The sequence below is a fragment of the Roseovarius tolerans genome (genome assembly GCF_028885395.1).
Classification (GTDB): domain Bacteria; phylum Pseudomonadota; class Alphaproteobacteria; order Rhodobacterales; family Rhodobacteraceae; genus Roseovarius; species Roseovarius tolerans.
In genome coordinates this window covers 3373552-3428044 of the sequence record NZ_CP118494.1, presented here as the reverse complement: position 1 = coordinate 3428044, position 54493 = coordinate 3373552, and the positions used below count along the sequence as shown (strand labels likewise).

At 64.3% G+C, this 54493-nt stretch carries 56 protein-coding genes and 3 pseudogenes (2 of these 59 running past the window's edge); 32 read left to right on the top strand and 27 right to left on the bottom strand.

Annotation, left to right across the window (positions count from 1 at the left end):
* Both PVU19_RS16975 and PVU19_RS16970 read left to right on the top strand, forming a co-directional pair.
* Positions 1 to 237 carry the 3' portion of an arsenate reductase/protein-tyrosine-phosphatase family protein gene (locus tag PVU19_RS16975; RefSeq protein WP_050663225.1) on the top strand. The gene continues 615 nt to the left of window position 1, outside the view, so only the last 237 of its 852 coding nucleotides appear in the window; the start codon falls outside the window, past its left edge; the stop codon is at positions 235 to 237.
* Positions 234 to 656 (top strand): annotated as a pseudogene (locus PVU19_RS16970) (glyceraldehyde 3-phosphate dehydrogenase NAD-binding domain-containing protein); the annotation flags it as partial. The gene PVU19_RS16975 and the pseudogene PVU19_RS16970, both read left to right, overlap by 4 nt.
* Before the next feature lie 158 nt (positions 657 to 814).
* Here PVU19_RS16970 and istB read toward each other — a convergent pair.
* Positions 815 to 1579, bottom strand: a complete 765-nt coding sequence (istB, locus tag PVU19_RS16965) for an IS21-like element helper ATPase IstB (RefSeq protein ID WP_274789796.1) — start codon at positions 1577 to 1579, stop codon at positions 815 to 817.
* Positions 1576 to 3072, bottom strand: coding sequence for an IS21 family transposase (gene istA / locus PVU19_RS16960; protein WP_420833234.1), 1497 nt, complete (start codon positions 3070 to 3072; stop codon positions 1576 to 1578). Before istA ends, istB begins: the two co-directional genes overlap by 4 nt.
* 56 nt (positions 3073 to 3128) lie before the next feature.
* On the opposite strand from istA, the pseudogene PVU19_RS16955 reads away from it, so the two are divergent.
* The 3 genes and pseudogenes from PVU19_RS16955 to arsB all read left to right on the top strand — a co-directional run.
* A pseudogene (locus PVU19_RS16955) lies at positions 3129 to 3773 on the top strand (ArsJ-associated glyceraldehyde-3-phosphate dehydrogenase); the annotation flags it as partial.
* A complete protein-coding gene (arsJ, locus tag PVU19_RS16950) occupies positions 3770 to 5038 on the top strand; it encodes an organoarsenical effux MFS transporter ArsJ (RefSeq protein WP_050662106.1) in 1269 nt (422 codons plus the stop codon). The pseudogene PVU19_RS16955 and the gene arsJ, both read left to right, overlap by 4 nt.
* Positions 5035 to 6042, top strand: a complete 1008-nt coding sequence (gene arsB, locus PVU19_RS16945) for an ACR3 family arsenite efflux transporter (protein ID WP_050662105.1) — start codon at positions 5035 to 5037, stop codon at positions 6040 to 6042. The genes arsJ and arsB overlap by 4 nt, the downstream gene beginning before the upstream one ends.
* A 6-nt stretch (positions 6043 to 6048) precedes the next feature.
* On the opposite strand, the gene PVU19_RS16940 is transcribed toward arsB, so the two are convergent.
* From PVU19_RS16940 to PVU19_RS16900, 9 genes and pseudogenes are all read right to left on the bottom strand, one after another.
* Complete coding sequence (locus tag PVU19_RS16940) at positions 6049 to 6783, bottom strand: proteasome-type protease (protein ID WP_050662104.1); 735 nt, start codon at positions 6781 to 6783, stop codon at positions 6049 to 6051.
* A 9-nt stretch (positions 6784 to 6792) separates the two neighbouring features.
* A complete protein-coding gene (locus PVU19_RS16935) occupies positions 6793 to 7590 on the bottom strand; it encodes a transglutaminase family protein (protein WP_050662103.1) in 798 nt (265 codons plus the stop codon).
* A gap of 3 nt (positions 7591 to 7593) precedes the next feature.
* Positions 7594 to 8535 (bottom strand): alpha-E domain-containing protein, encoded by a 942-nt coding sequence (locus tag PVU19_RS16930; protein ID WP_050662102.1) that lies wholly within the window; start codon positions 8533 to 8535, stop codon positions 7594 to 7596.
* Positions 8536 to 8539: 4 nt separating this feature from the next.
* Positions 8540 to 9958, bottom strand: a pseudogene (locus tag PVU19_RS16925) (circularly permuted type 2 ATP-grasp protein).
* 359 nt (positions 9959 to 10317) lie between these two features.
* Positions 10318 to 11367 (bottom strand): permease, encoded by a 1050-nt coding sequence (locus PVU19_RS16920; protein WP_235575722.1) that lies wholly within the window; start codon positions 11365 to 11367, stop codon positions 10318 to 10320.
* A gap of 43 nt (positions 11368 to 11410) precedes the next feature.
* Positions 11411 to 11728, bottom strand: a complete 318-nt coding sequence (locus PVU19_RS16915) for an ArsR/SmtB family transcription factor (protein WP_050662100.1) — start codon at positions 11726 to 11728, stop codon at positions 11411 to 11413.
* Positions 11729 to 11779: 51 nt separating this feature from the next.
* On the bottom strand, positions 11780 to 12103 hold the full coding sequence (locus PVU19_RS16910; protein WP_050662099.1) for a DUF6525 family protein: 324 nt from the start codon (positions 12101 to 12103) through the stop codon (positions 11780 to 11782).
* Positions 12100 to 12735 (bottom strand): DUF1826 domain-containing protein, encoded by a 636-nt coding sequence (locus PVU19_RS16905; protein WP_050662098.1) that lies wholly within the window; start codon positions 12733 to 12735, stop codon positions 12100 to 12102. The genes PVU19_RS16910 and PVU19_RS16905 overlap by 4 nt, the downstream gene beginning before the upstream one ends.
* A complete protein-coding gene (locus PVU19_RS16900) occupies positions 12732 to 13943 on the bottom strand; it encodes a GTP-binding protein (RefSeq protein ID WP_050662097.1) in 1212 nt (403 codons plus the stop codon). Before PVU19_RS16900 ends, PVU19_RS16905 begins: the two co-directional genes overlap by 4 nt.
* Positions 13944 to 14070: 127 nt before the next feature.
* Between PVU19_RS16900 and PVU19_RS16895 the strand changes: the two genes are divergently transcribed.
* The 3 genes from PVU19_RS16895 to cobD are packed head-to-tail and all read left to right on the top strand — an operon-like array spanning position 14071 to position 16805.
* Positions 14071 to 14886 (top strand): hypothetical protein, encoded by an 816-nt coding sequence (locus PVU19_RS16895; protein WP_050662096.1) that lies wholly within the window; start codon positions 14071 to 14073, stop codon positions 14884 to 14886.
* A complete protein-coding gene (gene cbiB, locus PVU19_RS16890) occupies positions 14883 to 15821 on the top strand; it encodes an adenosylcobinamide-phosphate synthase CbiB (RefSeq protein WP_050662095.1) in 939 nt (312 codons plus the stop codon). The genes PVU19_RS16895 and cbiB overlap by 4 nt, the downstream gene beginning before the upstream one ends.
* 6 nt (positions 15822 to 15827) lie before the next feature.
* Positions 15828 to 16805 carry a threonine-phosphate decarboxylase CobD gene (gene cobD, locus PVU19_RS16885; protein ID WP_050662094.1) on the top strand — a complete coding sequence of 326 codons (978 nt, stop codon included), beginning with the start codon at positions 15828 to 15830 and terminating at the stop codon, positions 16803 to 16805.
* Between the two features lie 260 nt (positions 16806 to 17065).
* Here cobD and PVU19_RS16880 read toward each other — a convergent pair whose 3' ends face one another.
* The gene (locus PVU19_RS16880) at positions 17066 to 17830 is read right to left on the bottom strand and encodes a beta-keto acid cleavage family enzyme (RefSeq protein WP_050662093.1); all 765 of its coding nucleotides are present in this window, start codon (positions 17828 to 17830) and stop codon (positions 17066 to 17068) included.
* The gene (locus PVU19_RS16875) at positions 17827 to 19149 is read right to left on the bottom strand and encodes an aspartate aminotransferase family protein (RefSeq protein ID WP_050662115.1); all 1323 of its coding nucleotides are present in this window, start codon (positions 19147 to 19149) and stop codon (positions 17827 to 17829) included. The genes PVU19_RS16880 and PVU19_RS16875 overlap by 4 nt, the downstream gene beginning before the upstream one ends.
* Positions 19150 to 19259: 110 nt before the next feature.
* Between PVU19_RS16875 and PVU19_RS16870 the strand changes: the two genes are divergently transcribed.
* From PVU19_RS16870 to PVU19_RS16855, 4 genes are all read left to right on the top strand, one after another.
* Positions 19260 to 20123 (top strand): MurR/RpiR family transcriptional regulator, encoded by an 864-nt coding sequence (locus PVU19_RS16870; RefSeq protein ID WP_235575721.1) that lies wholly within the window; start codon positions 19260 to 19262, stop codon positions 20121 to 20123.
* 36 nt (positions 20124 to 20159) lie between these two features.
* Positions 20160 to 21128, top strand: a complete 969-nt coding sequence (locus PVU19_RS16865) for a TAXI family TRAP transporter solute-binding subunit (RefSeq protein WP_050662113.1) — start codon at positions 20160 to 20162, stop codon at positions 21126 to 21128.
* Positions 21129 to 21245: 117 nt separating this feature from the next.
* A complete protein-coding gene (locus PVU19_RS16860; protein ID WP_050662092.1) occupies positions 21246 to 23870 on the top strand; it encodes a TRAP transporter permease in 2625 nt (874 codons plus the stop codon).
* Positions 23867 to 24298, top strand: coding sequence for a universal stress protein (locus tag PVU19_RS16855; protein WP_050662091.1), 432 nt, complete (start codon positions 23867 to 23869; stop codon positions 24296 to 24298). Before PVU19_RS16860 ends, PVU19_RS16855 begins: the two co-directional genes overlap by 4 nt.
* 80 nt (positions 24299 to 24378) lie before the next feature.
* Here the strand turns inward: PVU19_RS16855 and PVU19_RS16850 are convergent, their stop codons facing one another.
* Complete coding sequence (locus PVU19_RS16850; protein WP_050662090.1) at positions 24379 to 25032, bottom strand: peroxiredoxin; 654 nt, start codon at positions 25030 to 25032, stop codon at positions 24379 to 24381.
* 136 nt (positions 25033 to 25168) lie between these two features.
* Here PVU19_RS16850 and PVU19_RS16845 point away from each other — a divergent pair, with 136 nt between their 5' ends.
* Both PVU19_RS16845 and PVU19_RS16840 read left to right on the top strand, forming a co-directional pair.
* A complete protein-coding gene (locus tag PVU19_RS16845; RefSeq protein WP_050662089.1) occupies positions 25169 to 26611 on the top strand; it encodes an aldehyde dehydrogenase family protein in 1443 nt (480 codons plus the stop codon).
* Between the two features lie 4 nt (positions 26612 to 26615).
* Positions 26616 to 27371, top strand: a complete 756-nt coding sequence (locus tag PVU19_RS16840; protein WP_050662088.1) for a glycosyltransferase family 25 protein — start codon at positions 26616 to 26618, stop codon at positions 27369 to 27371.
* Between the two features lie 67 nt (positions 27372 to 27438).
* Here PVU19_RS16840 and PVU19_RS16835 read toward each other — a convergent pair whose 3' ends face one another.
* Together PVU19_RS16835 and PVU19_RS16830 are read right to left on the bottom strand one after the other, a co-directional pair.
* Entirely contained in the window at positions 27439 to 28083 is a 645-nt protein-coding gene (locus tag PVU19_RS16835; protein ID WP_050662087.1) for an RluA family pseudouridine synthase, read from the bottom strand.
* Between the two features lie 44 nt (positions 28084 to 28127).
* The gene (locus PVU19_RS16830; RefSeq protein WP_050662086.1) at positions 28128 to 28784 is read right to left on the bottom strand and encodes a GntR family transcriptional regulator; all 657 of its coding nucleotides are present in this window, start codon (positions 28782 to 28784) and stop codon (positions 28128 to 28130) included.
* Between the two features lie 141 nt (positions 28785 to 28925).
* Between PVU19_RS16830 and dctP the strand changes: the two genes are divergently transcribed.
* From dctP to PVU19_RS16805, 5 genes are all read left to right on the top strand, one after another.
* Entirely contained in the window at positions 28926 to 29909 is a 984-nt protein-coding gene (gene dctP, locus PVU19_RS16825) for a TRAP transporter substrate-binding protein DctP (protein WP_050662085.1), read from the top strand.
* Positions 29910 to 29986: 77 nt separating this feature from the next.
* A complete protein-coding gene (locus PVU19_RS16820; protein ID WP_050662084.1) occupies positions 29987 to 30535 on the top strand; it encodes a TRAP transporter small permease in 549 nt (182 codons plus the stop codon).
* Positions 30535 to 31848, top strand: a complete 1314-nt coding sequence (locus tag PVU19_RS16815; protein ID WP_050662083.1) for a TRAP transporter large permease — start codon at positions 30535 to 30537, stop codon at positions 31846 to 31848. The genes PVU19_RS16820 and PVU19_RS16815 overlap by 1 nt, the downstream gene beginning before the upstream one ends.
* Positions 31848 to 33092, top strand: coding sequence for a malonyl-CoA decarboxylase (locus tag PVU19_RS16810; protein WP_050662082.1), 1245 nt, complete (start codon positions 31848 to 31850; stop codon positions 33090 to 33092). The genes PVU19_RS16815 and PVU19_RS16810 overlap by 1 nt, the downstream gene beginning before the upstream one ends.
* A gap of 11 nt (positions 33093 to 33103) precedes the next feature.
* On the top strand, positions 33104 to 34621 hold the full coding sequence (locus PVU19_RS16805) for a malonate--CoA ligase (protein WP_050662112.1): 1518 nt from the start codon (positions 33104 to 33106) through the stop codon (positions 34619 to 34621).
* A gap of 16 nt (positions 34622 to 34637) precedes the next feature.
* Here PVU19_RS16805 and PVU19_RS16800 read toward each other — a convergent pair whose 3' ends face one another.
* From PVU19_RS16800 to greA, 6 genes are all read right to left on the bottom strand, one after another.
* Complete coding sequence (locus PVU19_RS16800) at positions 34638 to 35042, bottom strand: GNAT family N-acetyltransferase (protein WP_050662081.1); 405 nt, start codon at positions 35040 to 35042, stop codon at positions 34638 to 34640.
* Positions 35032 to 35607, bottom strand: a complete 576-nt coding sequence (tsaB, locus tag PVU19_RS16795) for a tRNA (adenosine(37)-N6)-threonylcarbamoyltransferase complex dimerization subunit type 1 TsaB (protein WP_050662080.1) — start codon at positions 35605 to 35607, stop codon at positions 35032 to 35034. Before tsaB ends, PVU19_RS16800 begins: the two co-directional genes overlap by 11 nt.
* A complete protein-coding gene (locus PVU19_RS16790) occupies positions 35600 to 36163 on the bottom strand; it encodes a NifU family protein (protein WP_050662079.1) in 564 nt (187 codons plus the stop codon). Before PVU19_RS16790 ends, tsaB begins: the two co-directional genes overlap by 8 nt.
* A 127-nt stretch (positions 36164 to 36290) precedes the next feature.
* A complete protein-coding gene (locus tag PVU19_RS16785; protein ID WP_050662078.1) occupies positions 36291 to 36746 on the bottom strand; it encodes a universal stress protein in 456 nt (151 codons plus the stop codon).
* A 127-nt stretch (positions 36747 to 36873) separates the two neighbouring features.
* The gene (locus PVU19_RS16780) at positions 36874 to 37857 is read right to left on the bottom strand and encodes a hypothetical protein (RefSeq protein ID WP_235575720.1); all 984 of its coding nucleotides are present in this window, start codon (positions 37855 to 37857) and stop codon (positions 36874 to 36876) included.
* Between the two features lie 41 nt (positions 37858 to 37898).
* Entirely contained in the window at positions 37899 to 38369 is a 471-nt protein-coding gene (gene greA / locus PVU19_RS16775; protein WP_050662076.1) for a transcription elongation factor GreA, read from the bottom strand.
* A 279-nt stretch (positions 38370 to 38648) separates the two neighbouring features.
* On the opposite strand from greA, the gene PVU19_RS16770 reads away from it, so the two are divergent.
* From PVU19_RS16770 to PVU19_RS16760, 3 genes are all read left to right on the top strand, one after another.
* Positions 38649 to 40298, top strand: a complete 1650-nt coding sequence (locus tag PVU19_RS16770) for an electron transfer flavoprotein-ubiquinone oxidoreductase (protein WP_050662111.1) — start codon at positions 38649 to 38651, stop codon at positions 40296 to 40298.
* A 111-nt stretch (positions 40299 to 40409) separates the two neighbouring features.
* Positions 40410 to 42131 (top strand): tetratricopeptide repeat protein, encoded by a 1722-nt coding sequence (locus PVU19_RS16765; protein ID WP_152911608.1) that lies wholly within the window; start codon positions 40410 to 40412, stop codon positions 42129 to 42131.
* Positions 42124 to 42939, top strand: coding sequence for a 4-(cytidine 5'-diphospho)-2-C-methyl-D-erythritol kinase (locus tag PVU19_RS16760; protein ID WP_050662109.1), 816 nt, complete (start codon positions 42124 to 42126; stop codon positions 42937 to 42939). Before PVU19_RS16765 ends, PVU19_RS16760 begins: the two co-directional genes overlap by 8 nt.
* Here the strand turns inward: PVU19_RS16760 and PVU19_RS16755 are convergent.
* Entirely contained in the window at positions 42932 to 43933 is a 1002-nt protein-coding gene (locus PVU19_RS16755; RefSeq protein ID WP_050662075.1) for a polyprenyl synthetase family protein, read from the bottom strand. The genes PVU19_RS16760 and PVU19_RS16755 overlap by 8 nt on opposite strands.
* A gap of 56 nt (positions 43934 to 43989) precedes the next feature.
* Here PVU19_RS16755 and PVU19_RS16750 point away from each other — a divergent pair, with 56 nt between their 5' ends.
* From PVU19_RS16750 to PVU19_RS16740, 3 genes are all read left to right on the top strand, one after another.
* Entirely contained in the window at positions 43990 to 44205 is a 216-nt protein-coding gene (locus PVU19_RS16750) for a putative signal transducing protein (RefSeq protein WP_050662074.1), read from the top strand.
* On the top strand, positions 44195 to 44968 hold the full coding sequence (locus PVU19_RS16745) for a tRNA1(Val) (adenine(37)-N6)-methyltransferase (RefSeq protein WP_235575719.1): 774 nt from the start codon (positions 44195 to 44197) through the stop codon (positions 44966 to 44968). The genes PVU19_RS16750 and PVU19_RS16745 overlap by 11 nt, the downstream gene beginning before the upstream one ends.
* A 122-nt stretch (positions 44969 to 45090) precedes the next feature.
* Positions 45091 to 45261, top strand: a complete 171-nt coding sequence (locus PVU19_RS16740; protein WP_074785543.1) for a YdcH family protein — start codon at positions 45091 to 45093, stop codon at positions 45259 to 45261.
* Positions 45262 to 45341: 80 nt separating this feature from the next.
* On the opposite strand, the gene phbB is transcribed toward PVU19_RS16740, so the two are convergent.
* The 3 genes from phbB to PVU19_RS16725 all read right to left on the bottom strand — a co-directional run bounded on the left by phbB (position 45342) and on the right by PVU19_RS16725 (position 48371).
* Entirely contained in the window at positions 45342 to 46064 is a 723-nt protein-coding gene (phbB, locus tag PVU19_RS16735; protein WP_050662072.1) for an acetoacetyl-CoA reductase, read from the bottom strand.
* A gap of 154 nt (positions 46065 to 46218) precedes the next feature.
* The gene (locus PVU19_RS16730) at positions 46219 to 47394 is read right to left on the bottom strand and encodes an acetyl-CoA C-acetyltransferase (RefSeq protein ID WP_050662071.1); all 1176 of its coding nucleotides are present in this window, start codon (positions 47392 to 47394) and stop codon (positions 46219 to 46221) included.
* 140 nt (positions 47395 to 47534) lie between these two features.
* Positions 47535 to 48371, bottom strand: a complete 837-nt coding sequence (locus PVU19_RS16725) for an EAL domain-containing protein (RefSeq protein ID WP_050662070.1) — start codon at positions 48369 to 48371, stop codon at positions 47535 to 47537.
* A gap of 93 nt (positions 48372 to 48464) precedes the next feature.
* Between PVU19_RS16725 and PVU19_RS16720 the strand changes: the two genes are divergently transcribed.
* From PVU19_RS16720 to PVU19_RS16700, 5 genes are all read left to right on the top strand, one after another.
* The gene (locus PVU19_RS16720) at positions 48465 to 49031 is read left to right on the top strand and encodes a DNA-3-methyladenine glycosylase I (RefSeq protein WP_050662069.1); all 567 of its coding nucleotides are present in this window, start codon (positions 48465 to 48467) and stop codon (positions 49029 to 49031) included.
* A gap of 229 nt (positions 49032 to 49260) precedes the next feature.
* A complete protein-coding gene (gene rlmN / locus PVU19_RS16715; protein WP_050662068.1) occupies positions 49261 to 50439 on the top strand; it encodes a dual-specificity RNA methyltransferase RlmN in 1179 nt (392 codons plus the stop codon).
* A 3-nt stretch (positions 50440 to 50442) separates the two neighbouring features.
* Positions 50443 to 51396, top strand: coding sequence for an amidoligase family protein (locus PVU19_RS16710; protein ID WP_050662067.1), 954 nt, complete (start codon positions 50443 to 50445; stop codon positions 51394 to 51396).
* Entirely contained in the window at positions 51393 to 52115 is a 723-nt protein-coding gene (locus PVU19_RS16705) for a gamma-glutamyl-gamma-aminobutyrate hydrolase family protein (protein WP_050662066.1), read from the top strand. The genes PVU19_RS16710 and PVU19_RS16705 overlap by 4 nt, the downstream gene beginning before the upstream one ends.
* Before the next feature lie 103 nt (positions 52116 to 52218).
* Positions 52219 to 52407 (top strand): hypothetical protein, encoded by a 189-nt coding sequence (locus PVU19_RS16700; protein WP_050662108.1) that lies wholly within the window; start codon positions 52219 to 52221, stop codon positions 52405 to 52407.
* Positions 52408 to 52562: 155 nt separating this feature from the next.
* On the opposite strand, the gene rpsU is transcribed toward PVU19_RS16700, so the two are convergent.
* Positions 52563 to 52769, bottom strand: coding sequence for a 30S ribosomal protein S21 (gene rpsU, locus PVU19_RS16695; RefSeq protein WP_008207378.1), 207 nt, complete (start codon positions 52767 to 52769; stop codon positions 52563 to 52565).
* Between the two features lie 104 nt (positions 52770 to 52873).
* Between rpsU and PVU19_RS16690 the strand changes: the two genes are divergently transcribed.
* Both PVU19_RS16690 and PVU19_RS16685 read left to right on the top strand, forming a co-directional pair.
* A complete protein-coding gene (locus tag PVU19_RS16690; protein WP_050662065.1) occupies positions 52874 to 53563 on the top strand; it encodes a COQ9 family protein in 690 nt (229 codons plus the stop codon).
* 18 nt (positions 53564 to 53581) lie between these two features.
* On the top strand, positions 53582 to 54493 hold the 5' portion of the coding sequence (locus PVU19_RS16685) for an NAD(P)H-quinone oxidoreductase (RefSeq protein ID WP_050662064.1). 72 nt of this gene lie beyond the right edge of the window; only the first 912 of its 984 coding nucleotides appear in the window; its start codon is at positions 53582 to 53584; its stop codon lies beyond the right edge, outside the window.

Below are 54493 nucleotides of genomic sequence, written 5' to 3'. Positions count from 1 at the left end.
AACGAGGATTGCCCGGCCTGGGCCGGACAGCCCGTCAGCGCCCATTGGGGCACCCCCGACCCGGTGCTGGCCACCGGCACCGACGCGCAGAAAAGCCTCGCCTTCCAGCAGGCCTACGGCGCGCTCAAGAACCGGATCACCGCCTTTGCCGCCTTGCCGGTCGAGACGCTCGACCGCGTCAGCCTGCAGGCCGCCGTGGACGAGATCGGCCGCGCGGCGGACGAGGCCGAGGCATGACGGTCTATGCGGTCAATGGTCTGGGCCGGATCGGCAAGCTGATCCTCAAGCCGCTCTTGGAGCGCGGCGCGCAAATCGCGTGGATCAACGACGCCGTGGGCGATGCGGAAATGCACGCCCACCTGCTGGAATTCGACACCGTGCATGGCCGGTGGGATGCCGTGTTTGCGCATGACGCGGACAGCGTCACCATCGACGGCACGCGCCTGCCCTTCATCGGCACGCGCGATCTGAGCGCCTTGCCGCTCGAGGGCGTCGATGTGGTGATCGACTGCACCGGCGTTTTCAAAACCGAGGCGAAACTCGCCCCCTATTTCGACGCAGGCGTGAAAAAGGTTGTCGTCTCCGCCCCGGTCAAGGACGGCGACGCCGCCAATATCGTCTACGGCGTCAATCACGACATCTATGAGTGTCAACGCCGGAGTAAAATCCAGCCACAGGGCGGCGCAAAAACCGGCCACTTTGGGTTTGGGCGTAACGCGCGGCACGAGGCGGCGGCCAGTCAGCCGCGCTTCCCAAATAGCTGGCGGTTGACTGGCCGCTTTGGCCCGTCAGGGCCAAATCTGGATAGGCTGGATCAGGCGTTGTTGTTGGACTTGCGCGCGCGGCTTTGAGCGAGACGATAGCTCTCGCCGTTCATCTCGAGAATGTTGACGTGGTGCGTCAGCCTGTCGAGGAGCGCGCCGGTCAGGCGCTCGGTGCCGAAGGTTTCGGTCCATTCGTCGAACGGCAGGTTGCTGGTGATCAGCGTGGCACCACGCTCGTAGCGCTGCGAGATCAGCTCGAACAGCAGCTCGGCGCCGGTCTTGGAGAGCGGCACGAAGCCCAGCTCGTCGATGATGAGCAGCTTGACGCTGGCCAGTTGCTTTTGCAGGCGCAGCAGACGGCGCTCGTCGCGGGCCTCCATCAATTCATTGACCAGCGCTGCGGCGGTGGTGAAGCGGACGGGCAACCCCTTCTGGCAGGCCGCCAACCCGAGGCCCAGGGCGATGTGCGTCTTGCCGGTGCCGCTTGGCCCGAGGGCGATGGTGTTCTCGCGCCGCTCGATCCATCCGCAGCGGGCCAATTCCAACACCTGCATCTTGTTGAGCTTCGGGATCGCCTTGAAGTCGAAGCTGTCCAGGCTCTTGGCGGCCGGGAACTTCGCGGCCTTGATGCGACGCTCGATCATCCGCCGTTCGCGGTCGATCATTTCCATTTCGACGAGGCGCGCCAGGAACTGGACGTGATCCAGCCCTTCAGTGGCGCATTGACGTGCCTGCTTCTCGTATTCGCGCAGGAAGGTGGGCAGCTTCAGCGTCTTCAGGTGATGGTTGAGCAGGATCTGCGGAGCCTCCGTCATCCCGTCGCCTCTGTCATCAGGGTCATGTAGCTGGCAGCCGAGGTCGTCCCAACATCGGCACGCGGCAGGTAGGGATAGCTGGCCAAGTCAAGCTTGGGCGGGCGCTTCTCGATCCGACAGAGCAGAATGTGCTTGACCGCATCGAAGCCCGTCGCGCGCAGGCGCAGGGCCTCCTTGACCGCGCCATGCAGGTCGTCGAGGCCGAATGTCTCCAGCAGTCTCAGGACTTGCACATACTCACGCCGTCCCATCTTCAGCATGTGTGCCTCCATGAGGCGGCGCAGGGTCTGGAACTCTTCGGGCAGATCCCACGCTGCCAAGGGCGCAGCCTGATCCAGGGCATTGATCTTGCGTTCGATCAGCGGGAGATAATGAATCGGATCGAAGACCACATCCTCGCGCGCGTAACACCGCGGATGCCGGGCGATCACGTCTCCACGGCAGCCGATCACGACCTGATCGACATAGCCGCGCACCCAGACATTCTGATGACCATAGGCGACGGGAACCGAGTAATCGTTGGTCTCGTAGCGCACGAGCGATTGCGAACTGACCTGGCCGCTGGCTTGCGCGCAAGCCTCGAATGGAGCCCCGGGCAGTGGCTTCATCGCCGCCAGATCGCGCTGCAGCCGTTCGCCAATCGTTTCCTTATGGCCACGCAGGATCTCGTTCTGGCGATTGCGGCACTGGGCCTCCAGATCCGCGTTGAACGCGTCCCAGCTGGCAAAACGCGGGACCGGCACCATGAAGTTCCGGCGGGCGTAACCAACGATGCCCTCGACTTTACCCTTGTCGTTTCCCTTGCCCGGCCGCCCGTAGCGGTCATGGAACAGGTAATGCGACTGCAGGGCACTGAACAGCGTGGCGCGCTGGCGCGTCCCGTCGGCCAGGATCTTCGAGACCAGGCAACGATCGTTGTCATAAAGGATGGAGTGCGGGACGCCGCTGAAGAAGGCAAAGGCGTGGACGTGGCCATCCATCCACGCCTCCGCCGTCGCCGCGGGATAGGCCCGCACAAAGCAGGCGTCGCTGTGCGGCAAATCCAAGACGAAGAAATGGGCCTTCTGCTCGACGCCATCGATGATCACCATGGCTTCGCCGAAATCCGCCTGGGCATCCCCGGGCGGGTGGGCGAGCGGCACGAACATCTCACGTCCACGCCGCTCGCGGTCCCGGATATAGTCCTTGATGATCGTGTAGCCGCCGGTGAAACCGTGCTCCTCGCGCAACCGGTCATATACCCGCTTGGCGGTATGGCGCTGCTTGCGGTGGGTCTCACGATCCCCGTCCAGCCACGCGTCGATAATCTCGGTGAACCCGTCCAGCTTCGGGCGCTTGATCGGCTTCTGGCGCCGGTAACCGGGCGGCGCTGAAAACGCCAGCATCTTGGCTACGCTGTCGCGCGAAACATTGAAATGACGCGCTGCTTCTCGCTGGCTCATGCCTTCGCCACACGCCAGGCGAACCTTCAAATACAAATCCACGGTATGCATCTCCACGCCCCCTCTTGCCGTCACAAGAAGAGCAAAATGGCCGGTTTTTACACCGCCCGCAGCAGGACTATCCCGCCGCTACCGTGGCCGAGTTTTGCACCGCCGTTCTCAATGAGCCCGCCCGCCACCGCATCGTCACGGCGGCAAGCTGCACCACCAATTGCCTCGCCCCGGTGGTCAAGGTGCTGCACGAGGCCATCGGCATCAAGCACGGCTCGATCACCACGATCCATGACGTGACCAACACGCAGACCATCGTGGACCGCCCCGCCAAGGACCTGCGCCGCGCGCGGTCGGCTTTGAACTCGCTGATCCCCACGACGACGGGCAGCGCCACGGCGATCACGCTGATCTATCCCGAACTCACCGGGCGTCTGAACGGCCACGCCGTGCGCGTGCCGCTGCTCAACGCATCGATCACCGATTGCGTGTTCGAGATGGACCGCGAGACGACCGTGGAGGAGGTCAATGCCCTCTTTCAGGCCGCCGCCCAAGGGCCGCTCGCCGGTATCCTCGGCTATGAGACGCGGCCCCTCGTCAGCGCCGATTACACCAACGACACCCGCTCCGGCATCGTCGATGCGCCCTCGACCATGGTCATCAATGGCACGCAGGTAAAGGTCTATGCATGGTACGACAACGAGATGGGCTATGCGCATCGCCTCGTCGACGTGGCCATGATGGTGGGGGCCACGGTTTGACGGCACGTCCCGAAGGCCTGAGCGCCTATATCGCTGTCACGGCGGCCTATTGGGCCTTCATGCTGACCGATGGCGCGCTGCGGATGCTGGTGCTCTTGCACTTTCACACGCTCGGGTTCACCCCGGTGCAGCTGGCCTATCTCTTTGTCCTATACGAGATCGCGGGCATGGTGACCAACCTTTCCGCAGGCTGGATCGCGGCGCGGTTTGGTCTCACCTCGACGCTCTACGCCGGGCTCGGCCTTCAGGTGCTGGCCCTCATAGCCCTCGCGCAGCTTGATCCCGCATGGACCGTCGCGCTTTCGGTCGCTTACGTGATGGTGGTGCAGGGGGCCTCCGGCGTGGCCAAGGATCTCGCCAAGATGTCCTCGAAATCCGCCGTCAAGCTGCTCGCACCCAAGGGTGACGGCGGGCTGTTCCGCTGGGTTGCGGCGCTCACCGGCTCGAAGAACGCGGTCAAGGGGCTGGGCTTCCTGCTGGGCGCGGCGCTCCTCGCCGGGATCGGCTTCGTCGGCGCGGTCTGGGCGATGGCGGCGGTGCTGGCGGTGATCCTTGTCGCGGTGGCACTCGCCATGCCGCCGGGCCTGCCCACGGGCCGCAAGGGCGCGAAGTTTTCCGAGGTCTTCTCGAAATCCGCCAACGTCAACTGGCTCTCGGCAGCGCGCGTGTTCCTCTTCGGGGCGCGGGACGTGTGGTTCGTGGTGGGCATCCCGGTCTATTTCTACAGCGTGCTCTCGGACGGGTCCGAGGCGGGCAATCGGGCGGCGTTCTTCATGATCGGCACGTTCATGGCGGGCTGGATCATCCTTTACGGCGCGGTGCAGGCCAGCGCGCCACGCCTGATGCGCGCGGCCTCCCGCCCCGAAGGCGATCTCATTCGCGCGGCGCGGGTATGGGCCCTGGCCCTGCTCGTGGTGCCGGTGGCCCTGACCGTCGCGGCGCTGCTGGCGGGCGGACCTCAGACATGGCTCACCATCACTCTGGTGGCCGGGCTACTGGCCTTCGGCGCGATATTCGCTGTGAATTCGGCGCTGCATTCCTACCTGATCCTCGCCTTCACGCAGGCAGAACGGGTGACAATGGATGTGGGCTTCTACTACATGGCCAACGCGGGCGGGCGGCTTCTGGGCACGGTGCTCTCGGGGCTGACCTATCAGGCGGGCGGTTTGCCCCTTATGCTGGGCACGGCAAGCGTGATGATCGCCGCCTCGGCCCTCGCATCCGGGCGGCTTGATGCGACCCAAGGATCGGAGACACCAACATGAGCGCATTCGAGCGTTACCTGACCCTCTGGGTCGCCCTCGCGATGATCGCGGGTATCGCCCTCGGCAACACCGTTCCGGGGCTGGTCAATGCCATTGCTGCGGCCGAAGTGGCGCGCGTCAACCTCGTGGTGGCAGTGCTGATCTGGGCGATGGTCTACCCGATGATGGTCGGCGTCGATCCTTCCAGCCTGCGTGACGTGCTGCGGCAACCGCGCGGCCTCGGCATCACGCTGGCGGTCAACTGGCTGATCAAGCCCTTCACCATGGCCGCCCTCGCGGTGCTGTTCTTCGAGGGTATCTTCGCCGATCTCATCGCGCCCGCCGACGCGCAGCAATATATCGCCGGGCTGATCCTGCTGGGCGCGGCCCCCTGCACGGCGATGGTTTTCGTGTGGTCGCAACTGACCAAAGGCGACGAAAGCTACACCCTGCTACAGGTCAGCGTGAACGACGTGGTGATGGTCTTTGTCTTTGCCCCTCTGGTGGCGTTTCTCCTGGGCGTGACCGACATCACCGTGCCGTGGGAAACGCTGCTGCTCTCGGTCCTGCTCTTCGTGGCGCTGCCGCTGGCGGCAGGCATCTGGACCCGGCGCAGGCTGGGGTCCGAGGCCCGCATCGCGGTGTTCCAGGCGCGGGTCAAGCCGTGGTCGGTGATCGGGCTGATCGCGACGGTGGTGATCCTCTTCGGCCTTCAGGGGCAGGTGATCCTCGACCGGCCCATGGTGATCGGGCTGATCGCGGTGCCGATCCTCGTGCAATCCTACGGCATCTTCGTGCTGGCCTACGCGGCGGCATGGATGCTCAAGGTGCCGCACCGCATCGCCGCTCCCTGCGCGCTGATCGGCACGTCGAATTTCTTTGAACTGGCAGTCGCAGTGGCGATTTCGCTCTTCGGCCTCAATTCCGGCGCGGCGCTTGCCACGGTGGTGGGCGTGCTGGTCGAGGTGCCGGTGATGCTCTCGCTCGTGGCCTTCGCCAACCGGACACGCGCGCGGTTCGCCTGAGGCTGATCAGCCTTCGGAATATTCAGGCAGGCTCCTGAGTGCATCCTTCAGCGCCTGCCCCCAGGCCTCCGAGATGTGGTTGAAATAGGGATCATCCCCCTGAATGCGCCCCGACCGCCCCCGGCTCAGGCCGTCAGCCGCATAGAAATGATAATCGAACGGCGGGGCCACCCCGAGATTGGCCTTCATCGTTGAATCGAAACTCACCAGCAACAGCCGCATCGCCTGTTCGAAACTCAGATCCTTGTCATAGGCGCGCACAAGGATGGGCTTGCCGTACTTGGTTTCCCCGATCTGGAAGAACGGCGAATCCTCGGTGGTTTCGATGAAATTGCCCTCGGGGTAGATCAGGAACAGGCGTGGCGGCCCGCCCGCGATCTGCCCGCCAAGGATCAGCGTGGCGTGAAACGCCGAGTCGGCCTTCATCCCGCCGGTTTCATGCGCCGCCACCACCTCGTGCAGGGTCTCGGCGACGATCCGCGCGGCCTGAAACATCGACGGCGCCGACAACAGATCGGGATTGCGGTCGTCATGCGCCTTGCCGCGTTCCTCAAGCTGGCTGATCACTGCCTGCGTGGTGGCAAGGTTGCCCGAGGACAACAGCGTCAGGCAAAGCTGCCCCGGCACCTCCCAGATCACCATCTTGCGATAGGTCGAGATATTGTCCACGCCCGCATTGGTGCGGGTGTCGGACATGAACATCAGGCCGTCTTTCAGGGCCATGCCCACACAATAGGTCATCTTGTGCCTTCACTGCTGAACAACCTTGATCTGCACGCCGAGCGTTTCCGACAGCCCGCCGATCCGCATGCCAGTTATCGGAGACGCATCGGAATAGTCCAGCCCCGTCGCCACCCGCACATAGCGCGCATCCGGCGAAATCCCGTTCGAGACGTCGAACCCGACCCAGCCGATCCCGTCCAGATAGGCCTCGGCCCAGGCGTGCATCGCGGTCTGATCGGTGGTGTCGTCCATCATCAGATAGCCCGACACGTAGCGTGCGGGCAGATCGAGGTGCCGCGCGCAGGCGATGAAGATATGGGCGTGATCCTGACACACCCCGCGCCCGTCGCTCAGCGCGTCTTCGGCGCTCCAGGTGGGTTCGGATGCACCGGTCTCGTAGGCCACCGCCTCGCGGATCAACCCGCAGAGCGCGTGCAGCCGATCAAGATCGTTGCCCGGTGCCAGGCGGCGGGCCAGGGCGCGCACCTGCTCGCGCGCCTCGGTGCGCGGCGTGGCGCGACTGTAGAGCCAGAGCGGCGCAGGCCCCCGATGCGGCCCGACGATACCATGGGTGTCGCTCACCTCGATCTCGCCCTCGCTCAGCACGTCGAGGATCTGCGTATCCCGATCAAGGCTGATCAGTTCGGTGGTGTTGTTGTGATGGTCCTCGAAACTCAGTTCCTTCTTGCCGCCGGTGATCGCGGTGCGCCAGCTGACCACGGTCTGATGCGGCGTGGTCTTGGGCGTCTTGCGCACCTGTTGCAGGCCGAACCGCACCGGTTCGGCAAAGCGATAGCTGGTCAGGTGATGAATGGTCAGGCGCATGAATCACTCATAAAAGCGATAATCCAACTCGATCTGCCGGGCGAGACCAGAGAAGGCGCCCAGCAACTCGGTGATCATCTCGTGCAGACCAAACTCGAAAATCTGGTCCAGGTCATGCGAAAGATACTGCTGTTCGATCTGCGATACCAGCCGTAGCGACGGCCCCGGCTCGCGATTGCCGCGATTCAGGTAACTCAGGTTGTCGCGGATCTTGGAGGTGCAGAAGGCCAGACTGCGCGGCATCCGCTTGTCCAGCACGAGGAAATGCGTGATCTCGCGCGGCGCCAGCTTGGAGCCGTATTCCATCCGAAACCCGCCCTTGGCCGAGAGCGAGCGCAGGATGCTTTCCCATTGCACATTGTCGATGGAACTGCCCACCGCAAGGGTCGAGGGCAGCAGCACATAGTATTTCACGTCGAGAATGCGCGCGGTGTTGTCGGCGCGTTCGATAAAGGTGCCAAGCCGTGCGAAATCGTAGATCTCGTTGCGCATCATCGTGCCGTGGGTCATGCCGCGCACCAGCGCCGCCTGCTGCCGCAGCGCGCGCAGCACGTTGGGCAGATCGCGTTCCCCGACCTTGCGCGCCAGCGTCTCGCGCGCATGCATGTAGGTGGCGTTGATCGCCTCCCAGACATCGCCGGTCAGGGCGGTGCGTACCATCCGCGCGTTCTGCCGCGCCTGCTCGATGCAGCACAGCACCGAAGACGGGTTCTCGTGCGAGCGCAGCAGCCAGTCCACCGCGGCATCCTTGGTCACCGTCTCGTTGGCCGCCAGATAGGCATCCAGCACCGAGGCCGATTGCAGCACCGGCCGCCACTCCGCGTCAGGCTCGTTCAGCCGGGTCAGTGCGATGCGCTGCCCGGTCTCGATCAGGCGCGCGGTGTTCTCGGCCCGCTCCAGCAGGCGATACATCCAGAAAATTCCATTCGCGGTCTTGCCCAGCATCGCCCTAGTCCTCCAGCACCCATGTGTCCTTGGTGCCGCCCCCTTGAGAGGAGTTGACCACGAGCGATCCCTTCTTCAGCGCCACCCGCGTCAGCCCCCCCGGCGTGATCCGGATGCCCTCGGGGCTGACCAGAACATAGGGCCGGAGATCGACATGCCGGGGCGTCAGCCCCATGCGCGAAAAGATCGGCACCGTCGACAGGCTGAGGGTCGGTTGCGCGATGTAATTGCCGGGCCGCGCCTTGAGCTTTCGGCGGAAGGCCGCGATGTCCTTCTTGCTGGCGGTCGGCCCCACCAGCATGCCGTACCCGCCCGAGCCATGCACCTCCTTGACCACCAGATCGGCGAGATTGTCGAGCACATAGGCCAGCGAGTCGGGATCTGAACAGCGCCATGTCGGCACGTTCTGCAACAGCGGCCGCTCGCCGGTGTAGAATTCGACGATCTCGGGCATGTAGGAATAGATCGCCTTGTCATCGGCGATGCCGGTGCCCGGCGCGTTGGCGATGGTGATGCCGCCGGTGCGGTAGACATCCATGATGCCGGGCACGCCAAGCTGGCTCTCGGGGTTGAAGTTGAGCGGGTCGAGAAACTCGTCATCGACGCGGCGATAGAGCACGTCGATGGCCTTGTAGCCACAGGTGGTGCGCATCGCGACGCGCCCGTCCACCACCCGCAAATCATGCCCCTCGACCAGTTCCACGCCCATCTGATCGGCCAGAAAGGCATGCTCGAAATAGGCGGAATTGAAAATCCCCGGCGTCAGCACCGCGACCACCGGATCGACCCCCGCCGCAGGCGACGCGCAGGCCGCGAGCGAGCGGCGCAGGTTGGCGGGGTAATTCTGCACCGGCTGCACCCGGTTGCGCGAGAAAAGTTCCGGGAACATCTGCAGCATCGTCTCGCGGTTCTCCAGCATGTAGCTGACCCCCGAGGGCGTGCGCGCATTGTCCTCGAGCACGTAGAATTCGCCCTCCCCGGTGCAGACAAGGTCGATGCCGACGATATGGGTATAGACCCCGCCCGGCGGCGCGACCCCGATCATATGCGGCAGAAAGGCGTCGTTGCGGGTGATCATCTCCTGCGGGATACGACCCGCCTTCACGATCTCCTGATTGTGGTAGATGTCGTGCAGAAACGCATTGATCGCGCGCACCCGCTGCTCGATGCCGCGCGACAGGCGGTGCCACTCGGTTCCCGACATGATGCGCGGCACGATGTCGAACGGGATCAGCCGTTCCTCGGCCTCGGCGCGGCCATAGACGTTGAAGGTGATGCCGGTCAGGCGGAATATTTACTCTGCCTCGCGCTGCTTTGCGCGCAGGCGTTTGGGGTCTTCCTCGGCGAACCAGTCGTGAAAGCCGCGATAAGGCGCGCGCAACCCGCCCGCATCGCCCCACATTTCGTCAAAACACTCCGCCATCCCACGTCCCACATCCAAAGAAGATCAGCTTACACCGATATTCTCACACCGCAACGGGGCTGTTTTTGAACAGAAAATTGTCCTGGATGCGTGCGTTTTGGCGTTTGGATGGGATAAGATGCGGCAATTGCCTGATTTTCAGGCATATCTGGATCGCCCCCTACGCATCGTGAACGCGCCGCCCCGATCATCGAAGCGGCGCGCCATCACACTTGGCGGTCATCGGCGTCCCCGCCTGTACCGCAGCCCCAAGGCTAGACGATCAGGGTGAACAAACCCTTGTCATCAGACTTGTAAAAATATCCCGGGGGAGTCGCCGCTTGCGGCGACGGGGGCAGCGCCCCCTTACCCGGCAGCGGTCATGCCATGCTCCACAGGTGAAACAGAAGCCCGGCGGCAAACGCGCCGCTCAGCGACAATGCGATATAGAGCGCGAAGACCCGCGGCTTGACCAGCGCCCAGACCGCAATCGCCGCAGGCAGCGAGGTCACACCCCCTGCCACCAGAAAGGCCAGCCCCGCGCCGGGTGCCATGCCCTGTCCGATCAGCCCGCCCACCAGCGGCAGCGCGGCATACCCGTTGAGATAGGCCGGCACCCCCACCAACGTGCCAAGCGCGATGGGGCCGAGCCCGCTGCCACCCAGAACCGAGGTGACGGTCTCTGCCGGAATAAAGGCCAGCATCAGGCTTTCGAGCAGAAAGGCCAGCGTCAGCCATTTGGCGAGGAACAGCGTCACGTTCAGCGCCTCGCGTCCGAATTTCGCGCGCCGCTCGGGGTCTTGCCAGAACCGCCAGACCACCGGCTTGGGCGCGCGCAGCTTGGCCCCGCCGCAGCCGCCATTGCCGATCCCCTCGCGCAGTGGATCGCTCAGCCCACCGGCGCGGGACATGACATGCACCACCGCCCCGCCAAAGACGCCCAGCCCCACGGCCGCCAGCGTCTTGGCGAGCGCGAACTCCAACCCCAGAACCCCCGTGGTCAGCACGAACATCGACGGGTCCATCACCGGCGAGGCCAGCCAGAACGCCATCACCGCCGAGAGCGGCACGCCCATTGCCAGCAGCGCCGCAATCAGCGGGATCACTCCGCAGGAACAAAACGGCGAGAGGCCCCCGGCCAATGCGGCCAGCCCGATCATCACCACCGGCGCACCGGTAAAGGCGCGGGCGATCAGGTTGTCGGCCCCGGTCGCCGTGGCCCAGGCCGCCACACCGATCGACAGGATCAGGAAGGGCGCGGTGTTCAACAGCGATTGCGCGGTAAACCCAAGGCTGTCGCGCGCCTGCGCCGGATCGAGCAGCGCAACCACCGCAAGGATCAGCGCCGAGGCCAGCCACACCCGGTAATCCCGCCACAGCATGCGGGCCCATGCAACAGGGCCGGTCGGGGAAAGGCTCGTGTCAGTCATATCCATATCTCCGGAATTCTGGTTATTTCAGGGCGCAAAAAACTCACGCCGCATCGTCCTTGGCCTGCAGGGTGACACCGGCGCAGCATTCCGAGGTGAGAAACCCCAGCACCCGCTGCATCGCCGGATAATCCACGCTGTTGAACACCTCGCGCCCCTCCTTGCGCTGCACCACCAGCCCGGCCTCCACCAGCGTCGACAGGTGATGCGCCAGCGTCGAGGGCGCCAGCCCCAGATGCGCGCCGATATCGCCGACCCGCAACCCGTCATGCCCCGCCTTGACCAGCAGGCGAAAGATCGACAGGCGGGCGTCATGGCCAAGGGCGGCCAGCGCGCGGGCATTGGGGCTCGTGATACTCATATCGCAAACATAACCAATATTCCGGTTATGTCGAGTCTTTTTCGCAACCTCTCATCCACACCCGGGGCAGGGAGGCTCCGCCCCCGGTAACCTTTCGCCCAATCCCGCCGGATGCGCATCGCCCCAGACCCGCGCTGCATCCCGCGCGATCAGCCGCGCCTCGATTGCGTCCAGCGCCTGCAGCGCCCGACCCGCATCCCCGCTTTGACCCAAGGCACGCCGATAGGCCCGCAGCACCGAACGCGGCCCCCACGGCAGACAGGCCCGCGCCAGCCAGGCCCGCAGTGCGGGCGGCAGCCGGTCGAACTCGCGCATCGGATCAAGACACCGGCGACGTTGGCGCAGGCTTGTCCGTCCAGTATTCCTGCCGCTCATATCGCCTCTTTCGGCTCGTCCACCGGGTCGAGCACCAGCAAGAGCCGCGTCTCACCGCTCCCCTCGATGGGCGGCGAACGATGCAGCAACCCCGAGGGCGGATCACCGGGCCAGAGCGTGCCGCGCAGCACCAGCGGCGCACCGGTCGGCGTGGTGAACACCCGGCGCGGCTCCTCGCCATCCACGCTGATCCCGTATTGCGTGCCGATGCCGCGATAGGTGCAGATCAGCCGCGCGGTGACCGCGTCGATATGAAAGCGACGACAGGCATCAGTCTCGATCACGTCGAGCCGCAACCGCAGGAACCGCGCCCGCATCAGCCCGGTAAAGCGATCCGCCAGCGCCGCGATATCCTCAATCAGCCAGTCGCGCGCTGCGCTCGCGTCCAATCCCGCGGCATCACAGGCGGCGCGCGCGGCATCGCGCACCCTGTCGGGGCGCAGGATCACCCGCAGCTGCGGTAGCGTCTCTGGGGCAAGCCCATTGATCCAAGCCTGCCAATCCGGATCGACCCGCCGCTGCCAGAGCGCCGCCGCCACCCCCGGCCGCGCGATCACATCAAGGTCATCGGCACAGTCCGCCACCCCCACGCCGATCGCCGCCCCGTGCAGGATCTCGCGCGCCAGCGTCATGCCGCCGCCTCCGCCCGCCGCCAGCGCGGGAACGGATCGAGCAGATCCTCGCCAACCTCATCCTGCATCAGCGCGGCGTCCAACCTGCCACGCAGCGCGGCCCAGTCGATGCCCGCCCCGATAAAGACGATCTCCTGCCGCCGGTCGCCCCAGGGCTCCTGCCAATGCGCCCGCAAATATGCCTGCGCCTCTACGTGATCCGGCCAGCGCTCGCGCGGCACCGCCGCCCACCATGTGCCTAGGGGCGTCACGCTCGACAGGCTCCCCGCCAGCGAGAATTCCGCCACCCAATCGGGCCGCGTGGCGATCCAGAAATGCCCCTTGGCCCGGATCACGCCGGGAAGGGGGCCGTTCAGCACGTCATGGATTGCCTGCGGATGAAACGGCGCGCGCGCCCGGTAGGTATAAGAGGCGACACCGTATTCCTCGGTCTCGGGCATGTGATCCGCGAACCCGTATAGTTCTTTTGCCCACATCGGATGCTCATGCGCCTTGTCGAAATCGAAAAGGCCCGTGGCAAGGATCGCATCCGCGCTGACGGCCCCATGATCGGTTTCGATCACCCGCGCATCGGCATTCAGGCTGCGGATGATCTTGCGCGCCGCGTCGCGCTGGTGCGGGGCGGCGTCGCTCACCTTGTTGAGGATCACCACATCGGCAAACTCGATCTGATCGGTCAGCAGATGCACCAGCGTGCGCTCATCCGCGTCGCCCCCCGGTCCGACCAGGCTCTCGCCCCGGTCGCGCAGGAAATCGTGGCTGGAAAAATCGCGCAACAGGTTCACCGCATCGACCACCGTCACCATCGTATCGAGCCGCGCCACATCCGCCAGGCTCTCGCCCGCCTCGTCGCGAAACTCGAAGGTGGCGGCAACGGGCAGCGGCTCGGAAATGCCGGTCGATTCGATCAGCAGATAATCGAACCGTCCCTCCCCCGCGAGGCGGCGCACCTCGGCCAGCAGATCGTCGCGCAGCGTGCAGCAGATGCAGCCGTTCGACATCTCGACCAGCGTCTCGTCTGTGCGGCTCAACTCGGTCTCGGCACGCACCAGATCGGCGTCTATATTCACCTCGGACATGTCATTGACGATCACCGCCACGCGACGGCCCTCGCGATTGTTCAGCACACGGTTGAGCAGCGTCGTCTTGCCGGCCCCGAGAAAACCGGACAGGACGGTGACGGGCAGGCGTGGATCGGTTTCGGTCATGGGGCACCTCGTGGTTTAATTAGTGTAATGTTATTACATCGCACATAACGAACGTCAAATCGAAATCTCCCGCGCCCGCTCGACTTTTCACGCGGGCCATGACACATCGGCGCAGGCCCAACAGCAGATGAGAGACCCCGCCGCCATGCCCTGCACCCCCGTCACCGTGCCCGGCCATTTCGGCGAATGGATCCAAGGTCGGCTTGGCCCCGATGGCCCGGTCGCGCTGATCACGCTGGCCTGCCCGGCCTTGTCGGCGCGCGCACCGGGGACGGGCATTCGCCTGCCCGCGCTGTTCGACGCCGCGCGCCTCGATGCCTTCGCCGCCGCCCTTGGGCTTGACGCCCCCAACTGGCCCGCGCTCGACTGTGACATGCCGCTTGGCGCCGGGGCAGGGGCCTCCACCGCCTGTCTCGTGGCCTCGGCCCGCGTCCTCGGCCATTGCGGCCCGCCCGATGCCTTGGCCCGCGCCTGCCTTGCCGTCGAAGGCGCAAGCGATCCCTTGATGCATGCACATCCCGACCGCCTGCTCTGGGCCTCGCGCCGGGCCGAGGTGCTGCGCGATTTGCCAAGCCTTCCCGATGCAGAGATCGTCGGCGGGCTCTGGGGGGATACAGAGCGCACCGATCCTTGCGATGAGAATTTTCCCGACATCTCCGATCTGGTGGCGTTCTGGTCCGGGGTCGCCGCGCGCGGTGATCTCGCGGCCCTCGCCGGTATCGCAAGCGAATCCGCCCGTCGCTCAACCGCGCATCGTGGCCCTGCCGATCCGATGCTCGATCTGGCGCGCGATCTGGGCGCTTTGGGATATGCCCGCGCCCATACCGGCCCCGCCCGCGCGCTGATCTTTACCCCCGGCAAGGTGCCCAATGGGGCCGGGGCCGCGCTGAAAGAGGCCGGTCTGCGCGACGTCCTGCACTTTCGCACCGGAGGTGCTGCATGAGCTTCGCGGCGATGATGCTGGCCGGTCTCGCGCTCGATCTTCTGCTCGGCTGGCCGGATCGCCTCTACGCAAGGATTGGCCACCCGGTGACATGGCTCGGCCGCCTGATCGCGGCGCTCGAAGGACGGTTCAACAGCGGCACGCACTCCATGCGCCTGCGTATGGGCGCACTCACCACACTGATCACCATTGCCGCCGCCACACTGCCCGCGCTGACGCTTCAGGCGATGCTCCCCGATGGCCCGCTCGGCTGGCTGATCGGGGGGCTGCTGGCCTGGCCGCTTATCGCACTGCGCTCGATGCACGATCACGTCGCCGCCGTCGCTGCGCCGCTTGTCAGCGGCGATCTTGATTCCGCGCGTCGCGCCGTGGCGATGATCGTGGGGCGTGACCCGGCCACGCTCGACACCGCAGGCGTCGCCCGCGCGGGCGTCGAGAGCCTTGCCGAGAATACCGGCGACGGCATCGTCGCACCGGTCTTCTGGGGCGTGGTCGCAGGCCTGCCGGGCATCGCCGCCTACAAGGCGATCAACACGCTCGATTCGATGATCGGCCACCGCAATGACCGCTACGAGGCGTTCGGCAAGGCTGCCGCCCGGCTCGATGATCTGGCCAATCTGATCCCGGCGCGGCTGACCGGGCTGCTCTTTGCCCTCGCCACCCCACGCCATACCCTGCGCACGCTGCGCATCATGACCCGCGACGCCCGCCACCACCGCTCGCCCAATGCCGGCTGGCCCGAGGCCGCGATGGCGGGCGCGCTCGGCATCCGCCTTTCGGGGCCGCGCACCTATGGCACCCATGTCAGCAATGAGCCATGGCTCAACCCCGGCGCGCCCGACCCGCAGGCGGATGATTTGCACCGCGCGCTGTCGCTCTATGCCCGCGCCATGACGCTCATGGCGCTTGCGCTTCTGGGGCTTTGGCTGGTCTAAGGCGGCATGGACACCACCCCTCGCGATCACGGCGGCAATCTCGATGCCGCGATGCACCGGTTCGGCGGTGACCGGGCGCAATGGATCGACCTGTCGACGGGCATCAACCCCGTGCCCTACCCCATGCCGCCGCTCTCCCGTCACGCCATTGCCGACCTGCCCACCACCTCCGACATGACCGCGCTGCGCGAGGCCGCCGCCGCCTGCTACGGCACGCGCGCCCATGTCACCCCTCTGGCGGGTGCGCAGGCGGTCATTCAGGCGGTGCCGTATCTGATGGCTCCGGGCCGCGCGCGGGTGCTGTCGCCGACCTATAACGAGCATGCCGCCGCCCTGCGCGCCCGGGGCTGGACGGTCGAGGAGGTGCCACAGCTTGACGCCCTCGCCGGGGCCGACTGCGCCATTGTCGTGAACCCCAACAACCCCGACGGTGCGCGCCATGACCCCGACCGCGTCATGGCCCTCGCGGCGCAGGTCGGGCTGCTCGTGGTGGACGAAAGCTTTGCCGATCCCGCGCCCGACCTGTCGCTCGCCCCACGCGTGCATGCGGGGCCGCAGAATATCCTCGTCCTGCGCTCCTTCGGCAAGTTCTACGGGCTCGCCGGGCTGCGCCTGGGCTTTGCGCTCTCATCCCCCGGGATCGCCCGCACGCTCGCCGACATGGCCGGGCCCTGGCCGGTCTCCGGCCCCGCGATCGAGGTGGCGCTACGGTCGCTGACCGACAGCGAATGGCAGTCTCAGACCACCGCCCGCCTCAGCCGCGACGCCGCCCGGCTCGATGCGCTTGGCCTTCGCGCGGGCTGGTCGCTTGTGGGGGGCACGCCGCTCTTTCGCACCTATGCAACGCCCGATGCGGTGGCCGCGCAGGAGCATCTCGCGCGCCACCAGATCTGGTCGCGCATCTTCCCCTATTCGCACACCTGGCTCCGCCTCGGCCTTGCGGGAAGCGAGGCGGAGTGGGCGCGGCTCGAGACGGCGCTGTGAGGGTCGATTTTGGCCTGAAGCTGCCGTTGCCATTCAGCTCCAAGACGCGGAATCAAGGCGCGGCACGCGCCGCCGCGCAGCGCCCGACCGCCCCCCGGGCGGGCGCTTTTGAAACGTCACAAACCCGCGCAATCGTTGCAGTATTTGGCTGCCATAAAGCGCACCCCACTGAGGTTGCAGCGCCCACCCGCGGTCGGGCACCGCGCGGCTTGTCCCTGAAAACGGCAAAGGTCCGCAACAGGCCATTAACCCATCCACCCCTACCGCAGCCCACACACCTCCACCACCGCCCGCACCCGCTCGGCATTGTCGCGCGCCACCCGGCCATCCGCGTGCCACAGGCTGTTCTCGAACCCGACCCGAAGCTTTCCGCCCGCTGCATGCGCGGCACGCAGACAGTCGGTTTCAGCCCGGCCAAAGGCACAGAGCGCCCAGTCGGCGGGTGCCTCCCGCGCCGCCAGCCGGTCTAGGAACGGCCCAAGATCACGCGCATCGCTTTCCTGCCCGTCGCTATAGCGCCCCAGCACGAAGATCAATTGCAGCCCCTCCGCCGCACGCAGACCGTCCGGCACCAGCCGCGCCAGCAGATCGAAATCCGCCGCCTCGTAGAGGATATGCTGCACCGCGATGCCGCGCTCGGCGCAGGCGGCGTAGAACCCCGGCGCCTCCGCCTGCTCGGCCGCCATCTCGCGCAACGCGACCGAGACAAGATCGGCCCCCGACCCAAGCGCAACCGCGCGCTGCGCGGGCGGTGCATAGGCCCCCGCCGCCTCGGTCGTGACCTGCACTGCCATCTCCGGCACCGCGCGGCGCAGTTCCTCCAGCGCCTCGCGATAGGCCCCGGCATCCAGCAGATGCCGCCCCTCGGCATCACGCAGATGCAGGTGCAGCCCATCCGCCCCCGCCTCAAAACACGCGCGCGCGGTCTCAACGATCTCGGGCAGGGTCACGGGCAGCGCGGGGTGATCGGCCTTGCCGCGACGCGCCCCGTTGGGCGCGACCATCAGCCGGGGCAGCGCCCTCATGCCAGCGCCACATCGAGTGCGGTGGCCAGCTTGTCGACCAACTCGCCCACCTGATCCTCGGTCAGAATGAACGGCGGCGCGAGCAGCACGTGATCGCCCTGCCGCCCATCAATCGTCCCGCCCATCGGGTAACAGATCAGCCCCGCCTCAAACGCCGCCGCCTTGATCCGCTTGTTGATCCCGCGCGCCGGATCAAAGGGCGTCTTGCTCTCGCGATCCTCGACCAGTTCCAGCCCGCGAAACATGCCGCGCCCGCGAATGTCGCCGATATGGGGATGCTGTCCGAACCGCGCTATGAGCGCCGCGCCCAGCACCTCGCCCATGCGCGCCGCGCGCTCGGTCATCCCGCCATCCGTCAGCTTGCTCACCACCACATCGGCGGCAGCACAGGCGACGGGATGCCCGATATAGGTATGGCCATGCTGGAAAAACCCCGATCCGCCCTCAATCGCGGCATAGATCTCACCCGAGCACAGCATCGCGCCGATCGGCTGATAGCCCGCGCCCAACCCCTTGGCGATGGTCACGATATCGGGGCGCACATCGTCCCCTTCGCAGGCAAAGAGCGTCCCTGTCCGCCCCATCCCGCACATCACCTCGTCGAGGATCAGCAGGATGCCATGCCGGTCGCAAATCTCGCGGATGCGTTTGAAATATCCCGGCACAGACGGCACCGCGCCCAGCGTCGCCCCCACCACCGGCTCGGCGACGAAACCGATCACGTTCTCGGGCCCGACGCGGTTCAATTCCGCCTCAAGCTCATCGGCCACGCGCAGGCCATAGGCCTCCGGGGTCTCATCTGCCTGCCGTCCGCGATATTCATAACAGGGCGCGATATGCGAGGTCTCGACCATCAGCGGCGCAAACGGCTCGCGCCGCCAGGCGTTGCCGCCGGTGCCAAGCGCCCCCAGCGTGTTGCCGTGATAGCTCTGCCGCCGGGCAATGAACCGGGTGCGCGACGACTCGCCCTTTTCCAGGAAATACTGCCGCCCCAGCTTGAGCGCCGCCTCCACCGCCTCGGACCCGCCAGAGACGAAATAGACCCGCTCGATCCCTTGCGGCGCATGGGCGATCAGCCGGTCGGCCAGCCGTTCGGCAGGCTCCGACGTGAAAAACCCGGTATGCGCAAAGGCGATTCGGTCGGCCTGATCCTTGATCGCCTGCGTCACGTCCGGGTCGGAATGCCCGAGGCACGACACCGCCGCGCCGCCCGAGCCGTCGAGATATCTCTTGCCGGTTTCGTCAATGATATAGGCCCCCTCGCCGCGTGCCGCACGGGGCGGGCGAGCTTTGGTGTGGCGGGGAAAGACATGGGTCATGGCGCGCATCCTTGCTGTTCGCGTCACTGAAACAAATGAATCACCTGTTGACAATACGTGAAACAGATGGAACCAATTGTTTCAAAAATACAACGTCAGGGAGTGCCCGTTTGAACGCCTCGTTCGAACACAGACTGTCGAAAAATTTCGACGGCCTCAGCGACAAGCTGCGGCAGGCCGGGGAATATGTGGCGGCGCACCCTGTCGACACCGCGACCCGGTCCTTGCGCGCCGTGGCGCACGAAAGCGGACTGGCCCCGGCCACGTTTTCGCGGCTCGCGCGCGCCATCGGCTATCAGAGCTTCGAGGACCTGCGCGAGGCGATGCGCGAAAAGATCGGCCAGCGCGTCAACAGTTTCGCCGAACGCGCCGAGCGGCTCCAGAACGCCCATGAGGCGGGCGAGAGCGGCTTTTTCGAGGCCCATGTCGGGGCCTGCCAGAACAACCTCCAGACCCTTTTGCGCGATATGGATCAGGACCTGCTCGAACGCGCGGTCGATCACCTGCAAGCGGCGCGCAACGTGCTTTTGCTGGGCGCGCTCGGCTCGACCGGGGTGGTGGAATACCTCGCCTACATGGCGCATTTCTGCACCGGCAACTGGTCCATGGCGAGCCGCATGGGCGCGTCGCTCGGTGCCGGGCTCGCCGATCTCGATGCGCGCGACGCGCTCATCGTCGTCACCAAGCCGCCGTTTTCCACCCGCTCCATCGAGGCCGCGCAAATGGCCGCCGGGCAGGGGGCCTATGTGGTGGTGATCACCGACAGCCACGGCTGTCCGGCGCTGCGCCACGCCTCTGCGGGGTTCGTGGTGCCCACCGACAGCCCGCATTTCTATTCGTCCTATGTGACCACGATGGTGCTCGTCGAGGCCATGATCGGCATAATGGTCAGCCGCGCTGGCCCCGCCGTCCATCAGCGTATCGCACGGGTCGAAGAAAGCAGCCGCCGCCTCGGAGAGGTCTGGGACGGCTGAACCCTAACCACCAAACATCAAGCAAGGGAGATCATGATGTTTTCGAAGTTCAAATTCACTGTCGCGGGGGCCGCATTGGCCACCATGATGGCCCCGGCGGCCATGGCCGAGGAGTTCATCACCATCGGCACCGGCGGCGTCACCGGCGTCTACTACCCGACCGGCGGCGCGATCTGCCGTCTGGTCAACAAGGGCCGCAAGGATCACGGCATCCGCTGCTCGGTCGAATCGACCGGCGGCTCGATCTACAACATCAAGACCATCCGCGCCGGCGAACTCGAGTTCGGCGTCGCACAGTCCGACTGGCAGTATCACGCCTATAACGGCAGCTCGCGTTTCGAAGAGGACGGTGCGTTCGAGGGCCTGCGCGCGGTCTTCTCGGTCCACCCCGAGCCGTTCACCGTCGTGGCCCGCGCCGATAGCGGCGTCACCACATTCGACGACCTAAAGGGCAAGCGCGTCAACATCGGCAACCCCGGCTCGGGTCAGCGCGGCACGATGGAAGTGCTGATGGAGGCCAAGGGCTGGACCACCGACGATTTCGCGCTCGCCACCGAGCTAAAGGCCGCCGAGCAGTCCGCCGCCCTCTGCGACAACCAGATTGACGCGATGGTCTACACCGTCGGCCACCCCTCGGGCTCGATCCAGGAGGCAACGACGGCCTGCGACAGCGTGCTCGTCACCGTCTCGGGTGACGCGGTCGAGGGCCTCGTGAACGACAACCCCTATTACCGCACGGCCACCATCCCCGGCGGCATGTATCGCGGCAATGACGAGGACACCCAGACCTTCGGTGTCGGCGCTACCTTCGTCAGCTCCGACGCGGTCAGCGAGGATGCGGTCTACACGGTCGTGAAAGCGGTCTTCGAGAACTTCGATGACTTCCGCGGCCTGCACCCCGCCTTCGCCAATCTCGACCCGCAGGAAATGGCGACCGCCGGTCTGTCGGCTCCGCTGCACGCGGGCGCGGCGAAGTATTACAAGGAACAGGGCTGGGTCGAATAACGACCCCGAACCTCCGGCAGGGGCGGCACGCCGCCCTTGCCATCCCCTTATGGTTTATTTCAGAGTGATCATAACAGATCGCGGGTTGATCGCGGCGCTTCAGGGAGACGGGACAAGATGGCCGATGACGCGAAGGGCAAGGGCCCGCTCAGCGAGGACGAACTTCAGGAAATGGTCGCCTCCAACGACGGCGGCGCGCGCAATCCGACAGGCGGTGTGGCGCTGTTGCTGGCCGTTGTGGCGGTGGTCTGGTCGCTTTACCAGGTGCTTCTGGCCTCGCCGCTCGCCAATTATGTCCTGCCCGGTGACCTGATTAACAACTCGCGCCAGATCCACCTCGCCTTTGCGATCTTTCTGGCCTTCATGGCCTATCCGATGCTGAAATCCAGCCCGCGCAGCTATGTGCCGATCTATGACTGGGTACTGGGTCTCGCAGGCACGTTCTTCGCGCTTTACGGCTATTTCTTCTATGAAAAGATCGTCAACAATGGCGGTCTTGCCGACCATACCGACAAATGGGCGGCGCTCGCGGGGCTTATCATCCTCTTCGAGGGCGCGCGCCGCGCGCTCGGCCCGGCGATGGCGATCATCGCCACGATCTTCCTCGGCTACGTCTTCTTCGGGGCCTCCGAATGGGTGCCCGAGGTGATCCGCTGGAAGGGCGCCAGCCTGCAAAAGGCGATGAGCCACATGTGGATCACCTCCGAGGGGGTGTTCGGCATCGCGCTCGGCGTCTCGACCAAGTTCGTCTTTCTCTTCGTCCTGTTCGGCGCGATGCTGGATAAGGCGGGGGCAGGCAACTACTTCATCAAGATGGCGTTCGGCGCGCTCGGCCACCTGCGCGGCGGCCCGGCCAAGGCGGCCGTGGTCGGCTCTGCCGCCACCGGCCTCATCTCCGGCTCGTCCATTGCCAACGTCGTCACCACAGGCACCTTCACCATCCCGCTGATGCGGCGTGTGGGCTTTACTTCGGAAAAGGCCGGCGCGGTCGAGGTTGCATCATCCGTCAACGGCCAGATCATGCCGCCGGTGATGGGTGCTGCGGCCTTCCTGATGGTGGAATATGTCGGCATCTCCTATGTCGAGGTGATCACCCACGCCTTCCTGCCCGCCACGATCAGCTATATCGCGCTGGTCTACATCGTGCATCTGGAGGCGGTGAAACAGAACATGCCCACATTGGGCGACCGCGTGGTCAGCCTCGGGCGCACCATCGGCGGGATGTTCGTCTTTTTCGCAGGCTTCGCGGGGCTGTGCTACGGGGTGCAATACCCGGTCGGCTGGATCGTTTCGGCGATGCCCGACAATTCCGGCCTGGTCCTCTCGGGGCTTCTGGTGCTGGCCTATCTGGCACTTCTATGGCTCGCCGCCGGGGTGCCCGATCTTGAGCCGGACGACCCCAACTCCGAGGATGTGCGCCTGCCGGTGGTGGGCGAGATCTACAAGGCCGGGCTCTACTTCCTGCTGCCCATCGTGGTGTTGGTCTACTTCCTGATGATCGAGCAGAAATCGCCCGGCCTCTCGGCCTTCTGGGCGACGTCGCTGCTCTTCGTGATCCTGATCACGCAGCGCCCGCTCAAGGCGATGTTCCGTGGCCAGAGCGACCTCGCGAACACCATGCGCGCGGGCTTTCTGGACCTGCTCGAAGGGCTGATCGCAGGCGCCCGCAACATGATCGGCATCGGCCTTGCCACCGCCACGGCAGGCGTGATCGTCGGCACCGTGACGCTGACCGGGGTGGGGCAGGTGATGGCCGACCTCGTGGAGTTCGTGTCGGGCGGCAACCTCGTGCTGATGCTGATCTTCGTCGGCATTCTCAGCCTGATCCTCGGGATGGGCCTGCCGACCACGGCGAACTACATCGTGGTGTCGTCGCTGATGGCGGGCGTTGTGGTCGAGCTTGGCGCGCAATCGGGGCTGATCGTGCCGCTGATCGCGGTGCATCTCTTCGTGTTCTACTTCGGCATCATGGCCGATGTGACCCCGCCGGTGGGGCTGGCCAGCTTCGCCGCCGCCGCCGTCTCGGGGGGCGACGCGATCCGAACCGGCTTTGCTGCGTTCTTCTACAGCTTGCGCACCGTGGCGCTGCCCTTCGTCTTCATCTTCAACACCAACCTTCTGCTCATCGACGTGACGGTGACCCAAGGGATCATTACCTTCATCGTGGCCACCATCGCGATCCTGGTGTTCACCGCAGGCACGATGGGCTGGTTCCTGACCAAGAACCGCTTCTATGAAAGCATCGCCCTCATTCTGATCGCCTTCGCGCTGTTCCGCCCCGACTATTTCATGAACCGCATCCAGCCGCCCTTCGAGATGGTCGACCCCGCCAACCTCGAACAAGCGTTAGACAACGCCGCACCGGGGCAGGACCTGCGCATGGTGGTCGCAGGGCCCGACTTCATCAGCGGCGATCCCAAAGACACCACGCTGGTTGTGACGGCAACCGAGGGCAAGGACGGCGCGGCACTCCTGCAGGAATATGGCCTCACCCTCATCCCCGAGGGCGATCAGGTGCTGCTGGAGGAGCCGATGTTCGGCACGCCCTTCTCCGAGACGATGCAGGGCTATGACTTCTACGGCGACCAGCCGGTCACGATCACCTCGGTCAAGGCCCCGGTCGCGCAATGGCCGCAAGAGCTGATCTTCATCCCCGCGTTCATCCTGCTGGGCCTCGTCGCCCTCCTGCAGCGCGGCCGCATGTCCCGAGAGCCCCAGGCCAAGCAAGGAGTCACCGCATGACCGGTCCTGTTCTCTGCGCCGTCGATGTCAGCAACCCGCATCGTGACGATCATGTGCTGCGCGCCGCCGCTCGGCTCGCCGCGCTCGATGAGGCGCAACTCGACGTGATCACCGTGGTCCCCGATTACGGGATGAGCGTGGTCGGCACCTATTTCGAGGAACACCACCACGACAAGGCGGTGGAAGAGGCGCGTCGGCGTCTGAACGAGTTGGTGGCCGGGGTGGTCGGCGAAGAGGCCAACGCCCAGGTCCGCCACCTCGTCGTCACCGGCAACGCCTATGACGAGATCCTGCGCGTGGCCGAGGCCGACGGCGCAAGCCTGATCGTCATCGGCGCGCACAAGCCCGATTTCCGCGACTACCTGCTCGGCCCCAACGCCGCCCGCGTGGTGCGGCATTCCAAATGCTCGGTCTTCGTGGTCCGCTGAGCGCGCCGCACACGGTCAGCGTGCAAGCCGTTTGAAAAACGGCTTCCCAAGCGCTTTCCAAAGCGCTTGGGCGCATCCGGTCAGCCGGGCAGCTTGGTCTTGCGCAGGTAGGGCAACACCGCGTCATATGCGCCGAATTTCGCCGTCGCATCCGCGTCGCTGACGCTTGGCGGGATGATCACGTCCTGCCCGACGGTCCAGTCGGCGGGCGTCGCCACGCCATGCCCCGCCGTGGTCTGCAGCGCATCGAGCGCGCGCAGCACCTCGCCGAAATTGCGCCCCACCGTCATCGGGTAGGTCATGATCAGCTTGACCTGCCGGTCCGGCCCGATGATGAACACTGACCGCACCGTCGCGCTGTCTGCAGGCGTGCGCCCGTCGGGCAGGTAGGCCTCGGCAGGCAGCATGTCGAAGGCCTTGGACAGTTCCAGCCCCTCATCGGCGACGATCGGAAACCGCGGTGCGGCCCCGCCGACCGTCTCGATATCGGCCTTCCATTTCACGTGATCCTCGACCCCGTCGACCGACACGCCCAGCACCTTGCAGCCGCGTTTCTCCCATTCCTCGGCCAGCCGTGCGACCGCGCCGAATTCGGTGGTGCAGACCGGGGTGAAATCCTTGGGATGCGAAAACAGGATGGCCCAGCCGTCGCCCACAAAGTCATGCAGCGAAATCTCTCCCAGATCGGTGGTCACGGTCAGATCGGGGATCGTGTCATTGATGCGCAGGCCCATTTTCAGCCTCCTTCTTGATGCGGTGGTTCCGAGAGCATAGGTGGTTTGATCAAATCACCTCGGGCAGTCGCTTTCCCGCCTTGCGGGCCGCCCGGCACGCTGACACAGTATCGCCAGATTCACGGAGGTCAATCAGATGATCGAGAAACGACAGTTCTACATCAACGGCACCTGGACAGGTCCCATCGCGGGGCAGGACCATCACGTCATCGACCCCTCGACGGAAGAGCCCTGCGCGGTGATCTCGCTTGGCGGGCAGGCCGATACCGATGCCGCCGTCGCGAGCGCCCGCGCCGCCCTGCCGGGCTGGATGGCCACCCCCGTGGCCGAACGTATCGCCCATGTCGAGAAGATCCTCGAGGTCTACAAGTCCCGGGCCGAGGACATGGCGCAGGCGATCAGCGTCGAGATGGGCGCGCCCATCGACATGGCTCGCAAGCAGCAGGTCGGCGCGGGGGTCTGGCACATCACCAATTTCCTCAAGGCCGCGCGCGAGTTCGAATTCGACGCCCCCCTTGGCGATCACGCCCCCAATGACCGGATCATCCACGAGGCCGTCGGCGTCGTCGGCATGATCACGCCGTGGAACTGGCCGATGAACCAGGTCACGCTCAAGGTGATCGCCGGGCTGGTGGCGGGCTGCACCATGGTGCTCAAACCCTCCGAGGAATCGCCGCTCAACGCCGTGGTGTTTGCCGAGATCATCCACGAGGCCGGTCTGCCCAAGGGCGTCTTCAACCTCGTCAACGGTGATGGCGCGGGCGTCGGCAGCCAGCTTTCGGCACACCCGGATATCGACATGATCAGCTTCACCGGCTCCGCGCGGGCGGGCAAGCTGATTGCCAAATCCGCCGCTGACACGCTCAAGCGCGTCAGTCTCGAATTGGGCGGCAAGGGTGCCAACCTGATCTTTGCCGATGCGGATGAGAAGGCCGTCAAGCGCGGCGTGATCCACTGCATGAACAACACCGGCCAATCCTGCAACGCCCCCACCCGCATGCTGGTGCAGCGCGAGAAATACGACAGCGCCGTGGAAGAGGCCGCCGAGGTCGCCGCCTCGCTCACCATCGGCCCCGCCAGCGAGGAAGGCCGCCATATCGGCCCGGTGGTGAACGAGGTGCAGTTCAACAAAATCCAGGACCTGATCCAGAAAGGCATCGACGAGGGCGCGCGCCTTGTCGCCGGGGGCACCGGACGGCCCGAGGGGTTCAACAAGGGCTTTTACGTGCGCCCCACGGTCTTTGCCGATGTGACCAACGACATGACCATCGCGCGCGAGGAAATCTTCGGACCGGTGCTGTCGATCATCCCGTTCGACACCGAGGAAGAAGGCCTCGCGATCGCCAATGACACGCCTTACGGGCTGACCAACTATGTCCAGACCAGTGACGGGGCACGGGCCAACCGCCTTGCACGCGGCCTGCGCTCCGGCATGGTCGAGATGAACGGCCAGTCGCGCGGCGCGGGCTCGCCCTTCGGCGGCATGAAGCAATCGGGCTATGGCCGCGAGGGCGGCACATGGGGCATCGAGGATTTCCTCGAGGTCAAGGCGGTCTCCGGCTGGACGCCCGGCGCCTGAGACGGTGGCGGGCCACGCCTTCGTCCTGCATCTGCCGCGCGCCACCGCGCGTCGTGACAATGCCCGCGCGGTGCTGGCAGACTGCGGGATGGACGGTGAAATCTGGCCCGCCGTCGATGGCCACACGCTGTCCTCGACCGATCTCGCCGCCTGCGTCGGCGCGCACATGTTGGCGCCGGCCTATCCCTTCGGTCTCAGCGCGGGCGAGATTGGCCGTTTCCTCAGCCACCGCCAGATCTGGGCCGAGATCGTCCGCCGCGATCTCGATTTCGGCCTGATCTTCGAGGGCGACGCGGCCCTCACGGCCGCCCCCTATGCGAACGCGCTGCGCCTCGCGCTTGCCAATATCGACATGCTTGGGCTGATCCAGTTCCAGACGAGGCCCCATGCCGGGCCCGCCACGCTGGTCGATACGGTCGGGGCAAGCGTGCTCAGCGTACCGCAACAGACCGGGCTGCGCAGCACCGCGCAAATGCTTAGCTGGGACGCCGCCGATCACCTCCTGCACCTGACCGAGAGCTTCGACCGCCCGGTCGATACGTTCCTGCAAAGCCATTGGCACACCGGGTTGCGCCCGGCGGCAATCCATCCCTCCGGGATCAGCGACATCGCCGATACGCTCGACGGTTCCACTATTCAGGGCGGCACGCGCGGCGTGCTTGCAAAACTGCACCGCGAATGGGCGCGCTATCGCTATCGCCGGGGCGTCGCCCGCGCCTCGCGCCATAGCGGCGCACCGGTGCAGGGCGGGCTCGCGTGATCTGCACCCGGCACCGACGCGATACCGACGCAATACCGACGCGATACAGCCCCCCGTTTAGGGGCCTCTAGAACGGTGCCTTGGCGCGAAATTTCACCCCCGCGCCGCCATCCGGATGACGCAGGCGCAATTCCTCGGAATGCAGCATCAGGCGCGGATAGTCCCGCGCCGCGCCGCTTGCATAGAGCGGATCACCGAGGATCGGATGCCCGAGGCTGAGCATATGCACCCGCAACTGATGACTGCGCCCGGTCTTCGGGCTGAGCCGCACGCGGCTCTCGTTTTCGCCCTGCCGCAGCACCCGCCATTCGGTCCATGCGGCACGCCCGGTCTCGTGGCAGACCTTCTGCAAAGGCCGGTTTGGCCAGTCCACCGTCAGCGGCAGATCGACAACGCCGGTCTTGGGTGAAAGTAGCCCAAGCACCCGTGCCACATAGCTTTTCTTCGCCTGCCGCTTCTCGAATTGCAGGCCCAGATGGCGCTGAGCATGGGGGGTAAGCGCAAAGATCATAACGCCCGAGGTGTCGCGGTCCAGCCGGTGCACCAGCAGCGCGGTCGGAAACGCGTCTTGCAGACGGGTTATCAGGCAATCGGCCAGATGTTCGCCCTTGCCCGGCACGCTGAGCAGGCCTGCGGGCTTGTTGACCACGACGATTTCGTGGTCGTGATGCAGGATGTCGAGCGGGTCTGTTGGCGGCGCATAATCGGACATGCGCGCGGCTTACACCACCATGCGGTCAAGGGCCACCGCCGCGCTCACTCCGCCGCGTCGCGCAGGCTCGACATCAGCAGGTGGAACTTCTCACCCTGAATGGCCACATGCCCCCGCAGCGCCTCCGCCGCCCGTTCCGCCTCGCCCGCGCGCAGAGCCGCGACGATCGCCTCGTGCTCGGCCATGGATTGTTGCATCCTTCCGCGCAAACGCAGTTGCAACCGGCGGAATGGCTTGAGTCGCCGGTGCAGTCGCAGCGCTTCATGCTCCAGAAACCCATTGCCCGCCTGATGATAGATCACATGATGGAATTGCTCGTTCTCGCGGTAGTACCCATCGGTGTCGCCCGCCTCGACCGCTGCCGTGCAACGCGCATTTGCCGCGTCCAGATCACGTAGTGCAGGTTCGGAAATACGCTGTGCCGCAAGCCGTCCGCATACGCCCTCGATCTCGGCCATGGTCTCGAACATCTCCATCAGTTCGACCGGGCCGGGCTGCCGGATGAACACGCCGCGTCGGGGTATCTGCTCGGCCAGTCCCGAGGCCACAAGCCGTCCGAGCGCCTCGCGAATCGGCGTGCGCGATACGTCGAATTGACGGGCAAGGCGGATCTCGTCCAGCCGGTCGCCATCGTTGAACCCGCCGGTAAAGACAAGCTCTTCCAGCGCATCTGCAATGATATCGGCCCGGCGTTGTGACATGCGAAAAACTCTAGGCGGCAAAGGCTTTGTGCGCAAGATAGAATTTCTTGTATACAAAAATCTTGACTCTGAATTCAAAACTCCAAAGACTGTACCAATGCTCACGGGTCATCAGGCCCACGGCAGTTATGGGAGGAATACATGAAACACACGTTTATAGCGGCCACCGCCGCAACTGCACTGCTTATGGGCGGTACAGCCACAGCCGCCGAACTGCGCCTGTCGCATCAGTGGTCCAACAACGACGTGCGTCACAAGGTGGCGCAGATCGTCGCCGATGAAGTGGCCGCCGCCGATGTCGACCTTGAGATCAAGATTTTCGGCTCGAAGTCGCTGTTCAAGCCGCGCGAGCAATACACCCCGCTCAGCCGTGGTCAGCTCGACATGACGGTCCTGCCGCTGAGCTATGCAGGCGGCCAGCAACCGGCGTACAACCTCACGCTGATGCCGGGGCTGGTAAAGAACCACGATCACGCCGCGCGCCTGTCTGACAGCCCCTTCATGGAGGCGTTGGAGGCCAAGATGGCCGAGGATGACGTGATGGTGCTGGTGCATGGCTATCTCGCAGGCGGTTTCGCGGGCAAGGAAAAGTGCATCACAAAACCCGATGACATTCAGGGCCTTCAAACCCGGGCGGCGGGCAAGGCGTTTGAGCAGATGCTCGCGGGGGCCGGTGCGTCCATCGCCTCGATGGCGAGTTCCGAGATCTACAACGCCATGCAGACCGGCGTTCTGGATGCGGCCAACACCTCGTCTTCGTCCTTTGTCTCCTACCGCATTTACGAGCAGGTCAGCTGCTACACACCGGCAGGCGACGTGGCGCTTTGGTTCATGTATCAGCCGCTTTTGATGAACAAGACCACCTTCGAAGGTCTGTCCGAAGATCAGCAGGCGGCGCTCATGGCCGGGGCCGAAAAGGCCGAAGCCTACTATCTCGAAGAGGCCAAGAAGCAGGACGCCAACTCCGTTGAGGTGTTCGAGAAGGCCGGCGTCGAGATCGCCCATATGAGCCAAGAGGAGTTCGATGCATGGCGCGCCATCGCTCAGGAAACCTCCTACAAGGCCTTTGTCGAGCAGGTGCCCGACGGGCAGGAACTGCTCGACATGGCGCTCGCCGTCGAGTGACGTGACCCAAGTGCCGCGCCCCCTTGCTGGGCGCGGCATTCCACGACTGAAATTCCGTCCATCATCAGGAGTGCCAAATGGCTGGCCAGACCTCGGGCGCCGTCGCGCGCACCGGCAATAACCCCTTCTTGCGCGCCGTTGCTGCGATCTCGAGCCTTGCGGGCTGGATCTCGGCGGGCATGATCGTCTCGGCGGTGCTGATCACCTGCCAGATGATCTGGATCCGCTTTGTGATGAACGGCTCGACCATCTGGCAGACCGAGGCGGTGATCTATCTCATGATCGCCGCGACCTTGCTGGGCCTGCCTTACGTGCAGCGCCTGCGCGGACATGTGAATGTGGACCTGATCCCGCTCGCCCTGCCGCGTCGCATGCGCAAGGGGCTGGCGGTGCTGACGCTCTCGCTGTCGATCCTCGTCGTCGGTGTGATGCTTTGGTATGGCTATGAATTCTGGCATTTCGCCTGGGCGCGCGGCTGGACCTCCGACACCATCTGGGCGGTGCGGCTGTGGATCCCGTACCTCGCCATTCCGGTGGGTTTTGCCCTGTTTCTCTTGCAACTGGTGGCCGACCTCGTGGCGCTGATCCTCGATATCGACACCCCATTCGGACTGGAGGACGCCTGATGGACCCGCTTGTGCTTGGCCTCATCGTCGCCATCGCGACCATTATCGTGCTGTTCTCCGGCGTCTCTGTCGCGCTCGGTCTGCTGATCGTCGCGGGCGGCTTCCTGATCATCTTCGACGGGATGCGCTCGCTGGAACTCATGCCGGAAATCTTCTTTGGCAAGCTCGACAATTTCGCGCTTCTGTCGATTCCGATGTTCATCATCATGGGGGCCTCTATCGCCTCTACCCGTGCGGGTGCCGATCTTTATGAGGCGCTGGAGCGGTGGCTGACCCGCGTGCCCGGTGGCCTCGTGATCTCCAATCTCGGGGCCTGTGCGCTCTTCTCGGCGATGTCGGGCTCCTCGCCCGCCACCTGTGCTGCCATCGGCAAGATGGGCATCCCCGAGATGCGCAAGCGCGGCTACCCTGATTCCGTCGCTGCGGGCTCCATCGCGGCGGGCGGCACGCTCGGTATTCTCATCCCGCCCTCGGTCACGATGATCGTCTATGGCATCGCGACTGAAACCTCGATTGGGCGCCTCTTTCTGGCGGGGGTCATTCCGGGCATGCTGTTGGTCGCGCTCTTCATGGCGTGGTCGCTCTACCAGACATGGAAGGCGGGCGATGTGCGCCTTCTGGGGGCGAAACCCTACACATGGGCGCAGAAAATCGAGATCCTGCCCCGTGTTCTGCCGTTTCTCGCGATCATCCTCGGGGTGCTCTACGCGATGTATGGTGGCATCGCTACACCGTCCGAGACGGCCGCTGTCGGCGCGCTGCTATGCCTGGTGATCGCCATGGTGATCTACAAGCTGTGGGATCCCCGCGCGCTTTGGGTGGTATTGCGCGACAGCACCCGTGAAAGCGTGATGATCCTCTTCATCATCGCGGCGGCGGGGGTGTTTTCCTACATGCTCTCGTCGCTCTTCATCACCCAATCCATCGCGGAATGGATCGGCACGCTTGACGTCAATCGGTGGGTGCTTATGGGGGCGATCAACGTCTTCCTGCTGATCGCGGGCTTCTTCCTGCCCCCCGTCGCGGTGATCCTGATGGCCGCACCGATCCTGTTGCCGATCATCACCACAGCCGGGTTCGATCCGATCTGGTTTGCCGTGGTGCTGACCATCAACATGGAGATCGGCCTCATTTCGCCGCCCGTGGGCCTCAACCTCTATGTCATCAACGGCATCGCGCCCGATATCAAGCTCAAGACGATCCTCGTCGGCTCGTTGCCATATGTCGGCTGCATGATTCTCGCGATCATCCTCTTGTGCCTGTTCCCCGGGCTGGCCACATGGTTGCCGAATGCAGTGATGGGACTGGGCTGATGAGCGTGCTGGCGGATCTTCTTTCAACGGTGTTCGAGCGGCGCTATCGCGGTGCCGCCGAACCCGACCGGCAAAACCGCAGTATCGAGGCGCTGTGCCGTGATCTTCTGGGCAGTTCCGGAGAGGTGTCGGGCATGGCGCTCTCGCGGCTGATCCTTGATCGCTACGCGGGCATGGATGACGCGGGCAAACTGGCGTTTTTCCAGTTCTTGACGCAGGATATGGGTGTTGACCCCGAGGCGGTGCGCGACACGCTCGATGCGTTCGAGACGACGCCTGACCGCAACACCTACCGCGCCTTCATGACCGCCGCCGAGCCGCCGCGACAGGAGCTTGCCCGCCGTCTCAATCAGGTGCCGGGGGCCACGGCGCAGCTTGTGGCGATGCGCTCGGATCTCTTGCGCCTGGCGCGCGACAATCCGGGGCTTTCGATCGTCGATCTCGATCTCAAGCACCTCTTTGCGTCGTGGTTCAATCGCGGCTTTCTGGTGCTGCGTCCGATCAACTGGACGAGTTCGGCGGATGTGCTGGAAAAAATCATCGCCTATGAGGCGGTGCATGCCATCGACAGCTGGGATGATTTGCGCCGCCGGTTGCAACCGACAGACCGGCGCTGTTTCGGCTTTTTCCACCCCGCAATGCCCGACGAGCCGCTGATTTTCGTCGAGGTGGCGCTCAGCCACGGTGTCCCCGGTGCGATCCACGACGTGCTGTCGGAGGACCGCGAGGCCATCGCGCCGGATGCCGCCGACACTGCCGTGTTCTACTCGATCTCCAACTGCCAGTCTGGGCTGGCGGGCATTTCCTTCGGTAACTCGCTGATCAAGCAAGTGGTGGCGGATCTCTCGCAGGAGTTGCCCAATCTCAAGACCTTCGTCACTCTGTCGCCGATTCCCGGCCTCACCCGCTGGCTGTCGGAGCGTGACAAGACCATGCCCGAGGACGACGACGCCCGCCGTCAGATCACCGCGCATTACCTCCTGAACGGTAAGCGCGACAAGGGCGGGCCCTATGACCCGGTGGCGCGGTTTCACTTGGGCAATGGGGCCTCGGTCCATGCGATCCATGCGGGGGCGGATCTTTCACCCAACGGGCAAAAGCAATCGGGCGGTGTGATGGTGAATTACCTTTACGACCTGCGCCAGATTTCGCAAAACCACGAGCGATTTGCGGCCTCGGGTGAGATCGCCGCCTCGTCAGAGGTGACGGCCCTGGCCTCTGCGGCCGCCAAGACGACGGAATGAAGGACAAGACCATGGCCAACCCTCTCTATGACACGCTTTTCGGTCGCCGTGCGGGCCGCAGCACCCCGTTTCTCCACCTCGGCGACGGGCAAACGCTCAGCTATGACGCATTCCTGCGGCTGACAGCGCGCTATGCCCATGCGTTCCGCGCGGTGGGGCTCGCGTCCGGCGACCGGCTCGCCGCGCAGATCGAGAAATCGCCCGAGGCGCTCGCGGTCTATGCCGCCTGCGTGCAGGCGGGCATCGTCTTTTTGCCGCTCAACACCGGCTATACCGGGGATGAACTGTCGTATTTCGTGAGCGACAGCGGCGCGAATCTGCTACTGTGCGACCCGGCCAAATCCGAAGCGCTCCGCCCGATGGCCGAGGCGGCGGGGGCCGCGCTGATGACGCTGGATGCGGGTGGCAATGGCACGTTGCCCGACGCGGCGCGTGACCTGCCCGAGACGTTCGAGACCACCCCGCGCGCGGGTGACGACCTCGCGGCGTTTCTTTACACCTCCGGCACCACCGGGCGCTCCAAGGGCGCGATGCTGACGCAGACCAATCTGCTCTCCAACGCCGAGGTTCTGGTGGATTACTGGCGGTTCAGCTCCGACGACGTGCTCTTGCATGCGCTGCCGATCTTTCATACCCACGGCCTCTTTGTCGCGACCAACGTCATCCTGCTGGCGGGCGGATCCATGATCTTCCTGCCAAAATTCGACGTGGATACGGTGATCGCGCAACTGCCGCGCGCGACCTCGATGATGGGCGTGCCGACCTTTTACACCCGGTTGCTCGACGATCCGCGCTTCACGCGCGATCTGCTGGCACATATACGGCTCTTCACCTCCGGCTCGGCCCCGCTTCTGGCCGAGACGCATGTGGCGTTTGAAGAGCGCACCGGCCACCGCATCCTTGAGCGCTACGGCATGACCGAGACCAACATGAACACCTCCAACCCCTATGACGGCGCGCGCCGCGCCGGGACCGTGGGCTTTCCCCTTCCGGGGGTGGATCTCAAGATCACCGATCCGCAAAGCGGCGAGACCTTGCCGCAGGGCGAGATTGGCCTGATCGAGGTGCGTGGTCCCAACGTCTTCAAGGGCTACTGGAACATGCCCGAAAAGACCGCCGAGGAATTGCGCGACAACGGTTTCTTCATCACCGGCGATCTCGGGCTGATCGACGATCAGGGCTATGTGCAGATCGTGGGGCGCAACAAGGACCTGATCATCTCGGGTGGCTACAACATCTACCCCAAGGAAATCGAATTGCTGCTCGACGATCAGCCCGGCGTTCTGGAAAGCGCCGTGGTGGGCGTGCCGCATCCCGATTTCGGCGAGACGGTGGTGGGCTTTCTGGTGCCGCAAAAGGGCGAAACGCTCGATCTGGACGCCATTGCCGGGGCTGCGTCGCAGAGCCTTGCGCGGTTCAAGCATCCGCGCCGCCTGATCGTGCTCGATGAATTGCCGCGCAACACGATGGGCAAGGTGCAAAAGAACATGCTGCGTGCGGATTACGCGGATCTGTTCGCCGCCGCTTGAGCCGCGCACGCCCCGTTCAGAGCGCCTTGCGCAGAATCAGAGCGTCGACCGCCCCGCGTGCGTAGTATCCCGTGCGCCGGGCCACCTCGGAATAGCCCGCTGCTTGATACAGCGTGCGCGCAGGTGCATTGTTTGCCGCAACCTCAAGGAACGCCGTTACTGCACCGCGTGCGCCAGCCTCGCCCTCGAACCCGGCAAGGCATGCGCGACCCAACCCTTGGCGCCGATGCGCCGGGTCGCAGGCGAGCGTCAGCAATTCCGCTTCGTCCGCGATCACCCGGCCTAGCGCGAAGGCGCGCGTATCGCCCACGGCAAATACCAGCGGGCTTTCCAGCAACTCAGTGAATTCCGCGACCGACCATGCCCGCCCCTGATCCGCAAAGGCGCGCCCGTGGCAGGCGGCCATGTCGTCAGGCGTCATCCAGAATCACCGGTGGCGCGTCCTTTGCCGGGGCCGCATCGGCAGGCCGTACGTAAAGCGGCGCCGGGGGCGGGCCGTTATCGGGGGTACGAGTCGCAAGCCGCGCAATCCGCTCGGCCAGCAGAACGGGAGGCGGGGGGAGCAGCGCGTCAGGAACATCCGCCATCGCCACCAGTTCCGGTGCCTGGCCGACACGCTGCACGTAGCCCTGATCGCGCGGGGCGGGCACGCAGGGCGTGCCAGGCTCAGCGCCTGCACGGATCGCCTCCAGCGTGCTGATGCCGATCACGGGGATGCCAAGGCTCAGCGCCAGCCCCCGCGCGGTGGCCACCGAAATCCGAATGCCGGTGAAATTGCCGGGGCCGATGCCGACCCCGATCCGGGCCAGATCGCGCCATGTGGCACCAGCCTCTGCCAAGACGTCTTCCAGCAATGGCATGAGACGTTCTGCCTGTCCGCGTCCCATCTCTTCGGCGCATGCCGTCAGAACCTGGTCACCGCATAGCAAAGCGGCCGCGCAGTGCGCGGCCGATGTGTCGAACCCGAGGGTAAGCGGCCTAGACACCGACAGGGCGCACCTCGGTCACTTCGGGGATGTAATGGCGCAGCAGGTTCTCGATCCCCATCTTCAGTGTGATGGTGGAAGAGGGGCACCCGGCGCAGGCGCCCTGCATGTGCAGGTAGACCACCCCGCGCTCGAAGCCGTGAAAGGTGATGTCACCACCGTCCTGTGCCACCGCGGGCCGCACGCGGGTGTCGAGCAATTCCTTGATCTGAACCACGATTTCCGCATCCTCGCCGCTGTGCTCGGCATGGCCCGACGCGCCGCCGCCCTCGCCGGTCATCACCGGCTGACCAGATTGGTAATGCTCCATGATCGCGCCCAGAATCGCGGGTTTGATATGGTCCCACTCGGTGGCTTCATCCTTGGTGACGGTCACGAAATCGTTGCCCAGAAAGACGCCTGCGACGCCCGGAACCTTGAAAATTCGGTCGACCAGAGGCGACACCTCTGCGCCGTCGGAGGTAGGAAAATCAGCGGTGCCTGCGTCCAGCACGGTCTGTCCGGGCAGGAATTTCAGCGTGGCGGGATTTGGAGTGGATTCGGTCTGAATGAACATGGCGCGCCCCTTTCGTGCTTGTCCCCAGATATGCGCCCCCCATGGCCGCAAGTCAAGGATTGGAACGATTCTAAACTGGTTGGCACGGGAAGGCAGTGTGACGTTTGCATAGTGAGGCGCGCATTTCTCAGGTGATCGCCTCAAGCCGTTCCTTGCTCAGATCTCCCGGCACTATGGTGATCGGGATAGGCAGGGTGCCCGAATTCTTGGTCAGTTGCGTTACCAGCGGTCCGGGACCTTTCTTGCCGGTCCCGGCACCCAGAACCAACACGCCGATATCCGGGTCGTCATGGACCTGCGCGATGATCTCAGAGACCGGCTCGCCCTCTCGGATCACCAGTTCAGGATCAATGCCTTGCTTGTCGCGCATCCATTTGGCGAAAACCTCGAAATGCGCCTCGATGCGCTCGCGGCTTTCTTCGCGCATGATGTCTCCGACACCGATCCAGTGATTGAATTCCTCTGGTGGGATCACTGATAGAATCTCGACACCACCCTGCGTATGCGCCGCGCGCATCGCCGCAAAGCGCATCGCGTTCAGGCATTCGCGGCTGTCATCCAGCACCACAAGAAACTTGCGCATCGCTCATATCTCCCTCAGTCGCGCATCATGACGCGGAAATGGGCACGGGGCAATAGAGGCCGTTCCCGCATCCGAATTTGAGTATCTTTACCGAAAAGAAACAGCGAGTTGCCCGCCCGCTCTGCCCTTAGTCAAAGGTGCCCGCCACCCGACCCAACAGCATGAAGGCCCGCGCTGTGCGGGTTTCTGAAAGCTCCGATATCTCGGCATCCGTCGCGGTCTCGGCGAATTGTGAGACCATCCTGTCAAAGAGCCGCAAAAAGTGGTGCGCCGCATCGCGAAAGATCGCATCCTGCCGCATCCGGGCCGTGGTCAGCGCCAGTGATGACCGGTCGCGCACGCCACCAAGCGCAGCCACGGTCCGCCCGCGTTCACCATCGGCAAAACGCCGCCAGATTTCGGGGCGGGCCATATCGGGGCGCAGATCGTCCATGTAGATGCCATCATGCGACATCAACGTGAGAATGTCCTGTGCTGCACGGATGAGCTGTGCCGTGGGACGGTCCTTGAGTGCGCGTCGCAGCGCCGCAAAACCAGCCTTGTCTTCGGGGCTCTCGGGGAAGTTCAGCGCGGTGATGAAATCCGCGCGGCTCAGAGGCGCCTGTATCTCTTCGGCGGGCGTGCCAAGTGGCAGGGCAACTTGATCATCAGCGCCGGAAGGTGCCGGGGCAGGGGCCAGTACCGGGCGCGGTTCGACCTCGTGCGTGCGCACCGAGGAAAACGTCGCCAGGGTGGTTTCGGTCTTGCGCTGTGCCGCCACGATCTCGTCCAGCTTCTGGCTGACCGTCTTGTCCACGGTTTGGCCAAGAAACTGATTTTGATTGAGATACGCGTCGCGGATCGCGTCAATTGCCGCCTGTAGCCGGGTGCTTTCCTCGCGCATCACGCGGCTTGCGCGCGCAGCGGTTGCCCCGACCCAGATCATGGCCACGGGCATGAAAACGGCAATCAGAACGATCACGAATTGCAGCGCGCCATCCACGCTGTCCTGTGGTGCGAGCACGAGGAAAAACAGCCCCGTTCCTGCCAGCCATAACAAGGACAACGCAACCGCAATCACCTCGATCACGGTCAGACGGTCCGCCTGGGGCCTGTCCTGACGCCCCGACATGGGGCTGGGTTGCGTGCGTGGGGGCATGATGTGGTTGCCTGTCAGAGATAAACGACCTTTATCACCTCATAGGCGCGATCACCACCGGGAGTGCGCACTTCGACGCTGTCGCCCTCTTCCTTGCCGATCAGGGCGCGCGCAATTGGTGATTTTATGTTCAGAAGGCCGTTTTCGATACTGGCCTCGTGTTCCCCCACAATCTGATAGGTCTTTTCCTCGTCGGTATCCTCGTCAACGAGCGTGACCGTCGCGCCGAACTTGATCGAGCCCGAGAGTTTCGCGGGGTCGATCACTTCGGCGAGACTCAGGATGCCCTCGATCTCCTTGATCCGGCCCTCGATGAAGGACTGCTTTTCCTTGGCCGAGTGATACTCGGCGTTCTCGCTCAGGTCGCCATGTTCTCGCGCTTCGGCGATGGCGCGAATAATGGCGGGCCGCTCAACCGACTTGAGCTGCTTGAGCTCTTTTTCCAGCGCGGCATGGCCGCCTGCAGTCATCGGGATTTTTTCCATTTCACGCGTCCATTGTCAGAAGCGGGGCCGCGCATTTGCTGGCCCCGTCAGTCTCGTTTCAGAATTTGGATCAGATTGCACGAATGCGGGCTTCGATTGCAATAGTGGATCGCGAAGGCAGGCGTATTCAGGCGCAGGGCCGTGACAAATTGCCGGTTTCAAGCGGTTTTAACGTCGTGTTTCAATTGACGCTTGACGCGCGGGCGGGCTAGTCACTCTCGCAACAATGTTGCGTGGCGGCACTGGCCCGTGATGCGCCCCGAAAAAAGGATGATGTCGATGACGGATATGACGCGCGAAGCGATGGAATACGATGTCGTGATCGTAGGGGCGGGGCCTGCTGGTCTGTCTGCCGCGATCCGGCTGAAGCAGCTTGATGCCGAGTGTCAGGTCGTGGTGCTGGAAAAGGGCTCCGAGGTGGGGGCCCATATCCTGTCGGGCGCGGTGCTCGATCCCTGCGGCCTCGATGCGCTGATCCCCGACTGGAAAGAAAAGGGCGCGCCGATCAACACGCCTGTGCGCGAGGATAAATTCTACATGTTGGGTGAAGGCGGCAAGGTGCGCGTCCCCAACTGGCCGATGCCTCCGCTGATGAACAACCACGGCAATTACATCGTCTCGATGGGCAATGTCTGCCGCTGGATGGCCGAACAGGCCGAGGAACTGGGCGTCGAGATTTTCCCCGGCATGGCCTGTTCGGAAATGGTCTATGGCGAGAATGGCGAGGTCAAGGGCGTCGTGGCCGGTGAGTTCGGTCGCAACGAGGACGGCACGCCCGGTCCGAGCTATGAGCCGGGGATGGAGCTGCACGGCAAATACGTCTTCCTGTCCGAGGGCGTGCGCGGCAGCCTCTCCAAGGAGGTGATCGGCAAATACGATCTGTCCAAGGGGCACGAGCCGCAGAAATTCGGCCTCGGCATGAAAGAGATCTGGGAGGTGGACCCCGCCAAGCATCGCGAGGGCAGCGTCACCCACACGATGGGCTGGCCGCTTGGCAGCAACGCGGGCGGCGGCTCGTTCATCTATCATCTTGAGAACAATCAGGTCTATGTCGGCTTCGTGGTGCATCTGAATTACCAGAACCCGCATCTCTACCCCTACATGGAATTCCAGCGGTTCAAGCATCACCCGATGGTCGCGGATCTGCTCAAGGGCGGCAAGCGCGTGGCGTATGGTGCGCGCGCCATCACCGAGGGCGGCTATCAGTCGATGCCCAAGATGGTGGCCCCGGGCGTGGCGCTTCTGGGCTGTTCGGTCGGCATGGTCAACGTGCCGCGCATCAAGGGCAACCATAACGCCATGCTCTCGGGCAAGGCGGCGGCGGAGGCGGCGCATGAGGCGATCAAGGCTGGCCGCACCAGTGACGAACTTGGCGACTACGAGACCGAGGTGCGCACCGGCGCGATCGGCAAAGACCTGAAAAAGGTGCGCAACGTCAAGCCGCTCTGGTCCAAATATGGCCTTCTGGCCTCGCTCACCGTGGGCGGATTCGACATGTGGACCAATACCGTAGGCTTCAGCCTTCTGGGCACGCTCAATCATGGCAAGACCGATGCCGAGGCGACAGGGCTGGCCGAGACCCACAAGAAGATCGACTACCCCAAGCCCGATGGCAAGCTGAGCTTTGACCGCCTGACCAATGTCAGTTTCTCGATGACCAATCACGAGGAAAATCAGCCTGCGCATCTGACGCTCAAGGATGCGAACGTGCCGATCAGCGTCAACCTGCCGAAATACGCAGAGCCCGCGCAGCGCTATTGCCCGGCGGGTGTCTACGAGGTGGTGCACGAAGAAGGCAAGGAGCCGCGGTTCGTCATCAACTTCCAGAACTGCGTGCATTGCAAGACCTGCGACATCAAGGATCCCAGCCAGAATATCCACTGGGTCACACCGCAGGGCGGGGACGGACCGAACTACCCGAATATGTAACCATCCCGTGAGATCGGCGGCGCGGCGCGGCAAATGGGCCGCGCCGCATTGCCTTGGGGGGGCTGGCATATTACCTTCGCGTGACATTCCCGCGATAAAAGGCAGGTCAGCGTGAAAATCAGAACCCTCTCGGCCCTCGCACTCACAGCATTCTTGCAGGCGGTGCCGCTGCCTGTGTCGGCGCAGGAGCCAGCCGGCGCCTATCTTGCGGCCCGTCAGGCACGTGTCGTTGGCGATTTCGCGGCTGCGGCGCAGTATTACGCGCAGGCTTTGTCGCGGGACCCGTCGAACCCGGCAATGCTTGAGAACGCCACCATCGCCTATCTGGCCCTGGGTCAGTTGGACCGGGCCGTCGCCGTGGCCCGCAAGATCGAGGCGGACGGATTGCGCAGTCAGGTGGCGCAAATTGCACTTTTGGCCGATCAGGCAAGCAAGGCCGAGTGGGAGGGGCTGCTCTCGCGACTTCAGGACAAGCGTGGCGCGGGCGATCTGGCAGACGGGCTGATCTCGGCCTGGGCCTATCTCGGCAAGGGCGACATGACCGAAGCACTCGCCCGCTTCGACACCGTTGCCGAAGAACGCGGACTGCGCAGTTTCGCGCTCTATCAAAAGGCTCTGGCGCTCGCCTCTGTCGGTGATTTTGAAGGCGCTGACGAGGTGTTTGCCGGAGACGAGGACGGCCCGGTCCAAGCCACCCGGCGCGGTGTCATGGCCTGGGCGCAGGTCCTGAGCCAATTAGGCGAGCACGAGCGCGCGCTTGGCCTGATCGATGACACGTTTGGTGGGGACCCGGACCCGGAGATCACTGATCTTCGCGCGCAGATCGAGGCCGGTGAAACCGTGTCATTCGACGTGGTGTCGGGGCCAAAGGACGGTGTCGCGGAGGTTTTTTTCTCGCTTGCACGGGCGCTGATGCAAGAAGCCAATGACGAGTTTGTGCTGCTCTATGCGCGGGCCGCCGAGGCGATCCGGCCCGGCCATGTAGACGCCGTGATCACGGTGGCCGAGTTGCTTGAGGATATGCAGCAACACGACCTCGCCATCGCCGCCTACAAGAAGGTGCCGCGCGATCACCCCTCTTATCACGTGGCCGAATTGGGGCGTGCGGAGGTCCTGCGCCGCGCAGACAAGCCCGATGCGGCGGCGGAGGTGCTCGACCAGTTGGCGCAGACTTATCCCGATCTTGCCAATGTACATGTCGCAGCCGGGGATCTGCATCGCGCACAAGAGAGCTACGCCGCGGCGGTCGAGGCTTATGACCGCGCCATTGCGCTGCTGGAGGAGCGCGATAACCCGCAGTGGTTCGTCCATTACGCGCGCGCGATAAGTCACGAACGGCTCGATCACTGGCCCCAAGCCGAGGCCGATTTCCGCCGTGCGCTTGAGTTGAACCCGGATCATCCGCAGGTGCTCAACTATCTTGGCTATTCGATGGTGGAAAAGCACATCAATCTCGAAGAAGCACTGGGCATGATCGAGCGCGCCGTCGCGGCACAGCCCAACAGTGGCTATATCGTCGACAGCCTCGGATGGGTCTATTATCGTTTGGGCCGCTATGACGAGGCCATCGTGCAGATGGAACGCGCGGCCGAGTTGATGCCCACCGATCCGGTGGTCAACGATCACCTCGGTGATGTTCTCTGGGCGGTGGATCGCAAGGGCGAGGCGCGATTTCAGTGGCGGCGGGCGCTGTCGCTTCATGAAAGCGCGCCGTCGCCAGATCTCGATGCCGACCGCGTACGCCGCAAGCTGGAAGTGGGGCTTGATCAGGTGCTCGAGGAAGAGGGGTCCGAGCCGCTGAGGGCCGTGAATGCAATCCCGGCCAATAACTGAGCCTGCCCCGGCCAAGGTCAATCTGACGCTGCATGTCACGGGCCGCCGGGCGGATGGGTATCACCTGCTCGACTCGCTCGTCGTGTTTGCCGATATCGGTGATCGCGTGACCGTGCGGCCCGGTGTGTCGCATCTGCGGATTACGGGCCCTATGTCGGCGGGCGTGCCAGAGGGGCCCGAGAACCTCGTGCTGCGCGCCGCCGCGCTGATCGGGGCCGAGGCCGACATCACGCTCGACAAACATCTGCCCGCCGCTGCCGGGATCGGTGGCGGCTCAAGCGACGCGGCGGCCTGCCTGCGCGCGCTTGCGCGGCTCACTGGCGCGCGCCTGCCCGATGACGTGGCAAGCCTGGGGGCCGATGTGCCGGTCTGCCTGCTGGCCCGCGCCGCGCGAATGCGTGGCATCGGCGAAGAGGTCACGCCGCTCGCGCGCCTGCCCGTGCTGCACGCAGTGCTGGTCAATCCGCGCATCGCCGTCTCGACACCCGCGATCTTCAAACGACTGGTGCGGCGCGACAATCCCCCCATGCCCGCGCGTCTACCGGGCTGGCACACGGCGGAAAACCTGATCCATTGGCTGGCCACACAGCGCAATGATCTGGAGGAACCGGCCATCGCAGAGGCCCCGGTGATCGCGAATGTCTTGCAGGAACTCTTGGCTACTGCAGGCTGCGCTATTGCCCGCATGTCGGGCTCCGGCGCCACCTGTTTCGGGCTCTACCCAGATGCGCAGGCCGCGCAACAGACCGCCGACGCGCTACGCCGCGACCATCCCGATTGGTGGGTCATGCCGACCCGTCTCAGTTGATCCGAGCCACCACGTAATCCGCCAGACCACCCAGCATGTCGCGCACCGGATGGGCGGGCAGCGTCTCCAAAGACACGCGTGCCTTGGCGACCCAGGCCATTGCATCTGCGCGCGTCTGGTCAAGCGCTCCATGCGTGTGCAACAGAGAGAGCGCATGCTCCAGATCGCCGTCGCGCTGATCCCCCTTCTCGATGCACCGCTTCCAGAACGTGCGTTCCTCGTCCGAGGCCGCCGCCACCGCCTTGATCACCGGCAGGGTCAGCTTGCGCTCGCGGAAATCGTCACCGACATTCTTGCCGGTCGCCTTGGCGTCGCCCTCATAATCGAGCAGGTCATCGACGATCTGAAACGCGACCCCAAGCGCGTCGCCGTAATCGAAAAGCGCCTGCACCTGATCCTCGGGCGCGCCGGCGATGACGCCGCCCACCTCGGTCGCCGCCGAGAATAGCGCCGCCGTCTTGCCGCGCACCACCTGCAGATAGATGCTCTCATCGGTGCGCAGATCACGCGCCGCGCTCAGTTGCAGCACCTCGCCCTCGGCTATCGTCGCCGAGGCATTGGCAAGGATATCAAGCACCCGCAGCGAGCCGGTCTCGACCATCAACTGAAAGGCACGCGCAAATAGATAATCGCCCACAAGAACGCTGGATTTGTTGTCATAAAGCAGGTTTGCCGTGGGCCGCCCCCGGCGCTGCGCGCTCTCGTCCACCACGTCGTCATGCAACAGCGTGGCGGTGTGGATGAATTCCACCGTTGCCGCCAGATGCACGTCATAATCGCCGGAATAGCCGCACATATCCGCACTCGCCAGCGTCAGGAGCGGACGCAGCCGCTTGCCTCCCGCCTCAACGAGATGTGCCGTGACCTCGGGAATGCGCGGCGCGTGGCGCGAGGCCATGCGCGCCCGGATCAGCGTATTGACCGCGTCCATCTTGTCCGCCAGATGCGCGGCAAGGGCCTCATGCGGTTTGCTTGCGACTTCGTCCAATCCCATAACACTCCCGTCAACACTGCTCGACAAATAGCGCGCGGTGCCCTTATGTCAGCCTTATGAAACAGCTTCTCCGCACCAATGATCCCGCATCCATGGCGTTCGCTCAGGCGCTGCTTCAGGGCGAGGGTATAGACTGCTTTGAAATGGACGTAAACATGAGCATCCTCGAAGGCTCTATCGGGATTTTCCCGCGCCGCCTGATGGTGGCGGACGCCGATTACGAGGATGCGCGCGAGGCGCTCATCGACAACGGATTCTCGCTTGAGGACTGAATCGTTTGTCGAAAAGGAGCTGAGCCATGACGCGTTTCTTGGTGGACGGCTTCGGATCGCGCAGCCCCGCGCGGGCTATCGCGCGGGCATAGACCCGGTGCTTTTGGCCGCGAGCATCCCGGCTCGCGCGGGGCAGAGTGTGCTTGATCTCGGCTGCGGCTCCGGCATCGAGACGCTCTGTCTTGGGGCGCGGGTGCCGGGCCTCGTCCTCGCAGGGCTGGAAATACAGCCCGCCTATGCCGATCTGGCGCGACGCAACGCGGTGGAGAATGGCGAGGCGCTCGAGGTTTTCACCGGCGATCTGACCGATATGCCGGGCCCGCTGCGACAGCGCCAGTTCGACCACGTCATCGCCAACCCGCCCTATTTCGACCGGACAGCCAGCACGCCCGCGCGTGATCCGGGGCGCGAGCACGGCATGGGGGAAACCTGTGCCCTTGCCGACTGGGTCACCGCCGCCGCGCGACGGGTCGCCCCCAAGGGTCAGGTGACGTTCATACAACGCGCCGATCGCCTGCCCGATCTGATCCCGGCGATGGTCGCGCATCTGGGATCGCTTGAGGTTCTGCCGCTCATCCCCCGGCAGGGACGGGCGGCGCGGCTCATCTTGATACGTGGGCGCAAAGGTGGGCGCGCGGAGTTTCGCCTGCACGATGGTATTCGCCTGCACGCAGGGGCCGCGCATGGCCGCGACGGCGAGGATTACACGCCTGCGATTTCCGCGGTGCTCAGAGATGCGGCAGGTTTGCCCTTTCCCGACTGAGTCGATTCAAATCCAATCGGAAAACACCCGCTCATTTTGCAACCGCAGCGTGACAGTATTGTAAAAATATGCTGCACTTCCCATGTCGATTTGAGACGCATCCATATCAGAGGAGACTGCCCATGAGCTTGAGTTCGCATATCGAGGAACTGAAGAAGAAACATCACGCGCTCTCGGAGAAGGTGGAACAGGCGCAGCGCGCGCCGGGCAGTAGCACGCTGGAAATCGCGGACCTCAAGAAACAGAAATTGAAGATCAAGGAAGAGATCGAGCGCCTGTCGGAAAACGCCTGACAGTGCAGCCAGATAGACGTAAATAACTAAGGGCCGGTCACCATGGACCGGCCCTTTTTCGTGGTCTGTCGCGGGTCGGGTCAGACGAAGAACTGACCGCCGTTTGCCGAGATCGTCGAGCCGTTGATGAAGCTTGCGTCGTCGGAGACGAGGAAGCTCACGCAGCGGGCGATTTCCTCGGGTTCGCCCAGACGACCGGCCGGGATCATGCCGATGATCGATTCGCGCACCTTTTCCGGTACCGCCATCACCATTTCCGTGGCGATGTAGCCGGGACAGATCGCGTTCGCGGTGATGCCCTTGGACGCACCTTCCTGTGCGAGGCTCTTGATGATGCCAAGATCGCCCGCCTTGGTGGCGGCATAATTGACCTGCGCAAACTGTCCTTTCTGGCCATTGATCGAGGAAATCACCACGATCCGGCCAAAGCCGCGCTCGCGCATGCCGGGCCAGACCGGGTGGACGGTGTTGAACACGCCGGTGAGGTTGGTGTCGATCACGGCATTCCACTGATCCGGCGTCATCTTGTGGAACGGTGCGTCACGGGTGATACCGGCATTTGCCACCACGATCTCGATTGGCCCCAGATCGGCCTCGACCTGTTCGATCCCGGCCTTGGAGCTGTCATAATCGGCGACGTTCCACTTGTAGGTCTTGATGCCGGTCTCCTCGGTGAACTTGGCGGCGGCCTCATCGTTGCCGGCATAGGTCGCGGCGACGCTGTAGCCGTCGGCCTTGAGCGCCTTTGAAATGGCGGCGCCGATTCCGCGTGATCCTCCGGTGACGAGTGCAGTTCTTGCCATGGTATCCTCCAATCTGGCTAATGCTTTGGTAACTTGGTTATCTTCTTGATCGGGCAAGCGCAACATTGTTGCGCGGTAAAATCTCCGCGATGCAGGGTGGGGCATGAAAAAGGGCGCCCGGGGCGCCCTTTCCTGTCATCCATCGCGCCCTGACTTAGGGGCGCTCGACGCAGAGAGCGACGCCCATGCCGCCGCCGATGCACAGCGTGGCGAGGCCTTTTTTGGCGTCGCGCCGCTTCATTTCAAACAGCAGCGTGTTCAGAACTCGGCAGCCCGAGGCCCCAATCGGGTGGCCGATGGCGATGGCGCCGCCGTTCACGTTCACAATCGACGGATCCCAGCCCATGTCCTTGTTGACCGCACAGGCCTGCGCGGCAAAGGCCTCGTTTGCCTCCACGAGGTCGAGGTCGCCGACGCTCCAACCGGCCTTCTCCAGCGCCTTGCGGCTGGCATGGATCGGGCCCACGCCCATGATCGACGGGTCGAGCCCGGCGGTGGCATAGGAGGCGATGCGCGCCAGCGGCTCGATGCCGCGGCGCTCGGCCTCGTCGGCGCTCATCAGCAGGGTGGCGGCGGCACCGTCATTGAGGCCGCTGGCATTGGCGGCGGTGACCGATCCGTCCTTGGTGAACGCCGGGCGCATCTTGGACATCGCGTCGATAGTCGCCCCAAAGCGGATATACTCGTCTTTGTCGACGACGATATCGCCCTTGCGGGTCTTGACGGTAAAGGCGATCACCTCGTCGTCGAACTTGCCCGCCTTCTGCGCGGCTTCGGCCTTGTTCTGGCTGGCGACGGCGAATTCGTCCTGCTGATCGCGGCTGATCTGCCATTTCTCGGCGACATTCTCGGCGGTCTGGCCCATGTGATAGCCGTTGAACGCATCCCAAAGACCATCACGGATCATGGTGTCGATATATTTCATGTCGCCCATCTTGTGCCCGGCGCGCAGATGCGCGGCATGGGGGCTGAGCGTCATGTTTTCCTGGCCCCCGGCGCAGATGATGCTGGCATCGCCCAACTGGATGTGCTGCGCACCCAGAGCCACGGCACGCAGGCCCGACCCGCAGACTTGGTTGATGCCCCAGGCTGCCGATTCGATGGGCAGCCCGGCATTGATATGCGCCTGACGTGCCGGGTTCTGACCCTGTGCGGCGGTCAGAACCTGGCCGAGGATCGTCTCGCTGACCTCGGATTTATCGATGCCCGCGCGCGCGACCACGGCCTCCAGAACAGCGGCGCCCATGTCGTGCGCGGGGGTGTTGGCGAACGCGCCGCCAAAAGACCCGACAGCGGTGCGTGCTGCGGATGCGATTACTACGTTGGTCATTAGTGTCCTCCACCAGGAATTGCCCGGGCCGAGGAAGCAAGTGGGGCCGCCACATGGAATGCGCGCCCCGCCGTTTCCTCAGCCGTTACGCGGCGTCATATCGTAGGTGCCGCGCTGCGGCAACGGGCGGAGTGTCACATTCACGCGGTCGCGCGGTCAAGTGTCTCGTCGAGCCAGGGCGGGTGGATCGTCGGGGCACCGAAGTAATAGCCCTGCAGGCAGTCGATCCCGAGCGCGGTGAGATAGGCCGCATCCTCGGGTTTCTCGACGCTTTCGGCGACGGTCACCATGTCGAATTGCTGACCGATGCTCAGCAGCGCGGCGGTCAGCACCTGATTGTCGGGATCGCGGGCGACGCCGCGAATGAACTGACCGTCGATCTTGAGGATGTCGAAGTAGAAATCCTTTAGAAATCTGAAGGATGTGTACCCCGCGCCAAAATCGTCGAGGGCAAATCCGATACCCTTGCGTTGCAATTCGGTCATGAAACCGGTGACCAGTTCCGGCACCAGCATGGCAGAGCTTTCGGTGATTTCGAGGATCAGCCTTTCGGCGATTGTCGGGTCGTTCGACAGCCGCTTCTTGAGAATACGCAGCCAAGGCCCGTAGCCGATGGAGCGCGCCGACATGTTGATGGATAGTCTAAGGTCGGGAAATTCGGTCAGCGTGCGCAGACCCTTTTCCAAGGCGAGACAGTCGATTATGCGCCCGGTTTCCGTTACTTCAATCTGGGTGATGAAGTCGCGCGCGGGAATCACCCTTCCCGTCGCATCCATGACGCGAATCAGCCCCTCGTAAAAGGCGGGCCTGTCCGGCTGTCCGGCGGTGACGACCGCCTGATAGGCGAGCATCACCTGCTTGTGGCGCACCGCCTGATCGACCATTTCGATCACCGAGCGATCACGCGCCGAGACGGCATAGGTGAGCGGGTTGTCGTGGCCTGCCGGTATATCGGCCCATTTGCGTGTCTTGCCCATCTTGCCCTCCGAGACTGGCGTGTTCCCAAACTGCGGCAGATCCCTTAAGGACAGTTTAAAGGGCGAATTTGAATGAAATCTCGGGGACAGGCCATGGAGCGATGCGGTTGGGTGGGGGCGGACGCGCTCTACGAAGCCTATCACGACCACGAATGGGGCGTGCCCGAATATGACAGTCGCGCACTGTGGGAAAAGCTTATCCTCGACGGGTTTCAGGCGGGGCTGAGCTGGATCACCATCCTGCGCAAACGCGAGAACTTTCGCGAGGCATTTCAGGGGTTTGACCCGCATGTCATCGCGGGATGGGGCGAGGCCGAGATCACCCGGCTGCTGGCCAATCCGGGCATCATACGGCACCGGGGCAAGATCGAGGCGACCATCGGAAATGCCCGCGCATGGCAGGCGATCGAGGCCGAGCAGGGGTTTGACCGTTACCTCTGGGATCATGTCGGAGGGCGACCCCTTCAGACCCGCTGGCAGACCCTCGCGGAGGTGCCTGCGCAGACCGATCTTTCCATAAAAATTTCGAAAGATTTGAAGAGACGTGGCTTCAAGTTCTGCGGCCCCACCATCGTCTATGCCTTCATGCAGGCCGTGGGCATGGTCAACGATCACCTTGTAACCTGCCCCTGCCACGAACGGGTGGCGCGGCTGGGATGAGAGGGCTGTAACGCGTCGGTATTCTGTCGGTATCGCGTCGGTGGGGCGGCGCGTTGACTGTGGAGTCGGATTTTCAACAGCTTCATGCCTAGGGATGTTTCGCTACAACCCATCTCGTCCCGCGAGGTGACCAAAATGGCTCATCACCCGCTCCCCGGCGCAAAGAGGTTTTGGAATCGCTGCCGAACCCCTATATGACGGGACATTCCCTCAGACGCGCGAAAGAGCCATGACACAGACCGCACCGATCACGCAGGACGTGATGACCATTCCCCGCAAGCTGCCCGATGGGCCGATCAATCTGGTCGGGCTGACACGTGACCGGATGCGCGAGGTGCTGATCGCGCATGGCACGCCGGAGAAACAGGCCAAGATGCGGGTCAATCAGATCTGGCAATGGATTTATGGATGGGGCGTGCGCGACTTTGACGCGATGACCAATCTCGCCAAGGCCTATCGCGCCGATCTGGCCGAAAAATTCGTGATCGAGATCCCCGAGGTGGTGAGCCGACAGGTGAGCGCCGATGGCACCCGTAAGTACCTTGTGCGGATCGCGGGCGGGCATGAGGTCGAGGTGGTCTACATCCCCGAGACCGACCGGGGCACGCTGTGCATTTCCTCTCAGGTGGGCTGCACGCTGACCTGTTCGTTCTGCCATACCGGCACGCAAAAGCTGGTGCGTAACCTCACCGCCGGAGAAATCATCGGTCAGGTGATGCTGGCGCGGGACGATCTGGAGGAATGGCCGCGTCCCGGCGAGGGTGCAGGCGAGCGTCCGCGCCTGATCAGCAACATCGTGCTGATGGGCATGGGTGAGCCGCTTTATAATTTCGACAATGTGCGCGATGCGATGAAGATCGCGATGGATGGCGAGGGGATTTCGCTGTCGCGCCGCCGGATCACGCTGTCGACAAGCGGCGTGGTGCCGGAGATCGCCAAGACGGCGGAAGAGATCGGCTGTCTGCTGGCTGTAAGCTTCCACGCGACCACCGACGAGGTGCGCGACCGGCTGGTGCCGATCAACAAGAAATGGAATATCGAGACATTGCTCAACACACTGCGCGAGTATCCGCGCCTGTCGAATTCCGAGCGGATCACGTTTGAATATGTCATGCTCAAGGACGTCAATGACAGCGATGCCGATGCCCGCCGTCTGGTGCAGTTGATTAAGGGCATTCCGGCCAAGATCAACCTCATCCCGTTCAACGAATGGCCCGGCGCGCCGCATCAGCGCAGCGACTGGGAGCGGATCGAGCGGTTTGCCGACATCATCTACAAGGCGGGCTATGCCAGCCCCATCCGCACGCCGCGCGGCGAGGATATCATGGCCGCTTGCGGGCAGTTGAAATCCGCGACCGAACGCGCCCGCAAGCCGCGCCGCGATATCGAGGCCGAGGCGGGGCTCTGATCGGTGGCGGAATTCGCCCCCCTGCCGCAGCCCCTCAACGCCAAGGGTGATCCGCGCCTCGTGGGCGTCGAGATCGAGCTTGGCGGGCTGCCCGAGGCCGAGGTGGCGCGGCTCTGTGCCGAGGCGGTTGGCGGGACAATCAAACAGGTGGACAGCCATATCTGGCATGTCGAGGACAGCCGTATCGGGCGGCTGGAGGTCTATCTCGATATCTTCCTGCGCAAGGCACAAAAGAGCAAGCTGCGCGATCTGGCGCTCGATCTGGGGCGCGAGGTGGTGCCGGTCGAGATCGTGAGCGAACCGCTCGATATGGAGGGGCTGGCGCAACTCGACGGGCTGCGCGATCATTTGCGCGCGGCCGGGGCGCTGGGTAGTGGCGCGGGCTTGTTCTTTGGCTTTGGCCTGCATCTCAATATCGAAATCGCGAGCGAGCAGGATGCCGATATCGTGCGGCCGCTGCTGGCCTATGCGCTGATCGAGGATTGGCTGCGCATCAACAATCCCATCGACGAGTCGCGCCGCCTGTTGCCGTTCACCGATCCCTATCCCACCGATTTCGTGCGCGCGCTGATCGAGGCCGGGCCGGGGGCCACGCGCGACCACGTGACGGGCCTTTATCTGGAGCATACGCCGAGCCGGAATCGCGGCCTCGACATGTTGCCGATCTTTGCGCAGTTCGAGCCTGACCGTATCGAGGCCGCGATTTCCGACAAGACCTCGGCGCGCCCGACCTTTCATTTCCGCCTGCCCGATTGCCGGATCGACGAGGCGGATTGGTCGATCGCCGATGAATGGCGGCGCTGGCTGACGGTCGAACGGGTTGCCGCGAATGCGGCGTTGCTCGACCGGCTGGCGCGGGCCTGGGAGGACGATCACGGCCTGCTGACAATCTCGCGGCAAAGCTGGGCCGCGCGGGCAGGGCGTATCCTGCAAACGGCGGGGCTGACCGGGACATGACCCGATCCAACCGCCCCGTGATCGGGGTCACCGTGTCGCGCCGCTCGGGCTGGCGCATCTATCCGCTCATTGCGCTCAATGTCTGGCTTGCGGGGGGCTGCGCGCGACGCTGGCAGGCCGGGCGCAGGGCCGAGATCGACAGTGTCGATGGGGTGATCATCGGCGGCGGCGACGATATCTCACCCGATCTCTATGGCGGCTGGATCGTCACCTCGGCCCGGCTCGACCCGGCGCGCGATGCGCTGGAGCGGGGCGTGTTGCTGGGGGCCTTCGTGAAATCCAAGCCGGTGCTGGGCATCTGCCGGGGCAGTCAGATGCTAAATATCGCGCTGGGCGGCACGCTGCATCAGGACGCCTATGCGACCTACGAGGCGAGCGACCATATCCGCACCGTGCTGCCGCGCAAGACCGTGCAGATTGAGCCGGGTACGCGGCTTGCGCATCTGGCGGGCACCGAGCCGATGAAGGTCAACGCGCTGCATACGCAAGCAGTGGACCGGTTGGGCGAGGGGTTGCGCGTCGCGGCGCGTGATCAGGGCGGCATGATCCAGGCCATCGAGCGGGTTGAAGAGCCGTTTGCGCTTGGCGTGCAGTGGCACCCGGAGCATCTCTTTTACGCGCATCGGCAGATGGGTATTTTCCGCGCGCTGATCGCGGCGGCGCGGGCGCGTCAGGAGCATGCGGCGCAGTTGGCCCGGGTCGATGCCGAAACCAACTGACCGGTCGCGACTTTTCCCAAACCGCGCCACAATCCGGCGCGATTGACGCCACATGCGTCAACTATCCCGTGATTATCGGAAAACCGTAACAGGGATGGAAACGATGAACTTGAACCACACCACGACGAACCGCGAGATTCGCGATCTTGTCCTGCGCGAGCGTCACCTTGCCGTGTCCGAGCGCGAATGGAAGCACCGCCTGCGCGGCTATGGCTACGGCATTTGCGACACCTCCGAGGGCCGCTTTGTCACGTCACTTTTGAAAGATGCGCCGCTCTGCCAGCTGAGCTGATCTCGGTTTCTTCTTGGCGAAAATACTCTGGGGGAGTCGCCGCTTGGGGCGACGGGGGCAACGCCCCCTGACGATACCCCCTGAAAACGACAAACCCCCGAAGCGGATGCCCGGGGGTCGTCAAATCGTGCCGCGAAAAACTGCGGGAAAAGCTCTTAGAGCATGCCTTCGCGCTGCGCTTTCTTACGTGCCAGTTTACGGGCACGGCGAATCGCTTCGGCCTTCTCGCGCGCTTTCTTCTCGGACGGTTTCTCGAAATGTTGCTTGAGCTTCATTTCGCGGAAAACGCCTTCGCGCTGCAGTTTTTTCTTCAAGGCGCGGAGCGCCTGATCGACATTGTTGTCGCGAACACTAACCTGCATGTGGTGTCACCACCTTCCTAAGTTAAAGTTGCAAGATTGCAGGAAGCGTCCGTATAGCAAAGCGCCCCGGATTTGTCTAGGGTGCGTCGCAAGGAGGATAGTCGATGTCCGATGCCGATCTGATGAGCCGTCTGCTGGAGGCTGCCAAGCCGCATGTGCCGTTTGACGGATGGAGCGAAACCACCTTGAGGCTGGCCGCGCAGGACGCGGATATCGCGCCCGGTCTGGTGGCTGCGATCTGCCCGCGCGGGGCGGTCGATCTGGCGCTCGCCTATCATGCCGAGGGCGATGCCGCGATGCTCAAACGGCTGGAGGAGACTGACCTGAGCGCGATGCGGTTTCGCGACCGGATTGCGTTTGCCGTGCGCGCGCGGCTGGAGGCGGTCGAGGATCGCGAGTTGGTGCGGCGCGGCACCACGCTGTTCTCCCTGCCCAATCATGCCGCCGATGGCGCGAAAGCGATCTGGCAGACCTGCGATCACATCTGGACCGCGCTGGGCGACACCTCGGACGATGTGAACTGGTACACCAAGCGGGCGACGCTGTCGGGTGTCTACGGGGCCACGGTGCTCTATTGGCTGGGCGATGACAGCGAGGGCAATGTGCGCACCTGGGAGTTTCTCGACCGGCGGATCGAGGACGTGATGCAGATCGAGAAATTGAAAGCGCGCGCGCGTGAAAACCGCGTGGTGTCGGGCCTGATGGCGGGGCCATTGGCCTTTCTGGGCCGCGTGCGCGCGCCACAGGCGCGGCAACAGACCGGCATGCCGGGGCGCTGGACCGGCCCCAACTAAAGCATAGAGGGACAGGACATGAGCGAGACGATGCAGGCGGTCGAAATCACCAAGGCAGGTGGGCCGGAGGTGTTGCAGCCGACCACGCGCCCTGTTCCTGCGCCGCGCGCGGGCGAGGTGGTGATCCGGCTGGCCTATGCCGGGGTCAACCGGCCTGACGCATTGCAGCGCGCAGGCATGTACGCGCCGCCGCCTACGGCGAGCGATCTGCCGGGTCTGGAGGGCGCGGGCGAGATCGTGGCGCTTGGCGAGGGTGTCGGAGATTGGGCCATCGGCGATCAGGTTTGCGCGCTGCTGCCCGGCGGCGGCTATGCCGAATACGTGGCCACGCCCGCCGCACATTGCCTGCCCATCCCGGCGGGGTTGGGTCTGCGCGAGGCCGCCTGCCTGCCCGAGACGTTTTTCACCGTCTGGTCGAATGTCTTTCAGCGTGGCGGGCTCAAGGGCGGCGAGCGGTTTCTGGTGCATGGCGGATCGTCGGGTATCGGCACCACGGCCGTCCAACTGGCCCGTGAATTCGGCGCGCGGGTGTTCACCACCGCAGGCAATGCCGAGAAATGCCGGGTCTGCACCGATCTGGGTGCGGAGCGCGCAATGAATTACCGCGAGGAGGATTTCGTCGAGGTGCTGCGCGCCGAGGGCGGGGCCGACCTGATCCTCGACATGGTGGGCGGCGATTACCTGCCGCGCAACGTCAAGGCGCTCGCCGATGACGGGCGGCTGGTGCAGATCGCGTTCCTGCAGGGCCCCAAGGTGGAATTGAATTTCGCGCAGGTGATGATGCGGCGGCTGACGATCACCGGCAGCACCCTGCGCCCGCAAAGCGATCTGGCCAAGGCGCGGATTGCCGAGGCGTTGCGCGCGCATGTCTGGCCGTTGCTGGAGGCGGGCAAGGTTGCCCCGGTGATGGATTCCGAGTTCCCGCTGGCG

What these genes read in the sequence shown, in the direction of transcription:
- PVU19_RS16785 (WP_050662078.1), bottom strand. Translation starts at nt 36,746, where the DNA reads ATGCGCAAGTTTCTTGTGGTGCTGGATGACAGCCGCGAATGCCTGAAC.
- PVU19_RS16705 (WP_050662066.1), top strand. Translation starts at nt 51,393, where the DNA reads ATGACCCGATCCAACCGCCCCGTGATCGGGGTCACCGTGTCGCGCCGC.
- PVU19_RS16905 (WP_050662098.1), bottom strand. Translation starts at nt 12,735, where the DNA reads ATGACGCTGGCGCGCGAGATCCTGCACGGGGCGGCGATCGGCGTGGGG.
- PVU19_RS16940 (WP_050662104.1), bottom strand. Translation starts at nt 6,783, where the DNA reads ATGACCTATTGTGTGGGCATGGCCCTGAAAGACGGCCTGATGTTCATG.
- phbB (WP_050662072.1), bottom strand. Translation starts at nt 46,064, where the DNA reads ATGGCAAGAACTGCACTCGTCACCGGAGGATCACGCGGAATCGGCGCC.
- istA (WP_420833234.1), bottom strand. Translation starts at nt 3,072, where the DNA reads ATGCATACCGTGGATTTGTATTTGAAGGTTCGCCTGGCGTGTGGCGAA.
- PVU19_RS16895 (WP_050662096.1), top strand. Translation starts at nt 14,071, where the DNA reads ATGAGAGACCCCGCCGCCATGCCCTGCACCCCCGTCACCGTGCCCGGC.
- rpsU (WP_008207378.1), bottom strand. Translation starts at nt 52,769, where the DNA reads ATGCAGGTTAGTGTTCGCGACAACAATGTCGATCAGGCGCTCCGCGCC.
- PVU19_RS16900 (WP_050662097.1), bottom strand. Translation starts at nt 13,943, where the DNA reads ATGACCGAAACCGATCCACGCCTGCCCGTCACCGTCCTGTCCGGTTTT.
- PVU19_RS16875 (WP_050662115.1), bottom strand. Translation starts at nt 19,149, where the DNA reads ATGACCCATGTCTTTCCCCGCCACACCAAAGCTCGCCCGCCCCGTGCG.
- PVU19_RS16780 (WP_235575720.1), bottom strand. Translation starts at nt 37,857, where the DNA reads ATGTCGGGGCGTCAGGACAGGCCCCAGGCGGACCGTCTGACCGTGATC.
- PVU19_RS16700 (WP_050662108.1), top strand. Translation starts at nt 52,219, where the DNA reads ATGAACTTGAACCACACCACGACGAACCGCGAGATTCGCGATCTTGTC.
- PVU19_RS16800 (WP_050662081.1), bottom strand. Translation starts at nt 35,042, where the DNA reads ATGACGCCTGACGACATGGCCGCCTGCCACGGGCGCGCCTTTGCGGAT.
- PVU19_RS16740 (WP_074785543.1), top strand. Translation starts at nt 45,091, where the DNA reads ATGAGCTTGAGTTCGCATATCGAGGAACTGAAGAAGAAACATCACGCG.
- PVU19_RS16725 (WP_050662070.1), bottom strand. Translation starts at nt 48,371, where the DNA reads ATGGGCAAGACACGCAAATGGGCCGATATACCGGCAGGCCACGACAAC.
- PVU19_RS16935 (WP_050662103.1), bottom strand. Translation starts at nt 7,590, where the DNA reads ATGCGCCTGACCATTCATCACCTGACCAGCTATCGCTTTGCCGAACCG.
- PVU19_RS16750 (WP_050662074.1), top strand. Translation starts at nt 43,990, where the DNA reads ATGAAACAGCTTCTCCGCACCAATGATCCCGCATCCATGGCGTTCGCT.
- cobD (WP_050662094.1), top strand. Translation starts at nt 15,828, where the DNA reads ATGGACACCACCCCTCGCGATCACGGCGGCAATCTCGATGCCGCGATG.
- PVU19_RS16830 (WP_050662086.1), bottom strand. Translation starts at nt 28,784, where the DNA reads ATGTCACAACGCCGGGCCGATATCATTGCAGATGCGCTGGAAGAGCTT.
- PVU19_RS16820 (WP_050662084.1), top strand. Translation starts at nt 29,987, where the DNA reads ATGGCTGGCCAGACCTCGGGCGCCGTCGCGCGCACCGGCAATAACCCC.
- PVU19_RS16805 (WP_050662112.1), top strand. Translation starts at nt 33,104, where the DNA reads ATGGCCAACCCTCTCTATGACACGCTTTTCGGTCGCCGTGCGGGCCGC.
- greA (WP_050662076.1), bottom strand. Translation starts at nt 38,369, where the DNA reads ATGGAAAAAATCCCGATGACTGCAGGCGGCCATGCCGCGCTGGAAAAA.
- PVU19_RS16910 (WP_050662099.1), bottom strand. Translation starts at nt 12,103, where the DNA reads ATGAGCGGCAGGAATACTGGACGGACAAGCCTGCGCCAACGTCGCCGG.
- PVU19_RS16860 (WP_050662092.1), top strand. Translation starts at nt 21,246, where the DNA reads ATGGCCGATGACGCGAAGGGCAAGGGCCCGCTCAGCGAGGACGAACTT.
- PVU19_RS16835 (WP_050662087.1), bottom strand. Translation starts at nt 28,083, where the DNA reads ATGTCCGATTATGCGCCGCCAACAGACCCGCTCGACATCCTGCATCAC.
- PVU19_RS16915 (WP_050662100.1), bottom strand. Translation starts at nt 11,728, where the DNA reads ATGAGTATCACGAGCCCCAATGCCCGCGCGCTGGCCGCCCTTGGCCAT.
- rlmN (WP_050662068.1), top strand. Translation starts at nt 49,261, where the DNA reads ATGACACAGACCGCACCGATCACGCAGGACGTGATGACCATTCCCCGC.
- PVU19_RS16720 (WP_050662069.1), top strand. Translation starts at nt 48,465, where the DNA reads ATGGAGCGATGCGGTTGGGTGGGGGCGGACGCGCTCTACGAAGCCTAT.
- istB (WP_274789796.1), bottom strand. Translation starts at nt 1,579, where the DNA reads ATGACGGAGGCTCCGCAGATCCTGCTCAACCATCACCTGAAGACGCTG.
- PVU19_RS16755 (WP_050662075.1), bottom strand. Translation starts at nt 43,933, where the DNA reads ATGGGATTGGACGAAGTCGCAAGCAAACCGCATGAGGCCCTTGCCGCG.
- PVU19_RS16770 (WP_050662111.1), top strand. Translation starts at nt 38,649, where the DNA reads ATGACGGATATGACGCGCGAAGCGATGGAATACGATGTCGTGATCGTA.
- PVU19_RS16855 (WP_050662091.1), top strand. Translation starts at nt 23,867, where the DNA reads ATGACCGGTCCTGTTCTCTGCGCCGTCGATGTCAGCAACCCGCATCGT.
- PVU19_RS16920 (WP_235575722.1), bottom strand. Translation starts at nt 11,367, where the DNA reads ATGACTGACACGAGCCTTTCCCCGACCGGCCCTGTTGCATGGGCCCGC.
- PVU19_RS16810 (WP_050662082.1), top strand. Translation starts at nt 31,848, where the DNA reads ATGAGCGTGCTGGCGGATCTTCTTTCAACGGTGTTCGAGCGGCGCTAT.
- PVU19_RS16850 (WP_050662090.1), bottom strand. Translation starts at nt 25,032, where the DNA reads ATGGGCCTGCGCATCAATGACACGATCCCCGATCTGACCGTGACCACC.
- PVU19_RS16865 (WP_050662113.1), top strand. Translation starts at nt 20,160, where the DNA reads ATGTTTTCGAAGTTCAAATTCACTGTCGCGGGGGCCGCATTGGCCACC.
- PVU19_RS16815 (WP_050662083.1), top strand. Translation starts at nt 30,535, where the DNA reads ATGGACCCGCTTGTGCTTGGCCTCATCGTCGCCATCGCGACCATTATC.
- PVU19_RS16930 (WP_050662102.1), bottom strand. Translation starts at nt 8,535, where the DNA reads ATGCTGGGCAAGACCGCGAATGGAATTTTCTGGATGTATCGCCTGCTG.
- PVU19_RS16845 (WP_050662089.1), top strand. Translation starts at nt 25,169, where the DNA reads ATGATCGAGAAACGACAGTTCTACATCAACGGCACCTGGACAGGTCCC.
- cbiB (WP_050662095.1), top strand. Translation starts at nt 14,883, where the DNA reads ATGAGCTTCGCGGCGATGATGCTGGCCGGTCTCGCGCTCGATCTTCTG.
- PVU19_RS16880 (WP_050662093.1), bottom strand. Translation starts at nt 17,830, where the DNA reads ATGAGGGCGCTGCCCCGGCTGATGGTCGCGCCCAACGGGGCGCGTCGC.
- PVU19_RS16690 (WP_050662065.1), top strand. Translation starts at nt 52,874, where the DNA reads ATGTCCGATGCCGATCTGATGAGCCGTCTGCTGGAGGCTGCCAAGCCG.
- PVU19_RS16730 (WP_050662071.1), bottom strand. Translation starts at nt 47,394, where the DNA reads ATGACCAACGTAGTAATCGCATCCGCAGCACGCACCGCTGTCGGGTCT.
- dctP (WP_050662085.1), top strand. Translation starts at nt 28,926, where the DNA reads ATGAAACACACGTTTATAGCGGCCACCGCCGCAACTGCACTGCTTATG.
- arsB (WP_050662105.1), top strand. Translation starts at nt 5,035, where the DNA reads ATGAGCGCATTCGAGCGTTACCTGACCCTCTGGGTCGCCCTCGCGATG.
- PVU19_RS16790 (WP_050662079.1), bottom strand. Translation starts at nt 36,163, where the DNA reads ATGTTCATTCAGACCGAATCCACTCCAAATCCCGCCACGCTGAAATTC.